53 protein-coding genes, 1 tRNA gene and 4 pseudogenes (1 of these 58 running past the window's edge) are annotated in these 57,671 nt (G+C 38.9%); 34 read left to right on the top strand and 24 right to left on the bottom strand.

The window, feature by feature from the left end; genetic code table 11:
• Positions 1-339: 339 nt before the first annotated feature.
• The 3 genes and pseudogenes from AC1M87_RS05010 to AC1M87_RS05020 all read right to left on the bottom strand — a co-directional run.
• Positions 340-1,036: pseudogene (locus tag AC1M87_RS05010) on the bottom strand (IS5 family transposase).
• Between the two features lie 78 nt (positions 1,037-1,114).
• Complete coding sequence (locus AC1M87_RS05015) at positions 1,115-2,515, bottom strand: hypothetical protein (RefSeq protein WP_481593112.1); 1,401 nt, start codon at positions 2,513-2,515, stop codon at positions 1,115-1,117.
• Positions 2,516-2,526: 11 nt separating this feature from the next.
• Positions 2,527-4,644 (bottom strand): annotated as a pseudogene (locus AC1M87_RS05020) (DUF637 domain-containing protein); the annotation flags it as partial.
• Between the two features lie 67 nt (positions 4,645-4,711).
• On the opposite strand from AC1M87_RS05020, the pseudogene tnpC (AC1M87_RS05025) reads away from it, so the two are divergent.
• The 6 genes and pseudogenes from tnpC (AC1M87_RS05025) (at position 4,712) to tnpC (AC1M87_RS05050) (ending at position 10,894) form a co-directional block, all read left to right on the top strand.
• A pseudogene (gene tnpC / locus AC1M87_RS05025) lies at positions 4,712-6,332 on the top strand (IS66 family transposase).
• A 31-nt stretch (positions 6,333-6,363) separates the two neighbouring features.
• Positions 6,364-6,684, top strand: a pseudogene (locus AC1M87_RS05030) (IS30 family transposase); the annotation flags it as partial.
• A gap of 321 nt (positions 6,685-7,005) precedes the next feature.
• Positions 7,006-8,364, top strand: a complete 1,359-nt coding sequence (locus AC1M87_RS05035) for an NAD(P)-binding domain-containing protein (protein WP_481593113.1) — start codon at positions 7,006-7,008, stop codon at positions 8,362-8,364.
• 72 nt (positions 8,365-8,436) lie between these two features.
• On the top strand, positions 8,437-8,841 hold the full coding sequence (locus AC1M87_RS05040; RefSeq protein ID WP_227523651.1) for an IS66 family insertion sequence element accessory protein TnpB: 405 nt from the start codon (positions 8,437-8,439) through the stop codon (positions 8,839-8,841).
• A complete protein-coding gene (gene tnpB / locus AC1M87_RS05045; RefSeq protein WP_481593114.1) occupies positions 8,838-9,173 on the top strand; it encodes an IS66 family insertion sequence element accessory protein TnpB in 336 nt (111 codons plus the stop codon). Before AC1M87_RS05040 ends, tnpB begins: the two co-directional genes overlap by 4 nt.
• Before the next feature lie 74 nt (positions 9,174-9,247).
• Positions 9,248-10,894: an IS66 family transposase gene (gene tnpC / locus AC1M87_RS05050; RefSeq protein WP_481593115.1), complete on the top strand. Its 1,647-nt coding sequence runs from the start codon at positions 9,248-9,250 to the stop codon at positions 10,892-10,894.
• Positions 10,895-11,156: 262 nt separating this feature from the next.
• On the opposite strand, the gene AC1M87_RS05055 is transcribed toward tnpC (AC1M87_RS05050), so the two are convergent.
• Together AC1M87_RS05055 and AC1M87_RS05060 are read right to left on the bottom strand one after the other, a co-directional pair.
• Entirely contained in the window at positions 11,157-12,389 is a 1,233-nt protein-coding gene (locus tag AC1M87_RS05055) for a tyrosine-type recombinase/integrase (RefSeq protein ID WP_481593203.1), read from the bottom strand.
• Between the two features lie 163 nt (positions 12,390-12,552).
• Positions 12,553-12,628 (bottom strand) — tRNA-Arg (locus AC1M87_RS05060).
• 187 nt (positions 12,629-12,815) lie between these two features.
• On the opposite strand from AC1M87_RS05060, the gene AC1M87_RS05065 reads away from it, so the two are divergent.
• The 7 genes from AC1M87_RS05065 to AC1M87_RS05095 all read left to right on the top strand — a co-directional run bounded on the left by AC1M87_RS05065 (position 12,816) and on the right by AC1M87_RS05095 (position 18,781).
• Positions 12,816-13,751, top strand: coding sequence for an ABC transporter ATP-binding protein (locus AC1M87_RS05065; RefSeq protein ID WP_481593116.1), 936 nt, complete (start codon positions 12,816-12,818; stop codon positions 13,749-13,751).
• Positions 13,748-14,521 (top strand): ABC transporter permease, encoded by a 774-nt coding sequence (locus AC1M87_RS05070; protein WP_092766033.1) that lies wholly within the window; start codon positions 13,748-13,750, stop codon positions 14,519-14,521. The genes AC1M87_RS05065 and AC1M87_RS05070 overlap by 4 nt, the downstream gene beginning before the upstream one ends.
• Positions 14,521-15,339: an NADPH-dependent 7-cyano-7-deazaguanine reductase QueF gene (queF, locus tag AC1M87_RS05075; protein WP_481593117.1), complete on the top strand. Its 819-nt coding sequence runs from the start codon at positions 14,521-14,523 to the stop codon at positions 15,337-15,339. The genes AC1M87_RS05070 and queF overlap by 1 nt, the downstream gene beginning before the upstream one ends.
• A gap of 25 nt (positions 15,340-15,364) precedes the next feature.
• On the top strand, positions 15,365-16,018 hold the full coding sequence (locus AC1M87_RS05080; RefSeq protein ID WP_481593118.1) for a hypothetical protein: 654 nt from the start codon (positions 15,365-15,367) through the stop codon (positions 16,016-16,018).
• Between the two features lie 309 nt (positions 16,019-16,327).
• Entirely contained in the window at positions 16,328-17,269 is a 942-nt protein-coding gene (gene mltB / locus AC1M87_RS05085) for a lytic murein transglycosylase B (protein ID WP_481593204.1), read from the top strand.
• Positions 17,270-17,552: 283 nt separating this feature from the next.
• On the top strand, positions 17,553-18,164 hold the full coding sequence (locus AC1M87_RS05090) for a septal ring lytic transglycosylase RlpA family protein (protein WP_035265690.1): 612 nt from the start codon (positions 17,553-17,555) through the stop codon (positions 18,162-18,164).
• Between the two features lie 173 nt (positions 18,165-18,337).
• Positions 18,338-18,781, top strand: a complete 444-nt coding sequence (locus AC1M87_RS05095) for an Mpo1 family 2-hydroxy fatty acid dioxygenase (protein WP_481593119.1) — start codon at positions 18,338-18,340, stop codon at positions 18,779-18,781.
• 49 nt (positions 18,782-18,830) lie between these two features.
• Here AC1M87_RS05095 and AC1M87_RS05100 read toward each other — a convergent pair whose 3' ends face one another.
• The 6 genes from AC1M87_RS05100 to rpsB form a co-directional block, all read right to left on the bottom strand.
• Positions 18,831-19,148, bottom strand: a complete 318-nt coding sequence (locus AC1M87_RS05100) for an AzlD domain-containing protein (protein ID WP_481593120.1) — start codon at positions 19,146-19,148, stop codon at positions 18,831-18,833.
• A gap of 2 nt (positions 19,149-19,150) precedes the next feature.
• Positions 19,151-19,840 carry an AzlC family ABC transporter permease gene (locus AC1M87_RS05105; protein ID WP_481593121.1) on the bottom strand — a complete coding sequence of 230 codons (690 nt, stop codon included), beginning with the start codon at positions 19,838-19,840 and terminating at the stop codon, positions 19,151-19,153.
• Between the two features lie 102 nt (positions 19,841-19,942).
• The gene (locus AC1M87_RS05110; protein ID WP_481593122.1) at positions 19,943-20,758 is read right to left on the bottom strand and encodes an AraC family transcriptional regulator; all 816 of its coding nucleotides are present in this window, start codon (positions 20,756-20,758) and stop codon (positions 19,943-19,945) included.
• Positions 20,759-20,862: 104 nt separating this feature from the next.
• Positions 20,863-21,375: a DUF3465 domain-containing protein gene (locus tag AC1M87_RS05115; RefSeq protein ID WP_481593123.1), complete on the bottom strand. Its 513-nt coding sequence runs from the start codon at positions 21,373-21,375 to the stop codon at positions 20,863-20,865.
• Positions 21,376-21,488: 113 nt separating this feature from the next.
• Complete coding sequence (gene tsf / locus AC1M87_RS05120) at positions 21,489-22,364, bottom strand: translation elongation factor Ts (RefSeq protein ID WP_035265686.1); 876 nt, start codon at positions 22,362-22,364, stop codon at positions 21,489-21,491.
• Between the two features lie 140 nt (positions 22,365-22,504).
• A complete protein-coding gene (gene rpsB / locus AC1M87_RS05125) occupies positions 22,505-23,257 on the bottom strand; it encodes a 30S ribosomal protein S2 (RefSeq protein WP_035265684.1) in 753 nt (250 codons plus the stop codon).
• Between the two features lie 209 nt (positions 23,258-23,466).
• On the opposite strand from rpsB, the gene map reads away from it, so the two are divergent.
• The 5 genes from map (at position 23,467) to AC1M87_RS05150 (ending at position 29,582) form a co-directional block, all read left to right on the top strand.
• Positions 23,467-24,291, top strand: coding sequence for a type I methionyl aminopeptidase (gene map, locus AC1M87_RS05130; RefSeq protein WP_035265682.1), 825 nt, complete (start codon positions 23,467-23,469; stop codon positions 24,289-24,291).
• A 263-nt stretch (positions 24,292-24,554) separates the two neighbouring features.
• Entirely contained in the window at positions 24,555-25,643 is a 1,089-nt protein-coding gene (locus AC1M87_RS05135; protein WP_481593124.1) for an OmpW/AlkL family protein, read from the top strand.
• Between the two features lie 233 nt (positions 25,644-25,876).
• The gene (locus tag AC1M87_RS05140) at positions 25,877-26,947 is read left to right on the top strand and encodes an OmpW/AlkL family protein (RefSeq protein ID WP_481593125.1); all 1,071 of its coding nucleotides are present in this window, start codon (positions 25,877-25,879) and stop codon (positions 26,945-26,947) included.
• A gap of 161 nt (positions 26,948-27,108) precedes the next feature.
• A complete protein-coding gene (locus tag AC1M87_RS05145; protein WP_481589745.1) occupies positions 27,109-28,227 on the top strand; it encodes an OmpW/AlkL family protein in 1,119 nt (372 codons plus the stop codon).
• 140 nt (positions 28,228-28,367) lie between these two features.
• Positions 28,368-29,582: an MFS transporter gene (locus AC1M87_RS05150; protein ID WP_481593126.1), complete on the top strand. Its 1,215-nt coding sequence runs from the start codon at positions 28,368-28,370 to the stop codon at positions 29,580-29,582.
• A gap of 128 nt (positions 29,583-29,710) precedes the next feature.
• Here the strand turns inward: AC1M87_RS05150 and AC1M87_RS05155 are convergent, their stop codons facing one another.
• Both AC1M87_RS05155 and AC1M87_RS05160 read right to left on the bottom strand, forming a co-directional pair.
• Positions 29,711-30,214 (bottom strand): LysR substrate-binding domain-containing protein, encoded by a 504-nt coding sequence (locus AC1M87_RS05155; RefSeq protein ID WP_481593127.1) that lies wholly within the window; start codon positions 30,212-30,214, stop codon positions 29,711-29,713.
• A gap of 1 nt (position 30,215) precedes the next feature.
• Positions 30,216-30,638, bottom strand: a complete 423-nt coding sequence (locus AC1M87_RS05160) for a LysR family transcriptional regulator (RefSeq protein ID WP_481593128.1) — start codon at positions 30,636-30,638, stop codon at positions 30,216-30,218.
• Between the two features lie 99 nt (positions 30,639-30,737).
• Between AC1M87_RS05160 and AC1M87_RS05165 the strand changes: the two genes are divergently transcribed.
• Together AC1M87_RS05165 and chrA are read left to right on the top strand one after the other, a co-directional pair.
• Positions 30,738-31,601 carry a pirin family protein gene (locus tag AC1M87_RS05165; protein ID WP_481593129.1) on the top strand — a complete coding sequence of 288 codons (864 nt, stop codon included), beginning with the start codon at positions 30,738-30,740 and terminating at the stop codon, positions 31,599-31,601.
• Between the two features lie 123 nt (positions 31,602-31,724).
• Positions 31,725-32,930: a chromate efflux transporter gene (gene chrA / locus AC1M87_RS05170; RefSeq protein ID WP_481593130.1), complete on the top strand. Its 1,206-nt coding sequence runs from the start codon at positions 31,725-31,727 to the stop codon at positions 32,928-32,930.
• A gap of 70 nt (positions 32,931-33,000) precedes the next feature.
• Here chrA and sthA read toward each other — a convergent pair whose 3' ends face one another.
• Positions 33,001-34,416 (bottom strand): Si-specific NAD(P)(+) transhydrogenase, encoded by a 1,416-nt coding sequence (gene sthA / locus AC1M87_RS05175; protein WP_035265673.1) that lies wholly within the window; start codon positions 34,414-34,416, stop codon positions 33,001-33,003.
• Positions 34,417-34,626: 210 nt separating this feature from the next.
• On the opposite strand from sthA, the gene lipA reads away from it, so the two are divergent.
• The 4 genes from lipA to AC1M87_RS05195 all read left to right on the top strand — a co-directional run bounded on the left by lipA (position 34,627) and on the right by AC1M87_RS05195 (position 40,271).
• Entirely contained in the window at positions 34,627-35,640 is a 1,014-nt protein-coding gene (lipA, locus tag AC1M87_RS05180) for a lipoyl synthase (RefSeq protein ID WP_035265671.1), read from the top strand.
• Positions 35,641-35,922: 282 nt separating this feature from the next.
• Positions 35,923-38,397 carry an acyl-CoA dehydrogenase gene (locus AC1M87_RS05185; protein WP_481593131.1) on the top strand — a complete coding sequence of 825 codons (2,475 nt, stop codon included), beginning with the start codon at positions 35,923-35,925 and terminating at the stop codon, positions 38,395-38,397.
• A 258-nt stretch (positions 38,398-38,655) separates the two neighbouring features.
• Positions 38,656-39,837, top strand: a complete 1,182-nt coding sequence (locus AC1M87_RS05190) for a thiolase family protein (RefSeq protein ID WP_481588487.1) — start codon at positions 38,656-38,658, stop codon at positions 39,835-39,837.
• 50 nt (positions 39,838-39,887) lie between these two features.
• Positions 39,888-40,271 carry a carboxymuconolactone decarboxylase family protein gene (locus tag AC1M87_RS05195; RefSeq protein ID WP_481593132.1) on the top strand — a complete coding sequence of 128 codons (384 nt, stop codon included), beginning with the start codon at positions 39,888-39,890 and terminating at the stop codon, positions 40,269-40,271.
• Between the two features lie 71 nt (positions 40,272-40,342).
• On the opposite strand, the gene AC1M87_RS05200 is transcribed toward AC1M87_RS05195, so the two are convergent.
• From AC1M87_RS05200 to rutD, 7 genes are all read right to left on the bottom strand, one after another.
• Positions 40,343-41,209, bottom strand: coding sequence for an NAD(P)-dependent oxidoreductase (locus tag AC1M87_RS05200; RefSeq protein WP_481593133.1), 867 nt, complete (start codon positions 41,207-41,209; stop codon positions 40,343-40,345).
• A gap of 13 nt (positions 41,210-41,222) precedes the next feature.
• A complete protein-coding gene (rutG, locus tag AC1M87_RS05205) occupies positions 41,223-42,593 on the bottom strand; it encodes a pyrimidine utilization transport protein G (RefSeq protein WP_481586610.1) in 1,371 nt (456 codons plus the stop codon).
• 28 nt (positions 42,594-42,621) lie between these two features.
• The gene (rutF, locus tag AC1M87_RS05210; RefSeq protein WP_481588490.1) at positions 42,622-43,161 is read right to left on the bottom strand and encodes an NADH-dependent FMN reductase RutF; all 540 of its coding nucleotides are present in this window, start codon (positions 43,159-43,161) and stop codon (positions 42,622-42,624) included.
• Between the two features lie 70 nt (positions 43,162-43,231).
• On the bottom strand, positions 43,232-43,612 hold the full coding sequence (gene rutC, locus AC1M87_RS05215) for a pyrimidine utilization protein C (protein ID WP_481593134.1): 381 nt from the start codon (positions 43,610-43,612) through the stop codon (positions 43,232-43,234).
• Positions 43,613-43,645: 33 nt separating this feature from the next.
• Positions 43,646-44,395, bottom strand: a complete 750-nt coding sequence (rutB, locus tag AC1M87_RS05220) for a pyrimidine utilization protein B (RefSeq protein ID WP_481593135.1) — start codon at positions 44,393-44,395, stop codon at positions 43,646-43,648.
• Positions 44,392-45,504 carry a pyrimidine utilization protein A gene (gene rutA / locus AC1M87_RS05225; protein WP_481593136.1) on the bottom strand — a complete coding sequence of 371 codons (1,113 nt, stop codon included), beginning with the start codon at positions 45,502-45,504 and terminating at the stop codon, positions 44,392-44,394. Before rutA ends, rutB begins: the two co-directional genes overlap by 4 nt.
• A 299-nt stretch (positions 45,505-45,803) precedes the next feature.
• Positions 45,804-46,598 carry a pyrimidine utilization protein D gene (gene rutD, locus AC1M87_RS05230; RefSeq protein WP_481593137.1) on the bottom strand — a complete coding sequence of 265 codons (795 nt, stop codon included), beginning with the start codon at positions 46,596-46,598 and terminating at the stop codon, positions 45,804-45,806.
• A gap of 163 nt (positions 46,599-46,761) precedes the next feature.
• Here rutD and AC1M87_RS05235 point away from each other — a divergent pair, with 163 nt between their 5' ends.
• The 4 genes from AC1M87_RS05235 to AC1M87_RS05250 all read left to right on the top strand — a co-directional run bounded on the left by AC1M87_RS05235 (position 46,762) and on the right by AC1M87_RS05250 (position 50,291).
• Positions 46,762-47,115 carry a hypothetical protein gene (locus AC1M87_RS05235; protein WP_481593138.1) on the top strand — a complete coding sequence of 118 codons (354 nt, stop codon included), beginning with the start codon at positions 46,762-46,764 and terminating at the stop codon, positions 47,113-47,115.
• A gap of 3 nt (positions 47,116-47,118) precedes the next feature.
• Positions 47,119-48,897, top strand: coding sequence for a PepSY-associated TM helix domain-containing protein (locus tag AC1M87_RS05240; protein WP_481593139.1), 1,779 nt, complete (start codon positions 47,119-47,121; stop codon positions 48,895-48,897).
• 5 nt (positions 48,898-48,902) lie between these two features.
• Positions 48,903-49,241 carry a DUF3325 domain-containing protein gene (locus AC1M87_RS05245; RefSeq protein ID WP_481588494.1) on the top strand — a complete coding sequence of 113 codons (339 nt, stop codon included), beginning with the start codon at positions 48,903-48,905 and terminating at the stop codon, positions 49,239-49,241.
• A 156-nt stretch (positions 49,242-49,397) separates the two neighbouring features.
• Positions 49,398-50,291, top strand: coding sequence for a LysR substrate-binding domain-containing protein (locus AC1M87_RS05250; RefSeq protein WP_481593140.1), 894 nt, complete (start codon positions 49,398-49,400; stop codon positions 50,289-50,291).
• Positions 50,292-50,368: 77 nt separating this feature from the next.
• Here AC1M87_RS05250 and AC1M87_RS05255 read toward each other — a convergent pair whose 3' ends face one another.
• Positions 50,369-51,967 (bottom strand): bifunctional 3-(3-hydroxy-phenyl)propionate/3-hydroxycinnamic acid hydroxylase, encoded by a 1,599-nt coding sequence (locus AC1M87_RS05255; RefSeq protein WP_481593141.1) that lies wholly within the window; start codon positions 51,965-51,967, stop codon positions 50,369-50,371.
• Positions 51,968-52,259: 292 nt separating this feature from the next.
• Here AC1M87_RS05255 and AC1M87_RS05260 point away from each other — a divergent pair, with 292 nt between their 5' ends.
• Positions 52,260-52,772, top strand: a complete 513-nt coding sequence (locus AC1M87_RS05260) for a tetratricopeptide repeat protein (RefSeq protein ID WP_035265647.1) — start codon at positions 52,260-52,262, stop codon at positions 52,770-52,772.
• Positions 52,773-52,906: 134 nt separating this feature from the next.
• Here AC1M87_RS05260 and AC1M87_RS05265 read toward each other — a convergent pair whose 3' ends face one another.
• Together AC1M87_RS05265 and AC1M87_RS05270 are read right to left on the bottom strand one after the other, a co-directional pair.
• A complete protein-coding gene (locus AC1M87_RS05265) occupies positions 52,907-53,410 on the bottom strand; it encodes a cysteine peptidase family C39 domain-containing protein (RefSeq protein WP_481591310.1) in 504 nt (167 codons plus the stop codon).
• An 84-nt stretch (positions 53,411-53,494) separates the two neighbouring features.
• Positions 53,495-53,872: a MerR family transcriptional regulator gene (locus tag AC1M87_RS05270; RefSeq protein WP_092766006.1), complete on the bottom strand. Its 378-nt coding sequence runs from the start codon at positions 53,870-53,872 to the stop codon at positions 53,495-53,497.
• Positions 53,873-53,943: 71 nt separating this feature from the next.
• On the opposite strand from AC1M87_RS05270, the gene AC1M87_RS05275 reads away from it, so the two are divergent.
• The 5 genes from AC1M87_RS05275 to AC1M87_RS05295 form a co-directional block, all read left to right on the top strand.
• A complete protein-coding gene (locus tag AC1M87_RS05275) occupies positions 53,944-54,438 on the top strand; it encodes a DUF2938 family protein (protein ID WP_481591309.1) in 495 nt (164 codons plus the stop codon).
• Positions 54,439-54,498: 60 nt separating this feature from the next.
• The gene (locus tag AC1M87_RS05280; RefSeq protein WP_481589728.1) at positions 54,499-54,732 is read left to right on the top strand and encodes a DUF6500 family protein; all 234 of its coding nucleotides are present in this window, start codon (positions 54,499-54,501) and stop codon (positions 54,730-54,732) included.
• Positions 54,733-54,944: 212 nt separating this feature from the next.
• Positions 54,945-56,327, top strand: a complete 1,383-nt coding sequence (ahcY, locus tag AC1M87_RS05285) for an adenosylhomocysteinase (RefSeq protein ID WP_481588499.1) — start codon at positions 54,945-54,947, stop codon at positions 56,325-56,327.
• A 76-nt stretch (positions 56,328-56,403) separates the two neighbouring features.
• Positions 56,404-57,240 carry a methylenetetrahydrofolate reductase [NAD(P)H] gene (metF, locus tag AC1M87_RS05290; RefSeq protein ID WP_035266512.1) on the top strand — a complete coding sequence of 279 codons (837 nt, stop codon included), beginning with the start codon at positions 56,404-56,406 and terminating at the stop codon, positions 57,238-57,240.
• 100 nt (positions 57,241-57,340) lie between these two features.
• Positions 57,341-57,671: the beginning of a 16S rRNA (uracil(1498)-N(3))-methyltransferase gene (locus tag AC1M87_RS05295; protein WP_481593142.1), read on the top strand. 380 nt of this gene lie beyond the right edge of the window; the window shows 331 of its 711 coding nt (coding positions 1-331); its start codon is at positions 57,341-57,343; its stop codon lies off the right edge, out of view.

Below are 57,671 nucleotides of genomic sequence, written 5' to 3' on the forward strand. Positions count from 1 at the left end.
GTAAATTTAGATGTTTTCATGCAGAATCTCCTGCTCGTATCTTAAGAGAAAATTCTACTTTTAGATCCTATTATTTTTAGGGGGGATTACCTAAATATTTAACGACTTTATGTAACATTATCACTAAAAACAAGTCTGATTTATTTTAATCAATTTACTCATTAAATCTTCTCACCCTCATTTTCATCGTTGGGTGTCATTTTATCCACATAAACTGTGTACAAGTATTTGCAATAAAAATTGTGATGTGATTTGTCTAAATTTTTAATAGGAGCTGTTGACATTTCATAATGGTAGCGAAATAAAGATACAAACCAAGGCAACAGAATTTTCATAGCTTTACTTTAGCTTTTCATAGCGTGTACCAATTCCTCTATAGTGCTATAATCTAACAAAGGCATTTTCAACTAAATGCCTGATTTTATATAAATACCAATCCATATGGTCATTATTTGAAAAAGTATTGAATTTTTTTGGGGGGATATTGGCTTCCGTCCCCCCGTCTTTTCTATCTGTTCTCTCAAGGATTCAGAGTAATAACCCTTTTATCCGCACATAGAATTTCTGTTCCTCAGATCTAGGCTGTCAACTAATTTCGGTGCTACTTTTACATCATTGGCCGAGCCATCCTCTATCAAAAACTGAACTGGGTTACCATGAGAATCAACTGCTAAATGAATTTTAGAACTGTTTCCACTGATCTTTTTGAAATAGTCTGATCCTTGATTCCAGTAGCATGTTGATGAGCCCTCACATGGCTATCATCAATAAACACCCACTCTAGGTCATCATAAGATGAAACTAACTAAAGTATTTTTAATAATTTATTGTATTTCGACCATCGAGAAAATTTCTTGAATATAGAATTTGGCTTGCCGAAGGCAGCGGGTAAATCCCGCCTTGGGCAGCCTGTACGGATTCAATAAAGAATATCTTTAATACAATTTAGAAGATCTTTTTTGAGATTAATACGAAAATTACGGAAAATAGTTTCTAACTTAGACCAGTATTGGTCAGTCAACATTGTACGAGTCATAGTGAGAAGTAGTTATGGATTGCCGATTAAATTCTATTTTCTCACTATTATCAGCACAGTAAATGACAAAAAATACTATTATTTTGCCTCAAATGAACTAAAGATTGGATCAGAGATTTGCTTAGATTCGCTCAGTTCATTACACCAATAGTCCATAAAAGTTAGCTTAACGAAATAACTATCGAAGATAATTACTTTAATCGCTAAACGAAATAAATTGAACTCCTGTTGGTCTGTTTGATCTAAATAGACCTCTGAATACTCTTCAAAATGTACAATTTTACTTTCTACTATCTGCCATTCTGATACTGCTTGCGGATTGCTTTCAATCAATTTTTGAATAGTAGATTCAGCATACTCCTGACGATCTTCTTTTTCTCGGTTTGGTCTATCCCATGCGCCAATAAAAAACTCTTTCTCAATAGGTGAATCATAACTATCTGGTTTGTAAAAAAACTCTATTTCTTGCACATCGCCATGACTATAGATGTCCTCAGCACTATAACCAAGTGCAACAGGATCAAAAGGTCGTAATAGCCACGCTTGTGATAATTGAATAGACCATTGCTCAGTTTCTAGTTTTTTTAATTCACTCAAATATGTGTATATATTTTTTGGGGGAATTTCTGCCTGCGTATAAGTATCAGAGATCAAATTGAAATGAGGTACACGAAATACATCTGTATAGTTTGTTTGTAAAGGAATATGAACAACTGTGTGTTCTGATAAACCTTTTAAAAATCTGTAATCAATATTAATTACATAACTTTTTTCAGCAGACCAAAATGCATCATAACCCAAATAACGCTTCACTATTTCACGCTGACCGTCTATTTGGTCATTTTTTTCAAAGACATCTTTTAAGTTTTCAGACAGTTGGATATAGACTGCATGATCAGACAATTTTTCGACTAAATATGCTGGAGTAGATAACAGGCATTCTAAACCAAATAGATCAACATATGGCTTACCAAATACAACTCCCCAATACATATCTGGTAGCCAGTGCTTAAGCTGATGTGTATAGGGTGTAATATTACTCCATCCCTCAATAACTCTAGGATCTGGATCTTTATGCCGATTCACATCAATAACGGCTAAATCCCCGTTAAATTGGAGAGTGGTAATCTTAAGATAATTTATTAATTTTTTTTGATCTATTTGTTCAAGCTCAGGACTAATATACTCAGTGCTATGTGTAATTCCATGTCGTGATGGAGAAAACTGTATCTGACAACGCGGTTTTTTTAAACGCTGACATGACAGTTGGTCTGCAGCTCCACCGCGATCATTAGGAATCAAATTTTCTATTGTCTCTGGTGCAAAAGGGATTTTTAAGGGTGACCAAAAACCACATTTTTCTGGCAACATTTCTGGAAAGTAATCACAATAATGCTTTACACGTCTAAAAAAGTCTTTGGGTTCAGTCAACATATTGGGTGTATATATTTGAGCGTGAATTTGACGTTTGAATTTCATTACATAATCTCTCAATATGGATGAACTGTCTGAGTTTTTGAATTAAATCTCTGTATTCGACCGCCATTAGCCATAATATTATCCCTTACTGTTTTAGTTACAACAGTATCCATATTAACAACAAGTTCAATAGGTTTTTTAGTTGCCACATACCCACGTAATTGTTGGGTATCCGAAAGATACTTTACATTTTTAAACTCAACTAATGTATTACCATTGCCAAATGCATCTGGAATAATATTTATCTGTCCATCTCTTTCTGTTTTGACAGTAATCATTTGTCGATCAGTATTACGCTTTACTCCTAACTTGCTTGCAGCGCTTGTTTCAAATTCCTTTCCACTCAACCTATTACGTGTAATAACATCAACTTTATTTTGGTAAACTGTTTGGACATAGGAACGGTCTTTTTTTAATTGATCCAGCTCATTCTTTGCAAGGTTAAGTGAATCTCCTTTACCCGGTTTTAAGTCAGTTCCAACAAGTAAATCTAATGCCGCTAAAGCACGATCAAATGGAGAAGTGCTTCTACCGAATACTGTCAATAAATCATCGGCAATGCCTATTAGTTCATCTGCACTTTGTTCTTTTAAAGATTTTACAAGATCACTTTTTGTATACTGTAGACCTTTCTTTCTTGCAGCATTGAACTCGTCCAATGTCTTAACTAACACTTTACCCGTAGTAGTCGCTAATTTAACTAAAGAATTATTTTGAATCGCAGTATCAGCACTATTTGCAGCTGTATTTACATCATATCCTGCATATGCAGCTACAGTACCAGAAACTAGTTTACCTATATTTCGAATCTTTAGTTTTTCATTGTCCGTATATTCAATGCCATTAGCAGGATCAGGCATTAACCCTGCAACTATTTCACCTACACCCGCCCCGATTGCCCCAGCCTCACAACTTGCTTTTGTTGCAGCTGCTGCCGCACAACCTACTGCAGCATGAGCAATTTTATGAATTGTGTATTCAAAAGCACTAGGATCAACTTTATCTAGACTTGTACCAATTTGACTTGCTAGCTCTCCCTGTAATGCCCCTGCTAAACCAGCTAATAAAGCAGCCTGTAAATTATCTTCGAGATTTCCACCTTTGATAGCAGTTTGTACTAAAGTGGAGCCAACAGAAGTAGCAAAGTTATTCATTAAGCGATCGGGAAAATAAGCACTATCAGGCTTAAGATTTAAAGCTGTACTTACTTGGCTCAACAAACCTGCTGTTACAATACTTGTGGCTAGACCTCTTACCGACTCTTTACTGCCCAACTCATTTAAAGTCTTAGCAATATCTCCACCATTATTAATCAGGCTAACACTCGCTTGTGTTGCTAAAGTTGTAATTGCTGCCTGACTCATCGCTACAGCAGATCCCCCCAAAGTAGATGCTGTCCCCCCTAATGCCCCTACTGCTGAAGCTCCAGCGCCTGCAGTCGCTGCTACCACAATAATTGCAATGATTGCGGCGCCAGCTCCTGTCAAACCTTGCTGCTTATAATTCCAATTCTCCTGAGCAAGTTTTACTGCTTCCCAATTCACATCTTTACGAGCAATAAGACCTTTCAGATATTCATTACCAGGTTGATTGGATAGCTTGATCACTTCAGCACGAACATCATTATTCTGACCAGTAATCACTGGAACTTGTACAGTCAGTCCACCTTTCGCAATAAACGTTGGTGCAACTGGCCCATTAAAACTTGGAAGTTTTGCAGTTTCCGTAATCGAACCCTTATCTTGCATAGACTGCCAAACAACACTGTTACTTTCTTTTTTCAAAGTTTCTGCGACGGTTTTGGAAGCTCCTTCCAGAGTAATATTTCCACCCGCTTCAATATTTGCCCCCTCCAAATAGTTAAATACTGTTCCTTTGAGGCGAGTATCAAATCCAGATTTAGTTCCTATATAGTTGGCATTTAATTCTGAAGGTAATTCTGATTTTACATTTCGCGTCTTTGTGGTATGTGAGTTATTCAGTTTGACACCAAGAAATGAGCTTTTCTTAGTAATATCTGTTGTACTAAGTGTTACATCATCAGCAGTTAAGAAGTTTAGATCCCCTCCAGCCTGGATATTAATTTTTCCATCAATAGCATTTAGTTGACTAGAATACATATCAATACTCGTGCGATTCTGCCATCCTCCAAATGTTCTATTTCATTCTATTCATGACCTCAGGCATACTGCGGTCATGAATACACTGCCTGACTTAAGCCAACTGCCCCATGAACAACTGCTGGAATTCACCAGACAGTTGGCGATGCAGCATCAGTCTCTAGCACAATCAAACCAGCAATTAGATGCCAAAGTTCAGCAACTTGAAGTATCCAATCAGCAATTAGATTCTAAAGTTAAATCTCTCTCTATTCTCAATCAAAAATACGAGCATGAACTTGCGCAGTTTAAACGGCATAAGTTCGCCAAGAAGAATGAACACTTAACTGCCAAACAAATCCATCTGTGGGATGAAGCGGTCGAAGAAGATATTGCCGCTGTTGATCTGGAATTAGAACGATTAAATGCAGGTAAAACTGATGCATCCGCGCAGAAAGCCACAGCAAACATACCTAAACGTCGACCACTGCCAGATCACCTGCCAACCCTCCGTATTGAGCACGAACCTGCCTCAACGCAATGCAGCTGTGGCTGTACATTGCGTCGTATCGGCGAAGATATCAGTGAAAAACTGAATTTCAGGCCGGCACAGTTCTATAAGGAACAACATATCCGTGGTAAATGGGTCTGTGATCAGTGTGACATCCTGACTCAACAAGCGATGCCTGCCCATGTCATTGATAAAGGCATTGCCAGTGCAGAATTGCTGAGTCATGTGCTGGTGTCGAAATATGCTGATCATTTACCCTTGTACCGTCAGCGCCAGATTTTTCTACGTGCGGGAATTGATTTATCCAGATCCACTCTGTCAGATTGGGTTGGTCGCTGTGGGGTTGAACTTAAACCCCTGGCAGATGCCTTAAAACATGTAGTGTTGCAACAACAGGTGATGCATGCGGATGAAACGCCAGTAACGGTGATGCAGATCGGTGAGAAAAAGCCGAAAAAGGGTTATGTCTGGGCCTATGCCACCACACAGAATAATCCAGTTCAGGCGGTGATCTATGACTTTCAGGATAGCCGTTCTGGCCAGCATGCTGAAGCCTTCCTGAAAGGCTGGCAGGGTTATCTGGTCTGTGATGATTACAGTGGTTATAAAGCACGCTTTAAATCTGGCCAGATCATTGAAGTGGGCTGCATGGCACATGCACGTCGTAAATTTCATGAACTGCATGTGACCGGGAAAAGTCAGATCGCTGAACAGGCATTAGTGCTGATTCAGAAATTATATGCGATAGAAGCAGAATTAAGAAAAAAGACGGATGGTACAGCGGAAGACCGCTGCGAATACCGACAACAGCATAGTCAACCGGTCATGCAACAACTATATGAATGGCTCAACCAACATCAGCTGACGGTGCCATCGAGTTCTCCAACCCGCCCGGGCGATCAACTACAGCCTAAAACGCTGGCAGGCACTCTGCCGCTATCTGGATGATGGTAATTTACCTATAGACAACAACTGGATCGAAAATCAGATGCGTCCCTGGGCCTTGGGGCGTAAGAACTGGCTGTTTGCTGGCTCGCTGCGCAGTGGTCAGCGAGCGGCGAACATCATGACGCTGATTCAGTCAGCAAAGCTGAATGGGCTTGATCCGTATGCCTATTTAAGTAATGTGCTAAAAAGGCTGCCGACACATAAAGTGACCCAAACAGAAGAATTACTTCCACACCGCTGGAAACCCAACTCAAATTAAAAAATAGCTATGGGGCTCAGCGGACGCTTACTTAGATCGTTTACGGATGAGCCATGCTTATAGTGTTACTTTTGATAATGGTAAGGAATTTGCCGAACACAAAAGAATCACTGATGCCGGCATAGATACGTATTTTGCTGATCCTTACAAGTCTATTCAACGAGCAAGGAATGAAAATACGAATGGTTTAATCCGGCAATATCTGCCAAAATCATCATCGTTTGATGACGTGTCAAACGAACAAATAGAGCAGATAGAATTTGCACTCAACCATCGTCCTAGAAAAACACTAGGTTGGTATACGCCTAGTGAAGTTATGGCTGGTTTTTATACTGTTGCACTTGCCGCTTGAATCCGCCAATATTAATGGAATGACTTTAAATTCACTTTTATAACTAAGCAAAGCCACAATTAATCAGAAATTATGATAAGATCAGCTTTCTTAAAAAATGTGTTTTTTATAAAGATGAATTGCTTAGGTAATTTTTACTGTCTTTAGCACATTTTATTATTTTTTCTTTTTTTTTAATTCACATCCTATTTTGAACAGATTTTTAATCGCTCAATTTAGGATTGTATTTGCTTATCTTTATAATGCTTATATTTCAAATCCTAAATTGTGACACTCAAAATTGGAGAGGTAATTAAGAACTCAAAACTAATGGAGATAGCAATGGATCGAATTGCAATTATTGGTGCTGGCCCAAGTGGCATGGCCCAATTAAGAGCGTTTCAGTCAGCAAAGGCCAAAGGTCTACAAGTTCCTGAAATTGTATGTTTCGAAAAACAAAATGATTGGGGCGGGCTATGGAACTATACTTGGCGCACTGGTATAGATGAACATGGGGAACCTGTCCACGGCAGTATGTACCGCTATTTATGGTCAAATGGCCCCAAAGAAGCGCTAGAATTTGCCGATTATACTTTTGATGAACATTTCAAAAAACCAATCGCTTCATATCCGCCACGTGCAGTACTGTGGGATTACATCAAAGGCCGTGCAGAAAAAGCACAGGTCAAAGATTTAGTCCGTTTCAATAGTGCCGTTCAGCATATTGCCTATGATGAAACAACGCAAAAATTCACGGTAGATGTCGAAGATTATGCACAACAACAGCACTATTCAGAACAATTTGATTATGTTGTCGTTGCATCTGGACACTTCTCTACCCCACGTGTTCCTGTTTATGAAGGCTTTGATCAATTCCATGGTCGCATTTTGCACGCACACGACTTCCGTGATGCGCTGGAATTTAAAGGTAAGTCTGTGTTATTGGTTGGCAGCAGCTACTCTGCCGAAGACATTGGTTCACAATGTTATAAATACGGTGCTAAGCAAATTTACAGTTGCTATCGCAGTAAAGCCATGGGTTTTAAATGGCCTAAAAACTGGTCTGAAAAGCCACAATTACTGCGTGTAGATGAAAATACTGCTTATTTTGGTGATGGAACATCTGCCAAAATTGATGCCATTATTTTATGCACAGGCTATTTGCACCACTTCCCATTTATTGAAGATAACCTACGCCTCAGAACACATAACTGCCTTTATCCGCAGGGTTTATATCAGGGTGTGGTGTGGGAAAAGAATCCTCGCTTGTTCTACTTGGGCATGCAAGATCAATGGTACACCTTCAATATGTTCGATGCGCAAGCATGGTTTGTCCGTGATGTGATTTTGGGCAAAATTACTTTACCAAGCACGGCAGAAATGCAGAGCCATACGCAGACCTTACATGAAAAAGAGCAGCGCCTATTGAACGATGAACAATCTGCCCGCTTCCAAGGCGATTACATCAAACGCCTGATTGCGCAGACGGACTATCCATCATTCAATATTGATGCAGTGCATGATATTTTCATGCAATGGAAAAAGCATAAAAAAGAAAACATTATGGGCTTTAGAGATAAAGTCTATCGCTCAGTAATGACTGGAAAAATGGCTAAGCCACATCACACGCTATGGTTATATGCGCTAGATGATTCTTTAGAAAGCTATTTGGAAGATGAAGCGCAGCGTGAAGCGATGTAAGGCTTAATCACAAAAAGCCACACAATACGCAGCAAAATAGCCAACAAGCCCCATAAGTTATGGTCATGGGGTTTGTTGTTTGGTCTGCCACCACTCTCCGAGACAAATAAGGCCGTACAGCCTTTACGACGTAACAACCCTGATGAACATGAACCTCTCGAAGCAAAGAAAGAAATCCTTTGCCTTAAAGCACCGAACGTTTCAATTGCTTCGGTCGCTTTGCAACATGGATTGAATACAAATCTTGTATCCAAATGGATTCGCTTAATTGATGGTAAGCCAGGGAATGATCGCTCACCACTACCGAATAAACCTGCATTTATTGCCTTATCTTGCTCTGCACCATTAGATCCTACTCCTACTGACATGTTAACGGTTCAAATTACTTTACCCCACTCAAAAGCAGAAATTGGCTTGAAATGGCAAGTATCAGAAATATCTGCTTTAGCAGAATTACTCAAGGCACTTGCAACATGATCCATATCGATGAAATCTGGCTCTCTACCCAGCCGATGGACATGCGTGCAGGGATGGATACTGTCATGGCTCAGGTGCTGAGAGCCTTTGGCTCGATTAAACCGCATTGCGCCTACCTGTTCTGTAATAAGCGTGGCCATCGCATGAAAGTGCTGGTGCATGATGGATTGGGCATCTGGCTGTGTGCCCGGCGGCTGGAACAGGGAAAATTCCACTGGGCTAAAGTTCACCAGGGTGAAAACGTAGCCCTCAGCCCAGAGCAGTTGCAGGCACTGATCCAGGGTTTACCCTGGCAGAGAATTGGACGACAGCAGGTGGTGACGATGCTCTAAACCAGGCTCGTACATTCTGCTATTCTCCAAACGTTCTATTTCATTCTCTTCATGACCTCAGGCATACTGCGGTCATGAAAACGCTGCCTGATTTAAACCAACTGACCCATGAGCTACTGCTGGAATTTACCCGGCAATTAGCGATGCAGCATCAGTCTTTGGCACAATCAAATCAGCAATTAGATGCCAAAGTTCAACATCTGGAAGTCACCAATCAACAATTAGATGGCAAAGTTCAACATCTGGAAGCATGCAACCAACATCTCTCTATTCTCACTCAAAAATACGAGCATGAACTGGCGCTGTTTAAACAGCACAAATTCGGCAATAAAAATGAACATCTCACCGCAAAACAAATCCATCTCTGGGATGAGGCGGTTGAAGAAGATATCGCAGCGGTTGATCTGGAACTGGAACGGCTGAATGCAGATAAAACCGATGCAGCTGCACAGAAAGCCCCAGCCAACAAACCTAAACGCCGACTGCTGCCAGATAATCTACACACCATCCGTATTGAGCATGAACCTGCATCAACCCAATGCAGCTGTGGCTGCACCTTGCGTCGTATCGGTGAAGATGTCAGCGAGAAACTGAATTTCAGACCGGCACAGTTCTATAAGGAACAGCATGTGCGTGGCAAATGGGTCTGTGATGAGTGTGACACCCTGACTCAGCAAGCGATGCCCGCCTATGTGATTGATAAAGGCATTGCTTCACCTGAATTGCTTAGCCATGTACTGGTATCGAAATATGCCGATCATTTACCGCTGTACCGTCAACGTCAAATCTTTCTACGCGCAGGTGTTGATCTGTCCAGATCAACCTTATCTGACTGGATTGGCCGCTGCGGTGTGGAGCTGGAACCTCTGACCAATGCCTTAAAACAGCTTGTGCTGCAACAACAGGTGATTCATGCAGATGAAACACCTGTCACCATCATGCGGATGGGTGAGAATGAGAAAAAACCGAAGAAAGGTTATGTTTGGGCCTATGTCACGACACAGTACAATCCAATTCAGGCGGTGATCTATGACTTTCAGGATAGTCGTTCAGGTCAACATGCTGAAGAGTTCCTGAAAGACTGGCAGGGTCATCTGGTCTGTGATGATTACAGTGGTTATAAAGCACGCTTTAAATCAGGCCGGGTCATTGAAGTGGGCTGCATTGCACATGCACGTCGTAAATTCCATGAGCTACATGTGACCGGGAAAAGTCAGATCGCTGAACAGGCTTTGTTCTTGATTCAGAAACTGTATGCTATAGAAGCAGAACTCAGGAAAAAGATTGATGGTACGGCAGAACAACGCCGGGAATACCGACAACAGTATAGTCAACCAGTGATGCAACAACTGTATGAATGGCTTAACCAACATTATCTGACGGTGCCGTCGAGTTCTCCAATCGCCAAGGCTATTCATTATACGCTGAAGCGTTGGCCAGCCTTAAGCCGCTATCTGGATGATGGTAATTTGCCTATAGATAATAACTGGATTGAAAATCAGATGCGCCCCTGGGCGTTGGGACGTAAGAACTGGCTGTTTGCGGGCTCGCTGCGTAGTGGTCAACGAGCTGCCAATATCATGACTTTAATCCAGTCAGCAAAGCTGAATGGACTGGATCCGTATGCTTATTTAAGTGATGTGCTGAAAAGGTTACCGACACATAAAGTGACTCAAATAGAAGAATTACTGCCACACTGCTGGAAACCTGAACCGAATTAAAAAATAGCGATGGGGTTTAGCGGACGCTTACGAAAGTTTGACACAGGCTAGGAGTTTAAGATCACTCTATGAAGGGCATACTCATTTCTATATCTGTCTAATAAAGTATTAATAAAGATTAATGCATCTACATTTTGATGTGGGGCATATTGAGTGGTAAGCACATAGACAAAAAATAAGCCACTGTAAAAACAGGGGCTTATTTGAATATTTGGCGGAGATGGCGGAAACTGAATTCGCTTGCTACATTTAAGCTTACTGATCAGTCCACAGTCTTATACATTAACTTATCTAAATAATCAGACCATGCTTGCATCATAACCGTACGTTCTTCTAAGTATTTTGTACGGTTGTATGCTCTTCCATGCATATCACGAACCTGATGAGCAAGTTGCTGTTCAATCCGTTCGATAGGAAACTTTAATACTTCATCTAATAGAGTTCTGGCAGTCGCTCTAAAGCCATGACCTGTCGTTTCACCATTTTCAAAACCATATTGCTTTAATCGTTTGTTAATAGTTGACTCGCTAATTGTTTTAGACTGATCTCGCATCGATACAAAGCAATACTCCGTATAACCTGTTATCTGGTGCAATTCTTTGAACAAGGTCATAACTTGATCTGACAAAGGAACAATATGCTGTAATGCCGTTTGATTCTTAGTCTTTGGAGGGGTGTATTTCCAAACTCGATTTTCAAAATCGATGTCTGCCCACTTCGCTCCTCTTAATTCTCCTGGACGCACAAAAACATGAGGTAATATTTTCACGGCATAATCTATCGCGATATCACCACGGCCAACACTATTATTAATATTCCTCAATAACTGTCCTAGCTTTTGCTCATCTGTGATCGCTGATCTATGCTTGGTTTTACCAACTTTTAAGATCCCACTAATTTGATCTGCCACGTTAAATTGACACAAGCCTAAAGCAATCGCATAACGGAAGACTTGGGATGCTTTGCTTCTCATGCGCTTTGCTGAATCTGTCTTACCCTGCTTTTCGTAAATACGACAAACTTCTAAAATTTGTGATGGAGTAATACTATCTATTGGATAATCCCCAATTGCAGAATACAACTTACCCCAAACAAATTGATTCCGTCGTTGAGTACTAGGCTCTAACTCCTCTGTCTCTCTATATTCATCTGCGATTAAAGCGAAAGTATTTTGGCCTAATTTAGCTTTTTCTTCATTTTTCTTCACATCCGCTGGATCTATATTTTGGGCGAGTAATTCTCGACATTCAGTTCTTTTTGCTCGTGCCTTTAGCAACGATACCTCTGGGTATGTTCCAAAAGAAATGCTATTACGTTTTTTAGTGATAGGGCGAGCATAGTCCCACCTCCAATATGAGTTACCATTCTTATCAATGATAAAAAACAATCCTTTACCATCGGCTAGTTTGATTTGAATATTGGTTGATAACTTTTTATGTGCATTTACAGCTGAACGAATCTGTGTATCTGTCAGATTTACAATTATTTTTGGCATTTTTACGGTAAGCCTTTGCAATAATTTTGAAATTACCGCAAAAATTACCGCAAAAAACTTAAATAACCTAAAACATGCTCGGACTGTATCGGACAAGATAAAGACATAAGTTGTTTATTTTTAATGATTTTCGTATTTATTCGGATGAAGTAAAACAGTGAAATGGTGCGCTCAGCGGGACTCGAACCCACGCCACAGGCTTCGGAGACCTGTACTCTATCCAGTTGAGCTATGAGCGCATTTTAGGAAGTGCGCACATCATAACAAAAAAAACTCTAAGGTAAAGCAACTATATATCTTTCGAATTTTTAGTGCTCATGCTTTATACAGTGTTTCAACATCAAAACAGAGAATTCTGATTACAAAGCTTGGTTTATTTTTCAAGATCACTCACAATATCTCAACTTTTCACCATTCGAGATATTCATGACTGATGCATTGACCTTAAGGGATTTGTCGAAGACCTATCGAAATGGTTTTCAAGCATTAAAAGGAATCAACTTAGATGTTCCAGAAGGCGAATTTTATGCTCTTCTAGGCCCTAATGGTGCAGGTAAATCAACCACTATTGGCATCATCAGCTCTCTTACAAAAAAAACTGCAGGAACGGTCGAGATTTTTGGTCATAATCTCGATACACATCCTTCACAAGCTAAACAATGCTTGGGTGTAGTCCCCCAAGAATTTAACTTTGCGCAATTTGAAAAGACTTTCGATATTTTAGTCACTCAGGCAGGTTATTACGGCATTCCCAAAAAAGTTGCTGAAGCTCGTGCAGAGGAGTACCTGACCAAATTAGGTTTATGGGAAAAACGCTCTACTCAAGCCCGTATGCTATCTGGGGGAATGAAACGCCGCCTCATGATTGCCCGAGCAATGATGCATGATCCAAAACTCTTAATTCTCGATGAACCGACTGCTGGTGTAGATATTGAACTACGTCGCTCGATGTGGGACTTCTTAACAGAAATGAATCAGAAAGGTACATCAATCATTCTCACAACACATTATTTAGAAGAAGCAGAAGTACTGTGTCGCAAAATTGCAATTATTGATCGTGGCGTCATTAAAGAAGACACCACCATGAAGAACTTCTTAAATCAATTAAATGAAGAATCTTTCATTTTTGACTTGGCTGAACCTATAGAACCGATTCAACTCGACATTATTGGTGTGAAATTTAATTTGGTTGATCCGGTGACCCTAGAAATTACGCTTGATAAAGCACACAGCATGAATGATCTTTTCCAACTTCTAGAATCACAGAATATTCAAGTTCGAAGTATGCGTAATAAATCAAATCGTTTAGAAGAGTTATTCGTCAAAATGGTCGAAAAGAATCTTGATGGAGCTGCGCAATGAATTTTAACCAACTCGCCGTAGCTTTATATACGATTATCCATAAGGAAATTCGTAGATTTATGCGCATCTGGCCACAAACATTGTTACCGCCAGCAATTACCATGTCACTGTATTTTGTGATTTTTGGAAATCTAGTCGGTTCAAGAATTGGGGAAATGGGTGGCTTTACCTACATGCAGTTCATTGTACCTGGTCTAATTATGATGGCTGTCATTACTAATAGTTATGCCAACGTTTCATCAAGTTTTTTTAGTTCTAAATTTCAAAAAAGTATTGAAGAACTGATCATGAGTCCTGTGCCATTACATGCTGTACTTTGGGGTTATGTGCTTGGTGGTGTTGCTCGAGGCTTATTGGTTGCCATCATTGTGACTGCGATGAGTTTATTTTTTACTGACTTATATATTACCAACTGGTTCGTCACAATTTATACCGTCCTGATTACGTCACTACTGTTTGCATTAGGTGGATTCATTAATGCGGTCTATGCAAAGTCATTTGATGATATTTCGATTATTCCCACTTTTGTTTTAACACCGTTGACCTATTTAGGTGGGGTGTTCTATGCAATTTCTGCATTAAGCCCATTTTGGCAAAATCTATCTTTAATTAATCCTGTCGTATATATGGTCAATGCATTCCGTTATGGAATTCTTGGCCATAGCGATGTAAATGTATCTATTTCTTTATTAGTAATCACAGCGTGTTGCGCCGTGCTATATGCGGTCGCTTATCACTTACTCTCCCGTGGTTCAGGAATGCGTGAATAATGAGCGTTGAACAATCTCTTTTAGGCAAAGACACCAACTATCCAACTGAATATCAACCTGAGGTGCTATTTCCAATTGCTCGCGCAGAAGCACGAGCGAAGTACGCACATGTAGACGGTATTCAACAAGGAATTGATTGGTGGCATATTTTTGAAATTTCTTGGTTGAATCTGTCAGGGATTCCTCAAGTTGCGATTGGTCGAATGCATCTTCCTGCTTCATCACCCAATCTCATTGAGTCAAAATCTCTTAAGCTATATTTCAATAGTCTGAATTTTGCTCAATTTGAATCTCAAAATCAGTTTATTGAGACAGTCGAGCGTGATCTTTCTAAAGCAGCCAATGCAGAGGTCAGACTTGAATTATTCGATGTTGATCAGTTGAATATTGCTCAGCCTGAAGGAATATGCATCGACCATTATGAGCCTGAACGTCTTGAAAACCACCCTGATGCGAGCTTACTTAAACTCGATGCAGCGTCTTCCGAAGAAATCGTTGAAATTCAATTATATTCGCATTTATTAAGAAGTAACTGCCCAGTCACAGGACAGCCTGATTGGGGCACAGTTTTTTTAAGATATCGTGGCAAAAAACCTTGTTATCGTTCAATTTTAGCTTATATTATCTCCTATCGTCAGCATAATGGCTTTCACGAACAATGCGTTGAACAAATCTACGCAGACATTTGGGAAAACTTTAATCCTGAAAAGTTGATGGTATATGCGACTTATACACGCCGTGGTGGTTTAGACATTAACCCTTGTCGTGTATCGGACTTTGCATGGATGCCGAGCCCAATTCGATTGGCGCGACAATAAATTGAAGAATAGTTGAGGTTATACGATGTCATATTTTGGTTTTATTCCATCTGAATCTTTGTTAAAGAACATTCAAACTGGAATTGAGAAAAAAAATTCAAACGAACCACTTTACCCTTTGCGTGATCAAACTGCACTCGCTATTAATGATGAAATTATCGATGCAATTTTAGTTGAACTTGTACGTCGTTTCCCTACAAGTGACAAACGAGAAACAGCTGAAAAACTTGCTGGTTATATTAAATCAACAGTATCGGTACTACTTAAACAGTTATTGGGTAAAGCACCAAATGACGTCGTGAGACAATCGATTGAATTCTCCGAAAAGAGTTTATTCAAAGATCCAGAGGGTAATTATCGTGTCGGCGCTCCATTACCTGCCGACCTAGTGACAAACTTAAAAAATAGCTTTGCAGAAGTACGTGCAGGCAATGATGTCAATCGTGCAGTTCTGTCTGAACAATACAAACAATTCGGTGAAGCTGCAGTTCGTCACTTTATGAATGATTTTAACAAGACTTTAGATTTGGGTATGATTAAACGTAAGGCGTCTGATATCGCTTCTTCAGCGGTCATCAAAGCAGTTCATATTGCGATCGATAAGCTCATTCCTAACTTTACTAAAGAAGAATTGTTAGCTGCAGCTGAATATCATGACACGCTATTTATTCAAGAATAAATTAGACTAATCAAAAACCTAGCGTCTGCTAGGTTTTTTTATGTTTTAAAAATAGTTCATCAATATTGAATAAATAAAAGACATAATTCATCCATTTTTACACTTTTTATGTAGGTTTTTGTGAATCCATCACGACCTAATGTTATCTTAATAAACATTGCGATTAATCAAATGATGTTGAACTTTTAATCCTTATCAACACTTATACCTTTGCATCTACCACCGATAATAATTGGATCTTCTGCTGTTATGTTATTTGAAAATTTTAATGTTAAATTACAACGTATTGGTTTAGCACTCAGTGCGTTTATGATCACAAGTTTTGTTCAAGCCAATGACTTCGCTCAACATCCTCAATATGAAAATTTTAAACTAAAAACGATGCAGACCTATGGTTTGAGTGCTGAGCAAGTTGACTGGGCCATGAATGGATCAAAAAACCTACCAAATATTATCAACATTATGAATCGCCCAGGAGAAAGCAAGCCTTGGTACGAATATAAAAAGAATTTTTTAGCAGAAAGTACAATTCAACGTGGTGTGCGTTTTAAAAATCAATATGCAGACACTTTAAATCGAGCAGAACAGCAGTTCGGTGTTCCCCAGTCCATCATTCTCGGTATTCTCGGCGTAGAAACAGGTTTTGGGGCAAATAAAGGCTCATTCATCACACGTGATGCCCTAGCCACTTTAGGGTTTGGATATGAACGACGTGCACAATACTTTCAAGACGAATTAAGCGCTTTGATTGCATGGTCTTATAAGGACGGCATTCCAGCTAATTCAGTCGTTGGCTCTTATGCTGGTGCTGTGGGCTATCCTCAATTTATGCCAAGCAATATTCCGAAATTTGGTGTGGATTATGACGGTAATGGTCATATCGATCTCAGAAACTCTGCTGTAGATGCAATTGGTTCTATTGCAAATTATCTTGCTCAACATGGTTGGCAACGAGATCAACCGATTGCTTTTGCCGCACGCTACCAAGGAAATAATGCGGATGCCATCATAGCCAAAGACTTAACACAACCTACCCCATATGGTGCATTAAAAGTTCAAGGCATTAGCCCACTCAATCCCATTGTTAAAATAGATGACTTAGACATGGTCAATGTGATTCAACTACAAGAAAATTATGGACCAGCTTATTACCTTACATATCCTAATTTTCAAGTCATTACGACCTATAACCGTAGTCGAATGTATGCAACAGCACTGTGGCTTTTAGGGACTGAAATCGCGAGTAGATAAAGATAAATCTACTTGTTTTCACAAAAGTCAATAAATATTTTTGTGATTAAGTTCACTATTTGTACATTTTACATATTTTGTTACATTATTGATTAATTATTAACCATATTTTGTGATAATTTGTCGTTTTTGTAACTAAAGTGAAAATAAAGCTAGACACTTTTGTATCAGGATGAATATCATCCACTACCGTTAAATGCAGTTGCATAAGTAAATTTACAGACCATTTAATTTAATTATCAGAAACTTAGATAATTAAATTAGGGTTCCAAGGAGTTAAACGATGCATGCTTCGCTGAAAATGTTATCAATATTAGGTATAAGTTTAGCTTTGTCTCAAACTCATGCCGAACTGGTTCAATCATCTTATCTAAATAATGATGTTGACCAATCAAGTCTTGCTTCACGTGTGATTAGCAAAGACTCTACAAGTTTCAATTCGCACTTCTCGAATTTAAACAGTTTAGCAATTACTGAAAGTTCAGGTGATAAAATTCGTCGTGAAACAATCGCAGCGAAAATTCAAGTACCTGTTGAAGAGCCTTCAGTGATTGACAAACTTAATAATGTTGCTTCAAACACTGTTCGTCGTTTTAGCCAAACTGGTGTTGCTTCTTGGTACGGTCGTCAATTTCATGGTCGTAAAACTGCAAGTGGCGAGACGTTTGATATGAATGCACTTACTGCAGCGCATCGTAGCTTACCGCTTAATTGCTATATTCGTGTAACAAATAAATCAAATGGTAAAAGCGTCGTTGTTAAAGTAAATGATCGCGGCCCATTTCATGGTAATCGTGTTGTAGATTTATCTTACGGTGCTGCGAAATCTCTTGGTATTACCAATGCTGGTACTGCGCGTGTCAGCATCGAACGTGTGGATGGTCCAAATTCTTAGGTCCTCATGATTCAGCGAAGCATTTAACGACAAGCCACTCATTGAGTGGCTTTATTATTTTTAATTTTTTTTTGATGTGACCAATATACAAAAAAGAATCTTGATTTATCATCTTATGTCATACTGTCGTTTATAGAATAAATAAAATTCAAATAATCAGCGAAGGAAATAGGATGAAGACAATTACAGAATGGTTAGATGAATATAGTGATAGCCATCAAAATCCAACCAATAAAACATTACACTGGATTTGCGTACCCACGATTCTATTCTCGATCATTGGCATACTCGCTCATTTCAGCGCATTACTGACTACCCTTTTACTGGTGTTAACACTTATTTTTTATGCAAGGTTAGATCTTGTACTCGCGGTTGCAATGGCAGCGTTATTATTGGTCATGTTTTGGCTTATTATTATTCTTCCATTCGGGAAAGGATTCTATATTGCTCTATTCGTTTTGGCTTGGATAGGTCAATTTTACGGGCACAAAATTGAAGGGAAAAAGCCATCTTTCTTTAAAGACCTCCAATTCCTTCTGATTGGCCCTCTATGGTGTATGGATGCCTACCTAGATAAGATACTACCCAATTGGAAATCACGCCAAATCAGCGCTTAAATTAGCAAATACAGCATGGGTTAAATTAGAATTTAATTTAGCCCGATGTTCATGCTCTAATTAAGTAATTTATGAGATAGAAAAACAGTAAAGTAAAAACTAAATTACTGATAACTTTTTGACTTATTAGCGCAAGCAGTACACAAAATATTGCTGCCCATAAATAGTGATTACTCGTCATAACCCTTAATTCTGCTGCTTCATAAAACACAATCGGTACACATATTGCAGTCAACAAACATGGCGCAGAATATTTCAACATCTTTTTCAAAATTCTAGGAAGTGGCACATTTACCCTTGGCTCCAAGAATAAATATCGATTAATAAAGATCATGATCGACAACCCCAGCAAAAGCGTCCAGCTCATTTTTAATCCCCTTCTGTTGTTTGCCATTTTTCAACTATCACACTGGCAAACATTCCACATAGACCAGAAATAATTAACGCTGCATTTACTTGGTAAGCTTCTAAAATTAAAGAAAAAATTATGGTAATCACAACACCAACAAGTATTGTAAGATTTTTTATCATTGACACTATAATTAATATAAGCAGTGCAACGACTGAGAAATCAAGATGCAAATTTGATAAATTAGGAATGAAGTGAGCAAGCACAATCCCAAATAAACTAAATATCAGCCAAAAAATATAAAAACAAAGTCCTGCTCCAAATAAATATGCGAATGAGCGTTGTGATTTATTTTTTACTCCAACCGCAAATAATTCATCCGTCAGCAGAAAGCCAAATACAATACGTTTAAATAGTGGAAATTTACTAACATCATTTCGAAAATTAAGCGCGTAAATTAAATGCTGACTCGTCAGAAAAAATATCGTCAGATAGATTGTCATCAGCGATGCCTGACCCGAAACCAATCCTAAACTCACTAATTGTGCAGCACCAGCAAACATAAACAATGACATTGCAAAAGCTTGTATCGCATTCAATCCAGTCTGTATCGCCAAAGAGCCAGCCAATACTCCCCATGGCATGACTGCAATTGCCAACGGCATAATACCCAGCATACCATGTATAAAATTCTTTTTTGTATCACTCATCTTTTTCATCAATACATCTGAATCTGATTCACTTATCGATTATTATCATCTGATGAGTAATGATTGATCTTGAATAATATTGCGGCGCGAATTTAAGGAAAATTAATAGTTCAAAAGATATTGTCTAGGCGTTACACCTATTGCACTTTTAAAATGTCGATTTAAATGACTCTGATCAGAAAATCCAGTGAGTTGTGCAACCTCAGTTATTCGCACCCCCTGCTTAAGCAATTGTTTGGCTTTTTGAATTCTTCTTTGAACAAGCCAACTATGTGGAGGTAATCCCGTATGTTTTTTAAATTCACGTAATAAATGCCATGGGCTTGTATCTACATATGCAGACAACTCGTGTAGAGAATAATCATGCTCAGGAAAACTACTCATAAGTTCTTTTATTAGTTCAACTTTTTTTCTCATTTCTGGTGTGTTGATTGGACTCAATTTCGCCCGCCCATAGCAATAGATCAATCTGGCCAATGTCGTCAAATAGAGGCTTTCTTTAAGCAAAGTATCCTCGCCCTGCTCAAATAAATCGAATAAAAATACTAGTTGCCTCGCCAAACCCAAATCATGAATCACTGCATCCGAGAACCATGGGACTGCATTCTTGGTTGTAAAAAAATCTCGACTCAGATCTAATATCATTTCAGGTGTTGGGTAAATTGCTCGATATTTCCAACCAGTTTCCACAGCGGATGAACCAGTATGTATTTCATCAGCATTCACCAGAATAATATCGCCTTTAGGTGCGATATGAAGCTTTCCAGAGCGGTAAAAACTTTGTGCCCCATCTTCAATGACACCAATACAATAGCCCTCATGAGCATGTTTTGAAAATTGCTTACGTTGAAATTGAGCTTTTAATAATTCCAATCCGCCCAATTCTTTGAAATGAAGATAATTAGCAGACTCTTGCATCTTTTTTCTGGATATTACGCCTATAAAATTGCATAAAAACTATCACGCCTGCATTTTAAATCTAGAATGAAATTGCTCATCTCATATATTTATTTTTATAAAAATTATTGATAACTTCGACCCTGATGCTTTAACCAACCATCAATATGCCGTTTTTGAGGATCATGGTGAGTCCAATGAATTACACCACCCTTGTCGGTATATTCATATTCACCATAGAACTCGACGATATCCCCTTTTTGAATATTCTCAACACGTGGTGCCAAGTCTATATTATGAGCTACCAAAACTGTCTGACCATGATTAAGTTTTAAAATAAATTTCTGATGCCTAGATCCTTCATTATCATCTTTTAATATTGCAACAACTTCTCCAGAAGCCCTAACTTGCACATCACTGATCTTTTTTTGAAAAAGTGTCGCTATTTTTGCGGCATCATCATTATCCGCAGAGGATAGTTCTCGTTGGTTAGCATCATTATAGTGAGTACTTGCATCTGTAGGATTTAGTGCGTGCTCATTACTCTGTTTTAAATCCTGTTTTAAATCGACACCGAAATATGCTGCGACCAACACTGCAATTAACGCAACAATACTCATTTTTGATTTCTGAGACATATTGATCTCTAAGTTATATTTTTATTTCATCCTAAAGTTTATATCATTTAGACTCATCAAAAAAAAGAAAAAGCCCTTAAAGGGCTTTTTCTTTTTCAAAATAATTGAATCAATTATTTTGCAGCAGCTTGAGCAGCAGCAACTTCTTCAGCGAAAGAAAGTTCAGCTTTTTTCTCAATACCTTCACCCACTTCGAAACGTACGAATTGAGCAACAGTTGTACCTGTAGATTTAAGAACATCAGCAACTTTCTTGTCGTTGTCGATAACGTACATTTGACGCTCAAGAACAACTTCATTTAAGTATTTTTCAACTGAACCAGTTACCATTTTTTCAACGATATTCGCTGGTTTACCAGATTCAATTGCTTTTGCTTCAGCAATTTCTTTCTCTTTAGCGATTAACTCAGCAGAAACACCTTCAGCATTTACAGCAACTGGGTTGAACGCAGCAACGTGCATTGCAATACCTTTACCAGTAGCAGCATCACCAGCAAATGAAACTACAACACCGATTTTTAAACCGTGTTTGTAAACTGCAAGGTTTTCACCTTCAACGATTTGAGCACGACGAACTTGAATGTTTTCACCGATTTTTTGAACAAGCGCAATACGAGCTTCTTCTACAGTTGCACCATCTTCAAGTTTCAATTCAGCAATTTGAGCAGCATCAGTTACATTCGCAGCAAGCGCAGCAGCAGCAACTTTCGCAGAGAAACCAGCAAAGTTTTCGTCTTTAGCAACGAAGTCAGTTTGACAGTTTACTTCTAAAAGAATTGCTTTATTGCCTTCTTGAGCAATTGTAATCGCGCCATCAGCAGCAATGTTACCTGCTTTTTTAGCAGCTTTTGCTTGACCAGATTTACGAAGGTTGTCGATCGCTAACTCGATATCGCCACCAGCTTCTGTCAACGCTTTTTTACATTCCATCATTGCTAGACCAGTACGATCACGCAACTCTTTAACCATGCTTGCAGTAATAGCAGTCATGTTATTCTCCTAAATTCGGTCGAGATATGTATCTGTTAACAAAAACGGCCCAAATTAATCATCTGGGCCGTTTTGCTTGATTGATGCTTAAGATGCCACGATTACGTGTCGCAAAAATGACAAATCCGCATCAAATCGCATTAAGCCTCAGGAGCTTCTTTAGCAGCTTCTTCGCCTTTAGCTTGCGCATTAGCTTGAGTTTGAGCGTATTCTTTACCAGCAATAATCGCATCAGCCATCGCAGTAGCGTAAAGAGTTACAGCACGGATCGCATCATCGTTACCAGGAATAACGAAATCAACATTATCTGGGTTAGAGTTAGTATCAACGATACCGATTACTGGAATACCAAGGTTCTTAGCTTCTTTGATTGCAATCGCTTCGTGGTCAACGTCGATGATGAACAATGCGTCAGGTAAACCACCCATGTTCTTAACACCGCCAAGAGCACGTTCAAGTTTTTCCATTTCACGAGTACGCTCTAAAGCTTCACGTTTAGTAAGCTTAGCGAAAGTACCGTCAGTAGACTGAGTTTGAAGATCTTTAAGACGGTTGATTGATTGACGAAGAGTTTTCCAGTTCGTCAACATACCACCTAACCAACGGTGATCCACATAAGGTTGACCAGCACGTTGAGCTTGTTCACGGATGATGTTAGAAGCAGCACGTTTAGTACCAACGAACAATACTTTGTTCTTTTTGCTTGCTAGGTTGTTAACAAAGTTCAATGCATCATTTAACGCAGGAACAGTGTGCTCAAGGTTGATGATGTGAATTTTGTTACGCGCACCAAAAATGTATTGACGCATTTTTGGGTTCCAGAAGCGAGTTTGGTGACCGAAGTGCGCACCTGCTTGAAGAAGGTCGCGCATGCTTACGTTGTAATCTGCCATTTTCTTTACCTTAAAAGTTTGGGTTAGGCCTCCATATGTCCGCATTCTCCACCCTTACGGGCACCCAGAGTAATGTGTCGACATATGTGCGGATTTTATTAACCAACATATCATCCGATTAAGTGAATCTATTCACGAAAAGCATTTGATAAATTGGGCGGCTATTTATACCATAGTCACACACAAATTTCCAAAAGTTTTTAAAGATCATGAACAGTACTTATGAAGCACCACGTCGTTTAATTAAATCTGCTGAAGATATCGAAAAGATGCGTGTGGCGGGACGACTAGCGGCAGAAGTTTTGGATATGATCAAACCGCATATCAAGCCTGGTGTGAGTACACTAGAATTGGATACGATTTGTCATGATTATATTGTGAATAAACAAGATGCCATTCCTGCTTGCCTAGGCTATGGTGCTGCACCTGGTCGTCCTGCATTCCAGCATACGATTTGCACATCAGTAAACCATGTGGTTTGCCACGGTATTCCCTCTGAAAACAAAATCTTAAAGAAAGGTGATATCTTGAATATTGATGTCACTGTGATTAAAGATGGATTTCATGGTGATACCAACATGATGTACATTGTAGGTGGCGAGACTTCTATTCTTGCAGATCGCTTATGCAAAGTTGCACAAGAAGCAATGTATCGTGGTATTGCTACGGTAAAACCTGGTTCGACGATCGGTGATATTGGTCATGCGATTCAAAAATATGTTGAGTCAGAGCGTTTCAGTGTCGTTCGTGAATATTGTGGTCATGGTATTGGAACTGTTTTCCATGATGAACCTCAAGTGCTTCATTACGGTCAACCAAATTCAGGCATGGTTTTAGAAGAAGGTATGACATTTACAATTGAACCAATGGTCAATGCTGGTGTATGGCAAACTAAACTTCTTGGTGATAAATGGACAGTTGTAACGAAAGATCATAAATTATCTGCGCAATATGAACATACTGTTTTAGTCACTAAAACAGGTGTCGAGGTATTAACTGCTCGCCCTGAAGAGGATTTATCCCGATTTCAATAATTTTAGTTAATTAATAAAGTTAAAAAAGTCAGACCAATTTAAATTGATCTGACTTTTTATTTTGCTAAGTCACTCAATAAGAAATAAATTCACAAACAAACCTAACAAATGTTGGATTTTTAAGATTTAAATTCATGATTTTTAAAAATTTTTTATCACAAAAATGAGTAAAAACGCTTTTCAAACTGATTCATTTTATGTTTATATAACGCTTAAAGAATGTAAAACAACAACTAGCAACAAAATCGGACAGGGAGTCCAAAATGACGAAAAAAGCATTCTGGTGCATGGTCGTACCTATTGTTTTTGCATCTACAACTATTTATGCAGAATCATCATTTTTTAATCTGGATGAAACTGAAGGGTTTAAACGATATTCAATTTCAGTCGGACCATTACATGTTATGCCTCAAGGTAAAGCCAAGGCACCTAAAATTCGTACAGCAGTAAAAAATGGTGAAGTTGCAAAAAATGGTGATATTACACTTTCTACAGTTTTTGAGAACTTAGATCCTGATAAACAAAAAGAAAATCAAAGTATGCAAGCGCTTTTGAAGATCGTTGATGCTTTTAGTGATACTTATCCAGCCAGTCAAAGTGGAACTTCAACTGTAAGCGGCATTGAAAGTTGGAGTATGGATGGCTCTGGAATGACTGCAGATGATGTCACAACACTTGGCATCATGATCAATTACCATTTCAACGATAAGATCTCATTCGAGAGTAAAGCTGGGTTCCCCCCAAAAGTAGATATTCAAGGTAAAGGTAAGATTACAGCACCATTTACAGCCGAAGCAAATTCAACACTTTTAGGTATACCTTTACCAACAATCTATCTTAAGAATGATCTGCCAATTACAGATCTTGAAAGTCATGGAAATTCTATTGCGACAGCACGTGCATGGACTCCAATGTGGGAATTGCAGTACCATTTTGGACAGACTGGGATCAATAAATTTAGACCCTATGTTGGGCTTGGACTTATGGTCGCATACTTCAATGAATTAGAATTGAATCCAAGCCTTGAAAAAGACTTAATTGATTCAGGTCACATGATTGCCAATATGAAAAATGGACGCGGTGGCGATGCATTAATTAAAGGTAAAAAAAGTACAGCAAATCCCAAGGTTAAACTTGAGTCCGAATTGAGTTTTGCGCCAATAGCCACGCTTGGGTTTACTTACGACTTCAATCAGAACTGGTTTGCAGTTGCATCTATTAGTTATGCACATCTAACAGGTAAAACCACAATTGAAGTCAACGATGATAAACTCGGAACATTATTTTCATCGGAAGTTGATTTAGAAGTAAATCCTATCATTGGTTATGCTGGTGTAGGCTATCGCTTCTAAAACACTTGAGGCATATTGAAGCCACACCCCAATATGCCCAACCCATCACAAATAAAGAAACAATAAGACAATTAATATACATTTTAAAATCCAACTTATATCATATTTTTCAATAATTTAACAATTGTAAATTAGGATAATAAATTTGATTTCAAGTGAACAAACTGCTTTGCATTTAGATGATTTAATGAATATAAAATGAACTAAAAATTGGACATGGAGTCCTTCAAACAATGAAGAAGTTTTTAGTTCCTACATTATTCGCAAGTTCATTCTTATCTACTCTGAGTTATGCGGAGTCAGGATATTTTAGCCTTTCTGATGAGGGGTTTAAGCGCTTTTCAATTTCAGTGGGTGCATTACACGTAATGCCGCAAGGTAAGGCCCAACCTTTTAATGTAAAAACAGTCATAAATGACAATTATGAATCAAAAGTTGGGGATATTAATGCTTCCACGGTAATCGATAACCTTGACCCAGATCGTAAACCAAATTATTTAGTAGAAGGTATTGTTAAATTAATTTCTGCTTTTCAAGGCAATGTCTCAGGGGCTATTAGTGGAAAATCCTATATTAATGGATTAGCTGAATGGGATAATCCGAATACGGGCTTGGAGGCTGATAAAGTTACAACAGTTGGCATCATGAGCAGTTATCACTTTACAGATAATTTGTCTGTGGAAATAAAAGGTGGAATTCCACCTAAAGTGGATATCAAAGGTATTGGAAATATTAAAGCCCCCTTCTCAGCTACTGCAGCACCCTTAGGTGGAATTGCGGGGAACTTAGACCTCAAAAATAATATTCATATTACTAATCTAGAACAATCTTCAAAAGCTGCTGAAGCTAGAGCATGGACCCCTGCTTTTGAATTACAATATCGTTTTGGTGAAACCGGAATTAATAAATTCCGCCCTTACGTTGGCGTTGGATTAATGTACGCTTATTTTAATGAGCTAAAAATGGATCCAAGTATTGAAAAAGATTTAGTCGCCGCTGGGCATATGATCCAAAATATTATTAATCAAAATGCTGGTGCAGCACTCGATAAGAAAGATACCAATGGAAAAATGAAAGTTAATTTAGAAGCAACTGATGTTTTTGCACCTATAGCTACAGTTGGATTCACCTACGACTTTAATGATACATGGTATGCAGTAGCATCTATTAGTTACGCCCACTTGCAGAATGAAACGAAGATCACAGTCGTCAATGAAAATACTGGACAAGAGTTAATCAACTCAAAAGCTGATATCGAGATTAACCCGATATTGGGCTATGCTGGGGTTGGCATGCGTTTCTAAAGCATAGAGTAAGAAAAGAGGCAATTGCCTCTTTTTTTTGTAATCAAACAAAAACCAAACATAATTGGCAAATTATTACTACAATGTGTCTGAAAATAAATTTAATAATAAAAATACAAAAATAATCACTTTATTTACAGTATTGGACATGGAGTTCCATAATGAAAAAAAAACTAGCTTACTTAGTTGCATCCATCAGTGCGTTAAGTTTTCCAGTCTTCAGTTATGCAGATTCACCTTATTTTAGTTTAAAAGATGGCGATGGCTTTAAACGTTTTTCGGTTTCAGTGGGTGCATTACATGTAATGCCTCAGGGTAAAGCTCAGCCGATTAATATTAACACTGCTGTAGCTAAGGGTGAAAAAACGAAGGTTGGGGATGTGCAAGTTGACTCTGTACTGAATGCAATTGATGACAGTGCCAGTGATGCAGAGGCTAAGAAAAGCCTCTTGAAAGCTGCTGTAGCCTTAGATGCAGCAAATTTGATTAGTTACGAGAAAGATGAAAAAACCTATCTGAGAGCCAATACTTCTGGTGAAGCCACAATTAATGGTCTTGATAATTGGCAAGCTCAAGGAACTGGCCTGGAAGCAGATGATGTCACAACACTTGGAATCATGACCAACTATTTTTTCACCGACAATATTTCATTTGAAGTGAAAGCTGGAATTCCACCTAAAGTCGATATTCAGGGGAAAGGACAAATTTATGCTCCACTTTCAGGCATCGCCACCCCGACAGGGATTGGAGCAATCCTAAACGATTTACCTTTAAAAGATGACATCTTTATTACTGATTTATCAGGTCATGGTAAAGTAGCAGAAGCTCGTGCATGGACGCCAGCATTCGAATTCCAATACCATTTTGGTAAAACAGGCGTAAATAAATTTAGACCTTATGTAGGGCTTGGTTTGATGTATGCATACTTCAATGAATTGGAAATGAACTCCAACCTTGAAGCTGATCTAGTCGCTGCAGGTCATAAAATTGCGAACATCAAATTAGGTGAAGCTGGGAAAGCACTTGATGGAATTGAAAGTACTGCGAATCCTAAAGTTAAACTCGAAGCTAAAGATGCTTTCGCCCCTGTAGCTACTGCCGGTTTTACTTATGATTTCAACGATCGTTGGTTTGCAGTCGGGTCAATTTCCTATGCGCATCTTAAAGGTGAAACAACAATTACAGTAAACGATGCTAAACTTGGTGAATTAATCAATGCAAAATCAGATATCGAAATTAATCCGATTCTGGGATATGCCGGTATTGGTTATCGATTCTAATTTCCATCAGTCTTCATAAAGCGGCCAAGTGCCGCTTTATTCATTCTAATAACTAAATTTTATTGATTGATAAATTTTTATTCTGTCGTCATGATGCTACTGATCTTTTAAAATTACAAAAAATGCTAAGCGGATTGACCATGTCAGAAACCAAATTTTCAAAACCCCTCATCTTTATGCTCATTGGGAGTGCTTTTATTTTGGCACTCTCCTTAGGTGTCAGACATGGATTTGGCTTGTATTTAGTTCCAATGAGTCATGAGTTTAATTGGAATCATCAAGTTTTTAGTTTAGCAATTGCCTTTCAAAATTTACTATGGGGTGCTGTTCAACCCTTTACTGGAGCGCTAGCAGATAAATATGGGAGTAAAAAAGTCGTTGCCGTAGGCGGCGCTTTATATGCGATTGGACTTGTGATGATGGCATTTAGCTCAACAGGGCTTCTCATCAATCTTAGTCTAGGTTTAATCATTGGTTTGGCTTTATCAGCTACTTCATTTTCTGTTTTGCTCTCTGCTGTCGGACGTGCAGCGCACCCAAGTCGACGTAGTATGGCTATGGGTATTGCCAGCGCAGCAGGCTCTTTTGGGCAATTTATTATGTTGCCAACCACACTTTTACTCTTACAAAATTTTGGTTGGTCATCGGCGCTACTCATCACAGCGATTTTAATTGCATTAATTGTACCCTTGGCTTGGATGCTAAAAGCTCCAATGTATCAAGCGCCTCAAGCAGTTGATGCGATTGCTAAACCTTCTTTAAGTTTTAAACAAATACTCATTGTTGCTAAAAACCACAAACCTTTTATCTGGTTAGCATTAGGATTTTTAGTTTGTGGATTTCAAGTCGTGTTTTTGGGCATTCATTTGCCGGGTTATTTAACTGACCATGGTTTCAGCACCACCACTGGTACTATGTTTTTAGCCTTGGTTGGGCTATTTAATATTGTTGGAACTTACACAGCTGGTTGGCTGGGTGATAAATATTCCAAACCTAAATTGCTCATGTGGTTATATGGACTACGTGGCATTGCCATCATTTTATTCCTCGCATTGCCACTCTCGATCTTTACGATTTATAGTTTTGCCATCATTATGGGGTTGTTATGGTTATCAACCGTTCCCCTTACCAATGGTATTGTTGCGAATATGTTTGGGGTTAAGTATCTCACCATGCTAAGTGGAATTGTATTTTTTACTCACCAAGTCGGTTCATTTTTTGGAGGATGGTTGGGTGGCTTAAATCATGATATGACAGGCAATTACAATATTATTTGGATGATGTGTATTGCGCTCAGTATCTTCGGTGTATTCATTCATTTATTTGTTAATGAGGAGAATGTCGTCCATGACTAATCGCTTCAATCTGCTCAACATCAGCATATTCATCGGAGTCATCCTTCTGCTTAGTCTATCAATTGCTTTGTGGATGAACACTCCTGATTTATTTACATATTTTAACCAAGCTTTTTGCGCACATTAATTTATATAATTTCATGGTTTTGACAGCTCAGTTTTTTAAATTCCTCAATCAAATAATCTAATAAACATCTCACGGCAGGCATCATGCCTTGTCGTGATGTATAGGCAACATGAATAACGCCACGTGGTAACTCCCATTCAGGGACTAATTCTACAAGAGTGCCTTGATTAAGCTCTTCATAAACAAACACTCTAGGTAATGATGCTATTCCAACACTATTCAACACTGCAGATTTCATGGCAGCAAAATTATCAGTTTTGAGTCTTGGAAAGAATTCTACTTCTTGAAATTGACTAACTGTGTCAACTTTAGATTGAAATCTCCAAATCGATTTTGGGACATGAAAACCTATACTCGGAAGTTGTGCAAGGTTATCCAAATGGATAGGCTCATGAATCTGTTGAATTAATTCAGGCGTTGCTACTAACACATGTTGCCAAGCATCAAGCTCTCGTACAATCAAGTCGCTATCTTCAAGTGGTAAATTTCTCACCCTGACAGCCAAATCAATCCCCCTCTTCGATGAGATCAATTTTACGATTTGTTGCGACCAGATGAACTTGAACACGTGGGTAATGTTGCATGAATTTAGCAATCATATTACCCAACGGAAACTCAACCAAACCAATTGGGCACGAGATTCGAATTAAACCTGAAGGCTCGCTCGACAAACTTTGCTCTACAAAATTTTCTGCCGCCTCCACTTGATCCAAAATCTTAATACAATATTCAAAAAATTCTTGACCAACTGCGGTTACGGCAAACTTTCGTGTATTTCGTTGCAATAATCTTACGTGTAAACGGTTTTCCAAATCTGAAATATGACGAGACAACTTAGATTTTGTAATACCTAAAGCTTCACTCGCTTTAGTAAAACCTTGATATTTAACGACTTGCACAAAATAGTAGTAATCATTTAAATTTTGCATAATTGTTTCATTTTTGGAATTATCTGTTGAGAGAATCGCCCTGTAATCTCATCAATATACCTCAATATCATGATTAGAACGATATATAGAGGAATACAAATGACACAAGTTCAGAAAGTTTATACCAGCGATCGAAGCACATGGGTGGGTGATGGTTTTCCAACAAACTCCATGTTACCCATGCATGAAATAGGAAATCATACTAGCCCGTTCTTGCTAATGGGTTATACAGGTCAATATCGATTTTCTCCAAGTCATCACCAACGCGGTGTTGGTTTACACCCTCACCGTGGCTTTGAAACGGTAACGATTGTCTATGACGGCGAATTAGAGCATCGTGACTCAAAAGGCAATCATGGCAAAATTGGTCCAAACGAAGTGCAATGGATGACCGCAGGTAAAGGTATTTTGCATGAAGAACACCATTCGGAAGCTTTTGCAACAACTGGCGGAGTTTTGGATATGGTTCAACTTTGGGTAAATCTACCACAGCATGCAAAGATGACTGAGCCGAGATATCAGGAATTGACTGAGCAAAACATTCCTGAAGTTTTATCTCACGATGAGCAAACCAAGATTCGTGTTATTGCTGGTCAATATCAAATTGGCTCAACTGTTTATCAAGGCCTAGCTCAAACATTTAGCAACATGAATGTTTATGACATTAGACTTAATCATGGAGCACACCTTCCATTAAATCTTATGCCAAACTGGAATCACCTGATTTTCATCCTTGATGGAGAAGTTGAGATTGATGGTCAGATCTATACACCCATGCAAACGCTTTATCTTGACCCAAAATCAACAGAGGTCGAAATATTTGCTCATCGTAAGGCGAAAATTCTTTGCTTAAGTGGTGAACCATTGAATGAACCCATTGTTGCCCACGGTCCTTTCGTCATGAATACTCAGGAAGAAATCGTGCAAGCATTTGATGATTTCAGAAATGGAAATTTTGCTTAATTTAACATCCACAAGCCTTATCGTTTTGATGATAAGGCTTACCCCTCATCACTCTTCATTCATTTCAAATACCTGTCATAATCCCCTATTAGACTTAGTTCAAAAACAACGTACGATTACAAAATGAAATCAGATACTTTTCCTAAAGTTAGCTTATCAAAACTATTTTTTATTTTTCTAAAATTAGGATGTATTTCATTTGGTGGTCCTGCAGCGCATTTGGTGTTATTTCATCGCACTTTTGTTGATCAACTCAAATGGTTAAGCTCTCATGAATATGGACAATTGGTCGCATTAGCACAATTGTTGCCCGGTCCGACCAGTAGTCAAGTGGGATTATCGATAGGATATTTATCCAAAGGATATTGGGGGGGCTTTATTGCTTGGTTAGGATTTACATTACCCGCCTTCATTCTAATGACTTCATTTGCTATTTTTGGTCAATATTTTTTTTCCGATATACCTCTTGAACTCTTTCACGTCATCCATTTGATTGTATTAGCCGTCGTCATTTGGGCTTTTTTACAAATGTTCAAAAGCTTCTGTACTGAAATTTGGCAGTATGTCCTGATGCTGAGTTCTGCTTTTTTTATTTATTTTGCGCAGTGGAGCTATAGTCAAATTTTCTTAATTTTAGTGGCTGGATTCATTGGCTTAGCATTTACAAAAAAAGAAAAATCTCAGCCATCACCGCACATCAAAACAACTCAAGCATATCAAAAGTATCATTATCTCTGGCTCATCCTGTTTATAGCTTTATTTATTATTTTTCCTGCGCTGCAATTTATCTATTCATCAAGCTTGCTTAGCAATCTAGAAAGCTTTTATCACACTGCTTCAATGGTTTTTGGAGGCGGTCATATCATCCTGCCACTCATGTATGAAGATTTTGTGCTTACTCAACACATCACTGCGGAACAATTTGACTTAGGCTATGCATTTGCTCAACTTATTCCAGGCCCTTTATTTAGCTTTGCAGGATACGTTGGCACATATTTAGGATTTACCGCATCGCCTTTACTTAACGCTGCGATTGCAACCAGTATAATTTCCCTACCCTCATTTCTGCTTATTTTCGGCACGCTCCCTTACTGGTCAAAATGGGTCAAAAACAAAAAGATTGCAGCAGCCGTCGCTGCTATTAATGCAGCGGTCATCGGATTATTACTCTGTTTAATTGCTCAAATGGCTGAAAAACATCTACATTCGATTTATGATTTTATTTTTATCGGCATTGTCATTCTTTTACTGAGATCAAAAATCCCTGTCATCATCTCTTTATTAGCGAGCTTTGTTAGCTATGGAGCTTTATTGTATTTTGTGATTTAAAGGTCAAACTTAAATGCAAAAATAAAAAACTCGCAAGTCTGAACTTGCGAGTTTTTATCATCAAGTCGCCTTAGAATAAACGATTCATCCCGTTTAACGTTGCTACACGATAAGCTTCAGCCATCGTTGGGTAGTTAAACGTTGTCTCAACAAAATACTTGATGGTGTTGTTCGGGCTATTCATCACGGCCTGACCAATATGGATAATTTCAGAAGCATTATTACCGAAGCAATGCACACCTAAAATTTCTAAGGTTTCGCGATGGAATAAAATCTTTAACTCACCCACTGTATCACCCGTGATTTGTGCACGAGCGAGGTGACGGAAAGACGCCTGACCAACTTCATAAGGAATTTTTTCTTCAGTTAATTCCTGCTCAGTTTTACCAATTGATGAAATCTCTGGAATGGTATAAATACCAGTAGGGATATCAACCACGGGTTGGATACCTTGTTCACCGCTCATAATCGCGCCAGCACAACGACCTTGGTCATATGCAGCTGAAGCTAGAGACGGCCAACCAATCACATCACCCGCAGCATAAATGTTTTCAACTTCAGTTTGATACTGCTCGTTCACTGATAGTTGTCCACGGCTGTTTGGTTTGATACCAACATTTTCCAAGCCAAGACCATCTGTATTACCAGATCGACCATTACACCATAGAATTGCATCAGCTTTAATTTTCTTGCCACTTTCAAGATGCAACACCACATGATCATCAAATGTTTCTAAGTGATCAATCTGCTCATTGTGACGAATCAATACACCTTGTTCACGTAAGTGATATGACAATGCATCAGCAATTTCGTCATCTAAATAGCTCAGTAATTTATGCTGAGTATTAATCAAATCAACTTTGTGATCTAAGCCAATAAAGATAGATGCATATTCACAGCCAATAACACCAGCGCCATAAATAATGATTTTTTGAATTGAAAAATCTAGATCTAAGATTTTGTCAGAATCAAACACACGTGGGTGATTGAAATCTAAAATTGAAGGACGATATGGACGACTACCTGTCGCAATCACCAACTGTTTAAAAATAATCGTTTCTTTCACACCTTCAGGCGTGAAAATCACCACCGTATTTTGATCTTGGATATAAGCACGACCGTGGAAAATATCAATGCGGTTGCGGTCGTAAAAACGCGAGTGTGTATCTACTTGCTGTTGGATCACTTTATGTGCATTACGAAGCACTTGCTTCATGGTGAATTGTTTCCAATCACCCACTTTTTGGAACATTGGATCACGTTGATAACGGATAATGCTAGAAACCGTTTGACGTAAAGCTTTACTTGGAATAGTTCCTACATGAGTACAGTTACCACCAAGTTGTTCACGCATATCAACTACTGCAACGCGCTTGCCTGATTTGGCAAGTTTCATTGCCGCACCTTCACCAGCAGGGCCTGAACCTAAAACGACTGCATCATATTTGACAAAGGTTCCACTCACGACCTCTTTCTTACGCGGCATTCAATGCTCCTATACAATTATCTCTTCATTTATCTAACTTATATTATGACTGAAAATGCGCACATTTGCTGTATTTCAATACCATATATTGCTTGATAGCCACATTTATTTTATGAATATCGTTTTTGCCCAATTTATGCATAAATTCGCTATAATAAGAGACCTATTTTTAATATTTCCTCCCGTCACACATTAGTGGAATCGTTGAATATGTCAGAAAACCGTAAACCAGTACAGGGTGAAAAACTTCGTGGCGCTGAGAAAGTTGCACGTATTCCTGTAAAAGTGATTCCTACGGTTGAAGCACCTCGTAAACCAGACTGGATTCGCGTCAAAATGGCTGCACCAGAAGAGGTTCAACGCATTAAATCAACTTTACGTGAACAAAAATTACATACAGTGTGTGAAGAAGCTGCATGTCCAAATCTTCCTGAATGTTTTGGTGGTGGTACAGCAACTTTCATGATTATGGGTGACATTTGTACACGTCGTTGCCCATTTTGTGATGTGGCACATGGTCGTCCGAATGCATTAGACCCAGATGAACCGCGCCACATGGCTGAGACAATTGCAAACTTAGGTTTGAAATACGCTGTTATAACATCTGTAGACCGTGATGATCTACTCGATGGTGGAGCGCAACACTTTGTTGATTGTATTAAAGAAGCGCGTGCTTTAAGTCCTAATACATTATTGGAAATTTTAGTACCTGATTTCCGTGGTCGTATGGATGTTGCATTACGCATCATGACGGAATGTCCTCCAGATGTGTTTAACCACAACATTGAAACCGTACCACGTTTATACAAAGCAATGCGTCCAGGTTCAGACTATCAACATTCCTTAAACCTTCTTAAAATGTTTAAAGAATACTGCCCAGATATTCCAACTAAATGTGGCTTGATGGTAGGTATTGGCGAAACTGAAGAAGAAGTTCTCGCACTTCTTGATGACCTTAAAGCACACGATGTTGACTACGTAACGATTGGTCAATATTTACAACCATCAAAAGAACATGCACCAATTGATCGCTTCGTCACACCTGAAGAGTTCGAGCGCTATACAGCACATGGGCAAAAATTAGGCTTTAAAAATATTTGGGCTGCACCAATGGTACGTTCAAGTTATTTTGCTGATCGTCAATACTATGGCGAACCAGTACCAGCAGTTCGTCGTAAAGCTGATCCTGCAAAGAAAATTACTGTTCAAACAATCGAAGCATAATTCTTCTTACTTTAAAGCCCTCGTATGAGGGCTTTTTTGTTTGTGGTTTTTATAATTCTCAATTACTTATTGACACATTTCTTATCTCTCTTCAGCTTGAATTTTGAATATTTTTCAAACAATCTTATCCAATATAAGTATTAATATGCGTCCGTTTTAGAACTCAACGCTTTCGTTTCACATTTCATGATCCAATATCTCTGTAGATCTGATGTTTGTGCTTTGATTAAATTTACTGTGGGTATTGGCTCCATGACCAAATCATAAATGGAGCAGTTCATAATGTTTTTTATACTCAGTTTAATTATTCTATTTATAACACTCTGGGCTATTTTTTATTTCGAATTCTCAAGAACTTCTGGGGCTATCATACTCACAGTCGTATCTATTTTAGTCGCGTTGATCAGCCCTTGGTCGCTGATACTCGGTATTCCTTTTATCCTAATTTCATTGATTGTCAGTATTGATACGTTAAGGATGAAATTTATTACACAACCTGCCTATAAAGCTCTAGCCAATGCAATGCCAACAATGAGTAGTACCGAGCGTGAAGCATTGGATGCAGGAACCAGTTGGTGGGAAAAAGAATTATTTATGGGGGCACCAGACTGGAAGAAATTTGATCAGTATCCGTACCCCACGCTGTCTGAAGAAGAACAATCATTTATCGATCATGAAGTCGAACAGCTCTGCCAGATGCTGGATGAATGGGATATTCACCATCATCGTAAAGACCTCCCTGAAGAAGTCTGGTCATTTATTAAATCCAAAGGTTTTCTGGGTTTAATTATCCCTAAAGAATACGGCGGTAAACAATTCAGCTCATTTGCGCAAAGCCGTATCATGAGTAAGATTGCCTCGCGCTCACTTACCACTGCTGTCAGTTGTATGGTGCCTAACTCTTTAGGTCCAGGAGAATTACTCTTACACTACGGTACTGAAGATCAAAAGAATCGTTATTTACCAGGTTTAGCAAAAGGTGAAGAAATTCCATGTTTTGGTTTAACAAGCCCTGAAGCAGGTTCAGATGCAGGTGCAATTCCTGACACAGGTGTGGTTTGTTATGGTCAATTTGAAGGACAAGAAGTTCTTGGCCTAAAAATGAATTTTTCCAAACGTTGGATTACACTTGCCCCTGTTGCTACGGTGGTCGGTTTAGCTTTCAAATTATATGACCCTGAAGGTTTACTAGGTGATAAAAACAAAACTGAATACGGAATCACATGTGCCCTATTACCAGCTGATCATGAAGGTGTGATTGTAGGAGCACGCCATAATCCAGGTTCGCCATTTATGAATGGTACCGTGGATGGTAAAGATGTCTTCATTCCGCTGGATTGGATTATTGGTGGTGTAGAAAATGCAGGTAAAGGCTGGCGTATGCTGATGGAATGTCTGGCAGTTGGCCGCGGTATTTCTCTTCCAGCACTATCAACAGCTGCAGGTGAAATGTGTTATTTAAATGTCGGCGCCTTTGCTCGTGTCCGTCAACAATTCAAAATTTCAGTCGGTAAATTCGAAGGTGTTCAAGAGGTTTCAAGTGATATCGCTAGCGATACCTATATGCTTGAAGCATTCCGTTACCTAGTGACTTGTGGCCTAAACCAAGGGGGTAAACCTGCAGTCATGACTGCAATGGCAAAATACTACGCAACTGAGACCATGCGTAAGATTGTTAATCATAGTATGGACATTGTGGGCGGGCGTGCTATCCAAATGGGTCCTCGTAACTTCTTGGCGCTCATGTACCAAGCGATCCCTGTTTCGATTACTGTTGAGGGTGCCAATATTCTGAGTCGTTCACTGATGATTTTTGGTCAAGGTTCGATGCGTTGTCATCCCTATTTATTTGAAGAATTACAACTTTTACAAGCCGAAAATAAAGATGCAGCCTTAAAAGAGTTTAATGACATTCTTTATAAGCATTTGGGTTATACATTTAATCGAACCGCTAAATCATTTGCTTATGGTTTTATAGGCGGATCAACAGAAGGTTCAGTAAAGGCTGATGATTTCAGTCGCCCTTACTACAAAACCATTAATCGTTTGAGTGCTAATTTTGCCTTAGTCGCAGACATGTGCTTAGGCCTCCTTGCAGGTGATATCAAACGCAAAGAAATGCTGTCTGGACGATTAGCAGATATGCATTCACACTTATTTATTGCGACTGCTATTCTTAAATTTTATGAAAATGGTCAACGTACTGAAGCTGAACAACTGCACGCTAAACTCGCACTTGAGAAAGCATTATATGCATCTCAAGAAGCGTTCTATGGTCTGTTTGATAACTTCCCTGTAAAAATTGCCGCAAGTTTAGTCAAACTTATTTGTTTCCCTTTTGGTCGTCCTATTACTCAACCATCAGATGCCTTGAAACTTAAATTAGGTGAACTAATTCTTCAGGAAAATGCTTTCCGCGATGAATTAAAAAAACATGTCTTCTATAGTACTGATCCCGATGATGTCAATGGGCGCATGGAGTCTACATTCCAAATGTTGCTTCAAATTGAGGAATTATGGAATAAGTTTAAAAAGGCTGAATCCAAAGGCCAATTTACAGGTCTGACTTTTGAAGAGCACATTGAGTCTGCTCTTAATGACAAGTTCATCACTCAGGCTGAAGCAGATCAGTTACTTACGTATAACGCTAAACGTTTTGACAGTATGTTGACCGATGTTTTCGATACTGAACTTAACCAGAGTTTAGAACTTGAGAACCCTCACGCTCAGGTGTTGTCAAAATCTACACAATACTAGTCACTCAATTGCTTCTGAAAAAACGATCCTAAAGGGTCGTTTTTTATTTTTCATTCCACTTTTTATATTTCATTCCACTATGGTGTTATAGAAAACAACATCAAAATAAGCGAAATTAAATGAAAACAAAATAATGAATCTTTATTCATTTTTTATGATAATGTGATTACAACTAATAAAATAGCTGTCATTAAATTTTGAACATATGAAATTGACACGCATTTGAATCATATAAACTACAGGACAAGGATCAACGCTATGAGTCAAGAAATCGTATTAGTTGCAGGTAGCCGTACCGCTATGGGTAGCTTTCAGGGAGGACTTTCAAGCTTAACAGCCCCGCAACTTGGTGCTGAAGTCATTAAAGCCGTACTTGACCAATCTAAGCTTGCTGCAGACCAACTAGATGAAGTGATTATGGGCTGTGTTTTACCTGCGGGATTAAAACAAGGTCCTGCTCGTCAAGCGATGCGAATTGCAGGTGTACCAGATCATGTAGGTGCAACAACGATCAATAAAATCTGTGGGTCTGGCATGAAAGCCGTGATGCAAGCTGCAGATGCCATTAAAGCTGGCTCGGCAAATATTATTGTCGCTGGCGGAATGGAATCCATGTCGAATGCACCTTATCTCATGGACAAAGCACGCGCAGGTTACCGTATGGGACATGGCAAAGTGATTGATCACATGTTCCAAGAAGGTTTGGAAGATGCTGAAACTGGCTATTCAATGGGTATTCTTGCTCAAGAAATGGCAGATAAGAAAAACTACACACGTGAACAACAAGACGATTTCGCGATTCGCTCCTTAACTCGTGCTCAGAATGCGATTCAAAATAATTATTTCAAAGATGAAATCACCCCTGTTACAGTAAGTTCACGTAAAGGCGATGTCATCGTTGCCCAAGATGAAAATCCATTTACAGCAAAAATTGATAAAATTCCTACGCTACGCCCAGCATTTGCTAAAGACGGTACAATTACTGCAGCCAATGCCAGTTCAATTAGTGATGGTGCATCAGCATTTTTAGTGACTTCTGCTGAACTCGCAACAGCAAAGGGACTTTCAACTTTAGCAACGATTAAAGCTTACGCAACGCACTCTCAACATCCATCAGAATTTACCATCGCACCTGTTGGTGCAATAGAAAAAGTATTAAACAAAGCGGGCTGGACTGTTGAAGACGTGGATTTGTGGGAAATTAATGAAGCGTTTGCGATGGTGACCATGGCAGCGATCGATGCTTTTCATTTAGATCCTGAAAAAGTGAATATCCACGGTGGAGCTTGTGCACTCGGACATCCATTGGGGTCATCAGGTTCACGAATTATTTTGACTCTCATCCATGCATTAAAACGCTTAGGTAAAACAAAAGGTGTTGCCGCACTTTGCATTGGTGGTGGAGAAGCAACTGCGATTGCGATTGAAATCCCAGCTTAATATTTATGCTATAGCGCATCTCAAGATGCGCTTTTTTTATGAGGAAAAAAATGTCAAAACAAGATTATGAAAATGGTTTAAAAGTTCGTACAGAAGTGATGGGAGAAACTTTTGTCAAACGTGCACAAGACAATACAGTTCCATTTACTCAACCACTTCAAGATTGGATTAATGAGCATGCATGGGGTTCAACTTGGCAACGTGAAGGCGTTTTACCACGCAAGTATCGTTCGTTAATCACGATTGCATTTTTAACAGCCCAAAAAAGCCCAGCAGAACTTAAAGGTCATGTACGTGGTGCTTTAAATAACGGCGCAACTGTTGAGGAAATCCAAGAGGTTCTTTTGCACAGCTTGCCGTACTGTGGTGCTCCAGCTACACAAGAAGCATTTAGAGCCGCGTTAGAAGTCATTAATGAATATCAACAAAGCTAATCTCATTGAGCATTCATAGATAAACCGCTTAATCTACATTAAGCGGTATTTAAGGTATTTGGACGCTAGATTTAACTTAATTCAATTTTAGATTGATGTTCAAGCACCTGAACCACAGCTGAAAAATCAGAATCTTGAGCTTTCACTTTTTCAATTTGCATATACTGATTTTGTATAAGTTGCATCGTTGGCAAATCCAAAGCTTGCTCTTGAATTAGATCGGTCGCAATTCCAATATCCTTTTGTAAAAGATCTAAGGCGAAGGTTTTTGGAAATGCACGACTCAAGACACGTTGCGCCATAATATTTTCAGACATTGAACTTTTACCACTAGAATGATTAATACAATTCAATGCACTATTCAAATCTACTCCTTTTGACTTTAATACCGTCAATCCTTCTGCAAGTGCCCATAGATGTGTTGCCATCAACGTATTATTCACCGCTTTAACAGCAAATCCAGAACCACTCTCCCCGACATATTCAATTAATCCTGCAAATGCCTGAATAATCGGTTTTGCACGCTTATAAGCATCGAAATCACCCCCAACCATTACCGTCAGTGTCCCTTTTTCAGCACCTATAGTTTGCCCAGAAACGGGGGCATCTAAATATTCAACACCATTAAATTTCAACTGATTTGCAAGTTTTAAAGCACTTACAGGTACACCACTGGTACAGTCGATCCATACGCTCCCCTTGACCGGAGGATTTTGAGCAATAAGCTGTTCGACATCTGCACTGGTGGGTAAGCAACTGAAAATAAAATCTGCTTTCACTGCTTGATCGCCAGAGGTCGCTTTAGTACCAAATGTTTGTGCATGTGCTTCTGCTTTTTCAAAATTACGGTTCCAAACCAAAACTTCAAATCCTAGTTTTGGTAAATGGCTCGCCATGTGCCATCCCATAGCACCTAAACCGATAAATGCAATTTTCATTTTTAATTTCACCTTAAATTTGAGTATTAGGGAGTGCCGTTGCTTCTGCTGAATGCGGTTTGTTTTCGAGCTCTACTGTTTGCGCATTTTTATCTTCGCGATTTAAGAAAAGATTCAATAAAATAGCCGCTAATGTTGCAGTCCCTATTCCACCCAAATCAAAATTGCCAATTTGTAAACTATAATTGCCTGTCCCCATAATTAAGGTGACAGCAGCAATCAACAGAGTACTGTTTTTGGTAAAATCTACGCGGTTGTCCACCCAAATTTTAGCACCGGCCACTGTAATCAGACCGAAAACAACAATCGAAGCTCCCCCTAATAATGCGACAGGAATCGTACTAATAACCGCGCCAAATTTTGGTGAAAGTCCTAGCAAGATTGCAAATACGCCAGCAAATAAAAATATAGTGGTAGCATAAATTTTGGTTACCGCCATAACACCAATGTTCTCAGCATATGTTGTCATTCCTGTTCCACCGACTGATGCAGACAAGGTCGTACATACACCATCAGCAAAGAAACCTCGTCCCATATATGGTGAAAGATTACGTCCAGTCATTGCAGATACCGCTTTGAAATGTCCTAGATTCTCTGCAACTAAGATGATCGCTACGGGAGCAATAAGCAGCATTGCATTAAATTCAAACACTGGCGCATGAAAAGTAGGTAAACCGAACCAAGCTGCCTCACTGACTTTAGTAAAATCGATCGCTGTACCAAAACCCAAAACATTGGTGAGTAAAAAATAAATAAAGTAAGAAGCCACTAAGCCAATGAGCAATAACAATCTACGGATCATGCCCTTAGTAAATACGGCGATTACACTAATACAAATAATCGTGATTAGAGCCATCCATGAATCAAACTGATTAGCAGAGACACTTTTGATCGCCACTGGTGCTAAATGCAAACCAATGATCATCACAATTGCTCCAGTCACAATTGGTGGCATCAATTTTTCAATCCATGCTGTGCCAGTTTTCATCACGATCAAACCGATCAAGGCGTACAAAATACCGCATGCAATGGTACCGCCAAGTGCTAAGCCTAAGTTTGGATTTAAGCCAACACCGGTATAACCAGTGACTGCAATGACTGCTCCAATGAAAGCGAAGCTCGAGCCTAAATAGCTCGGCATACGCCCCCCAGTCATTAGGAAAAATAATATTGTCCCAATACCCGTAATAAACATTGTAAGATTCGGATCGAAACCCATCAGTAAAGGGGCAAGTACTGTTGCTCCAAACATTGCAAATGCATGCTGCAGCCCCAATACCATACTTTTACCTGGCGGCAAGTACTCATCTACTTGAACTGCGGTCGTGTCTAGATTTCCTTGGAAAGGTTTAAATTTTGGAAACCATGTTTCTTTTGTGCTCATCGACCTTCTCCTGATCAAGCATGCTGTTTTAGACCATTGGAACTGGCTCGCAATATGCGCGGTTAAAATACATGAGGGCTTTTTCACCCGCTTGCTGTTTCATCCCCTTTACATGGCAGAACAAAACATCATGACTGCCTACCGATAAACTTTGTACGACTTCACAATCAAAACTCACTAGCGCACCTTCTAAAATAGGTGCACCTGTGACTAATGTTGACCAGTCCCCCTTTTCGAAACGTTCTGCCATTGGAGTTTTACCCCCAAACACATTCGATAAATGCTTTTGACTACTGCTTAAAGTATTGACACACAAAACCTGATTACTTTTAAATGTTTCAAATACTGATGCTGATCGATTTAGACATACCAGCAATGTTGGTGGGGTATCTGTCACACTACATACAGCTGAAGCTGTGAAGCCAGCTTTTCCTGCTAGACCAGCTGTAGTAATGACATTGACAGCTGCACCTAAATTCGACATTCCTTGTCTAAAAACCTGTTGGTCAATATTGAGTGTGGTACTCACTGCCTCGGGTAAATTGATTGATTTCACATTTGCATTCATAGTGTTCTCCATCCCTCATCGCCTAAGCAGTCAGTGAGGGACTCATAATAGGGTGATGAAAGCTTTCAAATTAAACATGAGCAATCGAAGCAATTTCGATGAGTGCATCAGGTTTGACTAATCCTGTTTGAACACAGTAACGAGCTGGTTCTGCATTCGGAAAATATTCGGCATATACTTCATTCATTGCAGCGTAGTTTGCCCAATCTGTCAGAAAAATAAGGTTGAAAGTAATGTCCGACATTGTTCCGCCAGCAGTTTCGATGACCTTCTTTATTGTTTCAAGGACATGGCGTGTCTGTGCTGCTACGTCTCCAACATGAACTACATTGTTGTTTTCATCAAAAGGCAAAGTGCCTGAAACATAGACAATGTTGTCTGCTTTAGTTGCTGGCGAATACGGTGCGAGTGGCTTACCTGAACCCACTGGAATAATGACTTCTTTTGACATGACTTATTTCCTAATTTTAGAATCTATAAATATTTATGCGCTTTCAGCGAGTGTTGGTTGATCTGCAAAACTACTGACAAAACTTTCTGTATCCGACACCCATCCAAAGAAGGTTTTTATGTTGTACATACTTACGACATGGGCTTCTTTTGGTCCTGCTTGATGACAGGCATCGTCTAAAGCCACGCCAAAATATTCTAGAAAGAAGCCATCTCTGAGCGTCGATTCAACACATACATTGGTCGCGATACCAACAAAAACCAAATTACGAATTCCACGCACTCTGAGCATGCTGTCTAGCGCTGTGTTAAAGAATCCACTATAACGAGGCTTTTCAATCACAATATCTTGAGGAGCTGGCACCAACTCATCAATCAACTCAAAATCCCAATCCCCTTTTGCTAACAATTTGCCTTGTAGCTCAGGACGCTTACGCATGGTCTTCAGTGCATTTGATTTATGAAAGTTTGGTGAATCAATACCACCTGCTTCACGATATTGATTATCCCAACCGTTTTTGAAATAGATCACTTGAATACCAGCATCATGTGCTGCAGAAACTGCCTTTTTAATATTTTCAACCACAGGTTTTGTCGTCGACACATCAAACCCAGCAAGATCTAAATAACCACCTTTTGACGTATACGCATTTTGCATATCAATCACGATTAGTGCTGTTTGCTCTGGTGCAAGCACAATATTTTCCGGTTCGGCTTTGAGTTTTACACCCGTACCCGCTTGTGCAGTAAATCCAGCTTCAACGGTATTTTCTAAATGACTCATGCGATTTTCTCCAACACAGGTTCTGAACTCATTCCTTCAACCACAACATGTTCACGACATTTCATAAGCGGCTGAATCCGTTGTCCAAAACTTTCAACACCTTCAATAAAATCATCAAATGTCAGTAATATGCCTTCAGTCCCTTTTACCTCACTAATCTCATCTAGCATTTTTGCGATACTTACGTAAGAACCCACCAACGTCCCCATATTGATGTTGACTGGTGATACTGATGAAGCCATTTGACGAATATTAGTATCTGCACCAGATTTAGTATCTTTTCCGCCTTGATTCATTAACCAGTTGATCGCTTCAATATCAGCGCCATCGTTGTAATGTTGCCACTTCGCCATCGCTTCTTCGTCTGTTTCAGCAGCGATAATCATGAATAAAACGTAGGTTTGAACATCACGACCCGTAATATCTGTTTTTGCTTTTAAACGATCGTTGATTTCTGCATATGCTGTTGGTGTATTAAGCCCTTTACCAAAAACAAAATTGTAATCAGCATGTTGAGCAGAAAATTCCAAACCTGTATCCGATTGACCAGCGCAGATAATTTTCATCTCTGCTTGCGGGCGTGGGCTAACTCGGCAATCATCCATTTGGAAATGGTCACCTTTAAAATCAGATTTACCCGTTGCCCATAATTCACGCAGAATTTGTACGTATTCAGATAAGTATTCGTAACGCTTTCCGAAATATTCATCACCGGGCCACATGCCCATTTGGGTATATTCTGGCGCTTGCCAACCTGTGACGACATTTAGGCCGAAACGACCATTCGAAATTGAATCAATCGTAGATGCCATGCGTGCAACTATGGCAGGCGGCATCACTAGCGTCGCAGCTGTTGCATAAATTTTTATTTTGCTGGTGACTGCAGCAAGACCCGCCATAAGCGTAAAAGTTTCTAAGTTGTGATCCCAAAACTCAGTTTTACCGCCGAAACCACGCAGCTTGATCATAGACAATGCAAAGTCAAAACCGTAATGCTCTGCGCGTTGGACAATTTTTTTATTTAACTCAAAACTTGGTTTGTATTGAGGAGCATTTTCTGAGAGTAACCAGCCATTATTTCCGATCGGACAAAAGACACCAATTTTCATATCTAACACTCCTAATTTAACGATCAGTTAAATTTGATTTAGTAGGATTAAGCCTTAGAGCTTGTATTAGATAATTAGCAAATGATGTGCCAATTATTATTTTATTATATATTACAACAACTTAATAATTTTATATTTTACCTTATGATAAATTAATCACATAATCCCAATACCCATTACTCCTAAATAACGTCATAAAAAAGTGCACAAGATGTTCCAAAAAATACCATTTGGTAAAATAATTAAAAAAACCGCGATCTCAATCGTGGTTTTTTATATGCAATGAAAAGTTTCAAATGCTAGAGTGATCGAAGAAATTGAATAAGTGCCTGATTAGTGATATCTGGCTCAGTCACAGTAGAAGCATGTGCACCTACATCAAAAATTGAGCATTGTGCATGTACAAAATTTTTCTGAAGATCAAGAGTCTTATGTACTGGAACCAAGAAATCATCACGATTTGCAATCAAGTGAATTGGAGTTCGTTGAAGTGCGGTGATATGTTCATTTGTTATTTTAAATTCCTTTAAAGCCTTCAGACGTCTCAGTACATTCTCTTTTGGTGGAAAGTCTCGGAGTTGATTATTTTCTGCTTGTTGTATTTGATCGATATTAACAGAGATCCATTCGGGTGGATAAAGAAATAATGCTTGAGCTCTAACATACGCTTCTGCACCAGCATTTTGTAATAACGATTCTCGAGCTTCAAAACATTTGAGCGTATGTGGATCTAGTGAGTCCCACGCATTAATACTGGTCAAACTCAACATTTCCAATTTTGTATTTTGAATTAAAACGGCTAACTCCGCTCCAATATGCCCACCTAAAGCATGACCGATAAAATGGAATTCATCGATCTTTAGATCCTCTAAAATCTGTATCACTTGTATTGCCATATCGGTCATTGAATAAGTTGGTGCTAGTAATGCAGCATCTGCATGACATCCTTGTTGATCATATGTAATGACATGAAAAAATCGAGTCAATATATCTAATTGAGGATGCCAAAAATGTCCATGCCCTCCTAACCCTGAAGATAACAACACAAATTGAGCATCAGGATTAGCTTTGCAGTAAAAAACTTGATACGTCATAAATTTTACCTATCGATAAAAAATAACTACAACTCTGCAATTAACATGCCCAAGATAATTCAATTAAAAATTTATTTCTAAAATGCTAAATTTATAATTCTAAAGATAAACAATAATTGTTATCATTTACAATAATTACATACACTCACACTTTCTTACTTTTATGAACAGTACAGAATTCGAACTACCAGGCGAGTTAACACTTGGGAATCAAGTAAAAAAAACTCGTAAGACTACTAAATCAGTTTCTATCAGTTATCGCCTGATGGTGCTCTATCGTTTTTTATTGGCGGGTATTGGAGGTTATTTGATTGCATCCCTCTCTGCTATCGTGATTGCACAAACATTTAGCACATATCAATCTAGCGCAGCGATGTCAGCAACGCTCATTGCTTTCTGTTTACAGTGTGCAGCGTTTATTTGGGTTTTTATGGTTCACAAAACCAGAAAAGCTACATTGGGCATCGTCTTACCTAGCCTTGCTTTATTTCTCATCTATAAAATCATGGGGAACTAATTCATGAGAAGTGATGCCAAAGCTGAAGGCCCACGCCAGTCTATGTCATGGTTACATACTTGGGCTAGTTTGATACTAGGATGGTTGCTGTATGCCATCTTTGTAACTGGTACTTTGAGTTTTTTCCAAGCAGAAATCAGTACATGGATGAAGCCCGAGTATCACCAATCGATTCCAAGCCAATCTCAACTCGAGCAGACGCAAGTGGCTCTGCAATATTTGCAGAATAATCATGATGATGCAGGGAGCTGGGGAATTCAATTACCCAATGCTCGTCAAAATTACACCACACTGAATATCCGGAATGTCGGAGAAGATCCCAATGCTCGTCGCGGTGGTAAACGTGTGACGATTGATAGTGCCACAGGTGAAGTATTAGAAGCCCGTGAAACCCGTGGTGGTAGTTTTCTGTATCGTTTCCATTTTGAATTATACGGAATGCCACGTATATGGTCACGTTGGATTGTGGGCATAGCAACCATGTTTATGCTTGTTGCAATTATTAGTGGCATCATCACCCATAAGAAAATCCTTAAAGATTTCTTTACCTTTAGAACAGGTAAAGGACAGCGTTCTTGGTTAGACGCACATAATGCAACAGCTGTATTCGCACTTCCCTTTCATATCATGATCACTTTTAGTGGTTTACTTTTATTATTGTTTACCATCATGCCGTGGGGGGTACAGCAAATTTATGACAATCGTGGCGCCTTTCTACAAGACCAACGAAAATCCTTAATTCAAAATCCAGCAGAACCACAAGGGCAGACTCGTACTGATCAACCGCAAGGAAATCAGCGCTCGATGATGAATGCGCGTACAGAAATTGAGGCTCGTGGTACGCAGTCAGCATCAAATGAACATACTAACAAAATGGATGGTGAGAGAAAGAATCGAGGTGAAAGTCGACGTACGCGCAACCAAGATCGAAAAGCTGAACCTGCACCACTTACAGATATTGCTCCGATCCTCACTCAAGCTGAAGCGAAGTGGAAAAACAATCCGATTGGTTCGATCACAATTAAAGCACCAAATACATCGAAGGCGACCATTGAGTTACGTGCTTTACACGGCGCAAGTATCGCTCATCGTGGCGTATATGAAACTTTAGACTTCAATGGTGTGACAGGTCAAAACATTACAGATGATTCCACTCAACTCAAAAATCCTTCTATTCCCAATGGCATTTACAATGTTGCCACTGTTCTACATGAAGCACGAGGAGTTGATTTAGCCTTACGTTGGATACTCTTTTTTTCCGGTATCGTTGGCACGCTAATGGTCGCAACAGGATTAATTTTATGGTGCGTCAAACGTGCACCTCAACAAGCGAAACAAGGTTATAAATCCTTTGGGTATCGTACGGTCGAGATTACCAACATCGCTGCGATTATCGGCTTACCTATTGCTTGTGCAGCTTATTTTTATGCAAACCGTTTTATCCCTGCCAACATGGAAATGCGTTTAAACTGGGAAATCCGTACATTCTTTATTGTGTGGCTCTTCACACTTGTTTATGCTGTTTTTCGCACCCATCGCCAAGCTTGGCTTGAATTACTGGGTCTCGCTACCCTGCTTTTCGCTTTACTTCCGCTTGTAAACTTTATCACAGGTGGTCAACCTTTATGGCGTTCTATAGCTCACGGTCAATGGGTTATCGCTTCGTTCGATCTGGCGATGCTAGTTTTAGCAGTGGTTTTTTATTTTGCACTTTACAAAGTTCAAAATCATCAAGGAACTCCATTAAAAAAGAGTCAAGTTTTACCTAAGGTAGAGGGGTAATCACCATGAGCTTTTTTCTCCTCATTTGGGCAGTTTGTACTTTAGGTTTTATAGGTTTAGCCAGTGCAATGCAAAAGCATCAAAAACAAATTTTTGGTCAAACATTGAGTGCTAAACACCAGAAAATAGCCTCAATGGTTGGATGGGGATTCCTGTCGTTAGGGCTTATCCTCTGCATGAGCAAAGGACAAGTCAGTAATATGATGAGTTATTGGATTGGTGTACTGACATTCGCTGCGCTTTTTGTTGCACTTTGTCTGACCTATTTTGAGTCACAAATGAAAAAAATCATTTTGGGCGTATCCTTTATTGGATTCATCAGCTTGATCTTCCTCATCATTTAAATACTCTACTTGATAAAAAAACCGACCCATATTTCATTTAAATATGGGTCGGTTTTTTTCTTCTTAAATTAGCTTTAAACGTGAATCACGCTGAAGTTCTAGCAATTCAAACGTATAATCAACCTCATTTATTATGGCGGTTAAGGATCGGCACGCATGGAACTTCGACATTTGAAATATTTCGTCTCAGTTGCCGAAGAACTTAATTTTACGCGTGCTGCAGAAAAACTTTTTATAGCGCAGCCCTCTTTAAGCCAGCAAATTAAAGACCTTGAAGCGGAATTAGGTACATCCCTGCTGATTCGTAAAAGCAGAAGCTTATCGCTCACAGAGGAAGGAGAAACTTTTTTAAAAGATGCTCGACATATCTTGAAACTTGCTCAAGAGGCCAAACACAAGATTCAAATTATGGCGAATACCAAGAAAAATAAATTAAATATTGGTTTTTTACCTGTGGCAGAAATGAAAATTTTTCCTTATGTCATGCCTATTATTCGTGCACAACAGCCTGATTTAGATATTCAATTTCATAGTTTGAGCTGTGTACATCAAATCCAAGCACTTCGTGATCAAAAAATTGATGTCGCATTCACTCGCCAATGTATGGATGATGAGCATATTGCCTCTATCGAATTGTTCAGTGAGCCTCTGATCTTGCTGATTCCTCGTCATTCAGGCCATGCGCATTTAGACTGTATTTCAAAACAGGATTTAATTGCCCAAAAATTTATCATGAGCGAGGAAACTGCCTCACCGATTTTGTTCCATAAAATTCAAAACATTTTTGAAGCTCTAAATACATCTATTCAAGTTGCTCAATACTCGAGTAACATTTTAATGAATATTAATCTTGTAGCGATGCAAGTCGGTTGGACCATTGTTCCAAAATATGTTGAAAGCTTGCTCAGTGAAAATGTCTTAATTAAGTCAACTGAAATCGATTTACCGAATATCAGCTTGTATTTGAGTTTCAGAAAACAAGATCAAAGTAAGCATTTGCAAACTGTGAAAAATATTCTAAGCCAACACTTTCATTGTCATATTTTTTAAAACTTTGAACGCTATTTTAAAAATAAAAAACCTGCAAATTTGCAGGTTTTCTTTTAGATTAGTCTTAAACTTTTTGATTAAACGCCAAGTTTATCAAACAGTTTTTGACTGAGCTCTTCGCTCGTCTGAGGAATACTTAAACCAGCGACAAATTTATCTGGTCTTAAAAATGCCATCGAGTATTGAGTACGACCAAACCATGCTCGAATCGCATGCTCCGTATCCCCAAGTGTCAATATTTCATCATCATGAGCATCAGTATTCAATTGTTCAGGTGGAACGACTTTAATAAATTTCACACCCAATGCTTTCCATTTTTGAATACTTGTTGGTGTGAGTCCCCAAGTCGGATCTACTCCCCAAGCAATAATAGCAAAGCCTTGACCAATAAAATCATCCAGTAATTTCACATGACCTGTGCTATCTTGCATTTTAGGTTGAATAAACATTTTACCGATTGGTGATGTCTTATTGACCTGTCCAACCAAAATACCAGATTTATATTGTGGCATTGGCTTAAAGCGCATTTCCAACAAATATTGTTTAACTGGTTTAATGTAATTTAGAACATATGAAATAGCATCACGCGCAGTACCTTGCCATTTTTTAGGCGGAGCTAGCACATGGCCTGCTGTAACAGATAAATCAATCATCGCTTTGGCATGATCATGACGCTCTTCTTGATAAGAATCTAGAACTTTAGCATCTACTTTACCTTGTACGACCATAGCCAGTTTCCAAGATAAATTGAACGCATCACGCATTCCACTGTTATAACCCTGTCCCTGCCATACTGGCATAATGTGCGCTGCATCTCCCGCAAGTAAGATACGCCCTTCTTTAAATCTACTGGCAATACGTGCATTATGGGTATAAACACGATTTCGGATCACATCGATATTTTCAGTGTTTGGTAATACTTTGGATAAAAGTTTAGCTATGTTTTCAGGTTGACTAAGTTGCTCTTGCGTCTCCCCTGGCATCACCATAAATTCAAAACGACGGATACCATGTGGTAAAGCCGCTGACACATATGGACGTACTGGATCGCAACATAAGTAAATATGTGGTGTCGCCAATGGATCGTTTGCAATATCGACAACAATCCATTGGTTTGGTGCAGTTTTACCTTCAAAAGGAATATTCAACATACGGCGAACGTAGCTATTACCTCCATCACATGCCACTAGATACTTTGCAGTTATATATTCAATTGTTTTATCTTTATTTTGGATTTGAACTTCAACTTGATCTTCAGTCTGCTTAAAACTTTGAAGTTGACGAGAAAAAAGTACTTCCACATCATCAAAACGTTCTAAACCTTCCAATAATTCTGCATCAACATAAGGTTGTACAAATGCGTTACGACGAGGGAAACCAAACTCACGTGTTTTAGGTTGAATATCTGCAAAACAACGGCCTGAAGGCGTAAGAAAACGCATCGCATGATCGGGAGTGGTATGCGGCAATACTTTGTTGATCAAGCCAATCGATTGCATTGTTCTTAGAGATTCATCATCAATACCAATTGCACGAGGATAATCAATCAATTGATCGAGCTGTTCAATCACTTTTACTTTTAAGCCCGCAAGGCCAAGGCCGTTCGCCATCGTTAAACCGACTGGGCCTGCACCAAGTACGATCACATCTGCTGAATAAGTGTTGGTCTGTGACATGGTCAATCTCCTCTAATATTCGCATTAGAGAGGATTTTCAGCATAGGAAAAAGTTATGCTAAGGTCTTATGAAATTTAAAAAACTGTCACGTTTACTTCAATTCCATCAAAAAACCTTAATTTACGTCGCACATCTATAGTTTTTACCTATGGTTGAATTTGTAATTCATCTACAAAATATCTCAGTGAATATGCTCAAACCATACTATTCAAGCTTTGGATCAGTTTTACAGTATAATAAGGGAGTAATTTAATATTTTTTTGCTTCGCTTTGAAGCCATGGAATCCCACTATGACGAAACGTGTTACCGTCCCGATTGCTCTCGAAAATCGTGCTCATGCAGGTAATGCCGCTGCTCAATTTGAACTTGCTGAACTTTATATGACGAGTGAACACGATGAAGACATTGCGCTTGCAGAAGAATGGGCTTTACGTGCTGGTCAATTGGGTCATGTCGAAGCGATGTACTGGTTAGGGGAAGGTTATACCCATTATGCAAAAGAAGTTTTAGAAGAAGATCCTGAAGATGCAAAACTAAACTTTGAGTACGGTTTTAACTGGCTCACGCAAGCAAGTAAACATCAACATGCTGCTGCGATTTTAGAGCTCGCAGGTTATTACCGTCGTGGTAATGTGGTCGAAAAAGATGTACAAAAATCTGTTGAATTGGTGACTCAAGCCGCTGAACTTGGTGATACTCAAGCAATGCGTGATTTATCTGCCATCTATGCACATGGTTTAGGTGTGGATGTCAACGAGGAAAAAGCTGATTATTGGCAGGAAAAGGCTCAATCAAGCACTTAAGAGAAATCACGTTTTCTTTGCATCAAAAAGCCTTCATGATTGAAGGCTTTTTATTGAGCTACTTTAGATCTTTTTAAACTATAACATACCTTAAAATAGCAACATACTTTAAGATAGTGACATACTTTAAGATATTAATTAACTTCAGCGATGATGGCTTGTCTACAAATCCCATCTACTGCCCTTTGCTGTTCAAATACTTTTTTCGGCATTGCTTCAAAGCTATCAAAAAAGCAGATTTCTTCTTCATTGATGTCATATACCAATGAATGATTACCAATGCCTTCTAAAGTATCGTAATACACGATCACAAACTTATTGGCATCAAATGCGATTTGAATATCTTGATAGCTGATTGCGGGGGATATTTTTAGCGCAAGTTTTTCAGCTTCTAAATAACTTAGCTTTTCTTGCTCTTGAAGTGCATTGTCTTCATCTGTGGTAAATTCCACATCTAAGCCAAATTTTTTAAGTCCCACCGCTAGACCGATCGTGGTCGTTCCATCACCCTCTACATAACCACACACTTCTTTAAGTTGTTCAATATCTGGGTCTAACCCAAGATGTTGAAAGAGCATCCATACGGCATAAATACCAGCATTGGCTTCTAGATTGGCGAGTTCTTCGGGAATTTCCATCAAAAATATATATTATTTATTGAGCTATCAATTATAACAAATAATCTTCTTCAAAATTTAAGAAATTAAATACAAAATTCAAGCTCACTCATCTAAAAGTTTCAAAAAGTCTGGACATTGTAAATGGTCATCGTATGGACATTTTTCAACGTGTGTCAAAATTAAGAGTAAGTTATTTAAAGTCTCAATTTTATCTTTGATTTCGTTTTTTGCTTCCCTAACTTGATCTCTTTTAATTTTAATTTTTTCATGATCAATTGCCATATTTTTAATTTGGCTCAGCGTCATACCACCATTTTGGAAGATCTTGATTAATGAGATATTCTGTATTGCTCGGGATGAATACTGTCTTCTAAGCCCTTTCCTTCCAATAGATCGAATAAGTCCTTTTGATTCATAAAACCTAATCGTGGCAGTTGAAGTATTTGTCCGATCAGCTAGATCACCTATATCTATTTCCATTAATGCACCTTGACTTCAAGTTAGCTTTAAGTTGCACACTAGCATGACTTAAATTAGAGAGTCATCCTTTCATGAATATTTTAATTTACATTTTAGCCTTAGGCCTAAGCGCTACTTTAATTATGGATTTTTTAGGTTGGGCAAGAGCGATGATTTTTAAAATCCCCTCATTTAACTATGCTTATTTGGGTAGGTTTTTCTTTTTAGTTAAAAATAAAAAATACGTATACAGAAATATTACCGAAGCCCCTGTACACAAATTTGAATACATTACGGGTTGGGTATTTCATTATATAACCGGTATTTTTTTCGCTTTAATTTATACTTATATCGATAATTCACATACTACTTTGGAAGCTTTTATATCTTCTATTTTATTTGGACTTTCAACTGCTATTATCCCATTTTTGGTGATGCAACCTATTCTTGGATTTGGTTTCTTTGCGAGTAAAACGCCCAATCAATGGATCAGCATAAAAAATAGCTTAGTGGCACACTTAAACTTCGGAATCGGTTTATTTATAGCCCAAATTATTCAATCCTACATTTTCTCAACATTACACTAATGAAAGCTTGATAGATTGAATGATAAAAATTTTAAATTAAATTTCTAATACGTTGCCAAAATGAATAAATCAATCAAAGACAAAATTATTCGAATTTGTGATGAAAAAATCGATCGGAAGGGAGAATCTGTAGGTTTGTCATTTTATGCTTTCTTTTCAAATAAAGATAATGACCCCGATGCACTCATGGAAGTAGCTCATTGGTGGATCATGAAACATAAACTTGACCACTTTGAAAAAGCACAGAAAATAAAATCTCTAATATCATCGGAATCTGAAGTTGACGCGATTTAATTGAAATACTTTGAATCACCAATAACCAACTTAACATTGGAAATTCGCAAGTTTAGAAGTACAATACTCCGCTAGTCGAGGGATGCTGCGACGTTTTACAAGTACAAAATGTAAAAGCGCCAGGCTCGACGATCGGTCAATCTGCTCAGATCGACCAACAACGGCATCCGCGAACATAATGATCAATTTTTGTTTTTTATAAGGAGATCGTGATGAACGCGGTTAATGCTTCATTTACAGATTACAAAGTTGCCGATATTTCACTTGCTGACTACGGCCGTAAAGAAATCAAACTTGCAGAAGCTGAAATGCCAGCCCTTATGGGTCTACGTAAGCGTTACTCTGCGGCTAAACCACTTGCTGGTGCTAAAATTTTGGGTTGTATTCACATGACAATCCAAACAGCTGTTCTTATCGAAACTTTGGTAGAGCTTGGTGCTGAAGTTCGTTGGACATCTTGCAACATTTTCTCTACTCAAGACCACGCTGCGGCAGCTATTGCAGCTTCAGGTGTTCCTGTATTTGCTTGGAAAGGCGAAACTGAAGAAGAATACATGTGGTGTCTTGAGCAACAAATTAATGTAAATGGTACGCCTTGGGATGCCAACATGATTTTGGACGACGGCGGTGACTTAACTGCGCTTGTTCATGAAAAATACCCAGAAGTACTCGCAAAAATCCACGGTATTACTGAAGAAACAACAACAGGTGTTCAACGTCTTCTCGAAATGTGGAAAGACGGTTCATTGAAAGTACCTGCGATCAACGTAAATGACTCAGTCACTAAATCTAAAAATGACAACAAATACGGTTGCCGTCACTCTCTAAACGATGCCATCAAACGTGCAACTGACATGCTGTTATCTGGTCGTCGTGCGCTTGTAATTGGTTACGGTGACGTAGGTAAAGGCTCTGCACAATCACTTCGTCAAGAAGGCATGATCGTACGTGTTTCTGAAATCGATCCAATCTGTGCAATGCAAGCATGTATGGACGGTTACGAAGTAGTTTCTCCATACAAAAATGGCGTACAAACAGGTAAAAAAGAAGACGTTAACGCTGACCTTCTTCAAAATACTGACTTAATCGTAACAACGACTGGTAACTACCACGTTTGTGACGCTGCAATGCTTGATACATTAAAAGCAGGTGCAGTAGTTTGTAATATCGGTCACTTTGACACTGAAATCGATACCAACTACTTACGTGGTTATAAATGGGTTGAAGTTAAACCACAAGTTCACCAAGTATATCGTTCAGAAAATGAAAATGATTACCTCATTCTTCTTTCTGAAGGTCGCTTAGTAAATCTTGGTAATGCAACTGGTCACCCATCACGCGTGATGGACGGTTCTTTTGCGAACCAAGTTTTAGGTCAAATGCACTTGTTCGCAGAGAAATTTGCTGATCTTCCTGAAGATCAAAAACAAGCAGCGATTCGTGTTGAACTTCTTCCTAAGAAATTAGATGAAGAAGTTGCTGCAGCAATGGTTGCAGGTTTCGGTGGTGTTCTGACTCAATTAACTCAAGAACAAGCGGACTACCTTGGAGTTGCTGTTGAAGGTCCATTCAAATCTGACGCTTATAAATACTAATCTTTGAACAAGCAGGCTGAACAGCCTGCTTTTCTTTGAATTCTATTTTGCTGAAATAAGTACAAAGGATTTGAACATGTCTAAACAGATTCCAATTTCTTTTGAGTTTTTCCCAACCAAAACTGATGCAGGCGCGGAAAAACTTAAGGTTGTTCACCAAGAACTGCAGTTGCTGAATCCAGAGTTTTTCTCTGTGACTTATGGTGCAGGTGGTTCTACACGTGAACGTACACTTTCGACTTTAGCTGATTTTAATGGCAAAGGCACGCCTGTTGCTCCTCACCTCTCTTGTATTGGTGATAGCAAAGAACGGATCGCTGAACTTTTAGATTTATACAAATCTCAAGGGATTGACCGTATTGTTGCACTCCGTGGTGACTTACCTTCCGGTCAAGTTGGCTTAGGTGAATTACCGTATGCTCAGGATTTAGTACGCTTTATCCGTGAACATTCGGGTGACCACTTCCAGATTGAAGTTGCAGCTTACCCTGAAATGCACCCACAAGCAGATAGCTTTGATTTAGACATTAAACGCTTTTGTGAGAAAGCCAATGCAGGTGCAAATGCAGCCTTAACTCAATTCTTCTTTAATCCAGATGCGTATTTTTACTTTGTAGAGCGCATTCAAAAAGAAGGTGTGAATATTCCTGTGGCACCTGGCATTATGCCAATTACCAATGCAAGCAACTTAATTCGCTTTGCAGATGGTACAGGTGCTGAAATCCCTCGTTGGATTCGTAAGCAACTGGCAGCCTATGGTGATGATACTGCATCAATTAAAGCCTTTGGCCATGAAGTGATTGTAAAGCTATGTGAACGCCTCATTGCTGGTGGTGCACCAAGCTTACACTTTTATACGATGAACACCACTGATCCAACTCGTCAACTTGTAAAAGACCTCGGTCTAGCATAAGTCTCCTGACTTCTTTTATCGACAGCTTAGGTTCAATTTATTTGATGTAAGGACTGAAGATAAAAGAAGTTTTTATTTTACCGATTTTAGAGTAATGCACATGCCTCGTTTTTTTATTGAAGCAGAACTTAATGTAAATACAACAGTTGAACTGACTGAAACTGTATTTCATCATTGGGTCAAAGTTTTACGTGCACAAGTCGGTGAAAAAGCGACCTTGTTTAATGGTCAAGGTGGCGAATATCAAGTTGAATTAACTGAAGCCAATAAAAAAACAGGCTCGGTTCTAGTTCAAGAATTTAACCCAACCAATCGCACACCGAACTTTAATGCCTTACTTGGTCAAGTAATGAGTAAAGGTGACCGCATGGATTATGCTATTCAAAAAGCGGTTGAGTTAGGCGTATCTGAAATTCAACTTCTCACCTCTG

The organism is Acinetobacter sp. 24-47-62 (genome assembly GCF_056779765.1).

Excerpts from the sequence above, each read along its gene's own strand:
- AC1M87_RS05015 (WP_481593112.1), bottom strand. The coding sequence starts at position 2,515 with ATGAAATTCAAACGTCAAATTCACGCTCAAATATATACACCCAATATG.
- AC1M87_RS05035 (WP_481593113.1), top strand. The coding sequence starts at position 7,006 with ATGGATCGAATTGCAATTATTGGTGCTGGCCCAAGTGGCATGGCCCAA.
- tnpB (WP_481593114.1), top strand. The coding sequence starts at position 8,838 with ATGATCCATATCGATGAAATCTGGCTCTCTACCCAGCCGATGGACATG.
- tnpC (WP_481593115.1), top strand. The coding sequence starts at position 9,248 with ATGAAAACGCTGCCTGATTTAAACCAACTGACCCATGAGCTACTGCTG.
- AC1M87_RS05055 (WP_481593203.1), bottom strand. The coding sequence starts at position 12,389 with ATGCCAAAAATAATTGTAAATCTGACAGATACACAGATTCGTTCAGCT.
- AC1M87_RS05065 (WP_481593116.1), top strand. The coding sequence starts at position 12,816 with ATGACTGATGCATTGACCTTAAGGGATTTGTCGAAGACCTATCGAAAT.
- AC1M87_RS05070 (WP_092766033.1), top strand. The coding sequence starts at position 13,748 with ATGAATTTTAACCAACTCGCCGTAGCTTTATATACGATTATCCATAAG.
- queF (WP_481593117.1), top strand. The coding sequence starts at position 14,521 with ATGAGCGTTGAACAATCTCTTTTAGGCAAAGACACCAACTATCCAACT.
- AC1M87_RS05080 (WP_481593118.1), top strand. The coding sequence starts at position 15,365 with ATGTCATATTTTGGTTTTATTCCATCTGAATCTTTGTTAAAGAACATT.
- mltB (WP_481593204.1), top strand. The coding sequence starts at position 16,328 with ATGATCACAAGTTTTGTTCAAGCCAATGACTTCGCTCAACATCCTCAA.
- AC1M87_RS05090 (WP_035265690.1), top strand. The coding sequence starts at position 17,553 with ATGCATGCTTCGCTGAAAATGTTATCAATATTAGGTATAAGTTTAGCT.
- AC1M87_RS05095 (WP_481593119.1), top strand. The coding sequence starts at position 18,338 with ATGAAGACAATTACAGAATGGTTAGATGAATATAGTGATAGCCATCAA.
- AC1M87_RS05100 (WP_481593120.1), bottom strand. The coding sequence starts at position 19,148 with ATGAGCTGGACGCTTTTGCTGGGGTTGTCGATCATGATCTTTATTAAT.
- AC1M87_RS05105 (WP_481593121.1), bottom strand. The coding sequence starts at position 19,840 with ATGAGTGATACAAAAAAGAATTTTATACATGGTATGCTGGGTATTATG.
- AC1M87_RS05110 (WP_481593122.1), bottom strand. The coding sequence starts at position 20,758 with ATGCAAGAGTCTGCTAATTATCTTCATTTCAAAGAATTGGGCGGATTG.
- AC1M87_RS05115 (WP_481593123.1), bottom strand. The coding sequence starts at position 21,375 with ATGTCTCAGAAATCAAAAATGAGTATTGTTGCGTTAATTGCAGTGTTG.
- tsf (WP_035265686.1), bottom strand. The coding sequence starts at position 22,364 with ATGACTGCTATTACTGCAAGCATGGTTAAAGAGTTGCGTGATCGTACT.
- rpsB (WP_035265684.1), bottom strand. The coding sequence starts at position 23,257 with ATGGCAGATTACAACGTAAGCATGCGCGACCTTCTTCAAGCAGGTGCG.
- map (WP_035265682.1), top strand. The coding sequence starts at position 23,467 with ATGAACAGTACTTATGAAGCACCACGTCGTTTAATTAAATCTGCTGAA.
- AC1M87_RS05135 (WP_481593124.1), top strand. The coding sequence starts at position 24,555 with ATGACGAAAAAAGCATTCTGGTGCATGGTCGTACCTATTGTTTTTGCA.
- AC1M87_RS05140 (WP_481593125.1), top strand. The coding sequence starts at position 25,877 with ATGAAGAAGTTTTTAGTTCCTACATTATTCGCAAGTTCATTCTTATCT.
- AC1M87_RS05145 (WP_481589745.1), top strand. The coding sequence starts at position 27,109 with ATGAAAAAAAAACTAGCTTACTTAGTTGCATCCATCAGTGCGTTAAGT.
- AC1M87_RS05150 (WP_481593126.1), top strand. The coding sequence starts at position 28,368 with ATGTCAGAAACCAAATTTTCAAAACCCCTCATCTTTATGCTCATTGGG.
- AC1M87_RS05160 (WP_481593128.1), bottom strand. The coding sequence starts at position 30,638 with ATGCAAAATTTAAATGATTACTACTATTTTGTGCAAGTCGTTAAATAT.
- AC1M87_RS05165 (WP_481593129.1), top strand. The coding sequence starts at position 30,738 with ATGACACAAGTTCAGAAAGTTTATACCAGCGATCGAAGCACATGGGTG.
- chrA (WP_481593130.1), top strand. The coding sequence starts at position 31,725 with ATGAAATCAGATACTTTTCCTAAAGTTAGCTTATCAAAACTATTTTTT.
- sthA (WP_035265673.1), bottom strand. The coding sequence starts at position 34,416 with ATGCCGCGTAAGAAAGAGGTCGTGAGTGGAACCTTTGTCAAATATGAT.
- lipA (WP_035265671.1), top strand. The coding sequence starts at position 34,627 with ATGTCAGAAAACCGTAAACCAGTACAGGGTGAAAAACTTCGTGGCGCT.
- AC1M87_RS05185 (WP_481593131.1), top strand. The coding sequence starts at position 35,923 with ATGTTTTTTATACTCAGTTTAATTATTCTATTTATAACACTCTGGGCT.
- AC1M87_RS05190 (WP_481588487.1), top strand. The coding sequence starts at position 38,656 with ATGAGTCAAGAAATCGTATTAGTTGCAGGTAGCCGTACCGCTATGGGT.
- AC1M87_RS05195 (WP_481593132.1), top strand. The coding sequence starts at position 39,888 with ATGTCAAAACAAGATTATGAAAATGGTTTAAAAGTTCGTACAGAAGTG.
- AC1M87_RS05200 (WP_481593133.1), bottom strand. The coding sequence starts at position 41,209 with ATGAAAATTGCATTTATCGGTTTAGGTGCTATGGGATGGCACATGGCG.
- rutG (WP_481586610.1), bottom strand. The coding sequence starts at position 42,593 with ATGAGCACAAAAGAAACATGGTTTCCAAAATTTAAACCTTTCCAAGGA.
- rutF (WP_481588490.1), bottom strand. The coding sequence starts at position 43,161 with ATGAATGCAAATGTGAAATCAATCAATTTACCCGAGGCAGTGAGTACC.
- rutC (WP_481593134.1), bottom strand. The coding sequence starts at position 43,612 with ATGTCAAAAGAAGTCATTATTCCAGTGGGTTCAGGTAAGCCACTCGCA.
- rutB (WP_481593135.1), bottom strand. The coding sequence starts at position 44,395 with ATGAGTCATTTAGAAAATACCGTTGAAGCTGGATTTACTGCACAAGCG.
- rutA (WP_481593136.1), bottom strand. The coding sequence starts at position 45,504 with ATGAAAATTGGTGTCTTTTGTCCGATCGGAAATAATGGCTGGTTACTC.
- rutD (WP_481593137.1), bottom strand. The coding sequence starts at position 46,598 with ATGACGTATCAAGTTTTTTACTGCAAAGCTAATCCTGATGCTCAATTT.
- AC1M87_RS05235 (WP_481593138.1), top strand. The coding sequence starts at position 46,762 with ATGAACAGTACAGAATTCGAACTACCAGGCGAGTTAACACTTGGGAAT.
- AC1M87_RS05240 (WP_481593139.1), top strand. The coding sequence starts at position 47,119 with ATGAGAAGTGATGCCAAAGCTGAAGGCCCACGCCAGTCTATGTCATGG.
- AC1M87_RS05245 (WP_481588494.1), top strand. The coding sequence starts at position 48,903 with ATGAGCTTTTTTCTCCTCATTTGGGCAGTTTGTACTTTAGGTTTTATA.
- AC1M87_RS05250 (WP_481593140.1), top strand. The coding sequence starts at position 49,398 with ATGGAACTTCGACATTTGAAATATTTCGTCTCAGTTGCCGAAGAACTT.
- AC1M87_RS05255 (WP_481593141.1), bottom strand. The coding sequence starts at position 51,967 with ATGTCACAGACCAACACTTATTCAGCAGATGTGATCGTACTTGGTGCA.
- AC1M87_RS05260 (WP_035265647.1), top strand. The coding sequence starts at position 52,260 with ATGACGAAACGTGTTACCGTCCCGATTGCTCTCGAAAATCGTGCTCAT.
- AC1M87_RS05265 (WP_481591310.1), bottom strand. The coding sequence starts at position 53,410 with ATGGAAATTCCCGAAGAACTCGCCAATCTAGAAGCCAATGCTGGTATT.
- AC1M87_RS05270 (WP_092766006.1), bottom strand. The coding sequence starts at position 53,872 with ATGGAAATAGATATAGGTGATCTAGCTGATCGGACAAATACTTCAACT.
- AC1M87_RS05275 (WP_481591309.1), top strand. The coding sequence starts at position 53,944 with ATGAATATTTTAATTTACATTTTAGCCTTAGGCCTAAGCGCTACTTTA.
- AC1M87_RS05280 (WP_481589728.1), top strand. The coding sequence starts at position 54,499 with ATGAATAAATCAATCAAAGACAAAATTATTCGAATTTGTGATGAAAAA.
- ahcY (WP_481588499.1), top strand. The coding sequence starts at position 54,945 with ATGAACGCGGTTAATGCTTCATTTACAGATTACAAAGTTGCCGATATT.
- metF (WP_035266512.1), top strand. The coding sequence starts at position 56,404 with ATGTCTAAACAGATTCCAATTTCTTTTGAGTTTTTCCCAACCAAAACT.